The organism is Larkinella ripae, assembly GCF_054780775.1.
This window is the reverse complement of sequence record NZ_BAAGVR010000025.1, coordinates 115,344-173,014: the sequence shown is the minus strand read 5'-3', so window position 1 is coordinate 173,014 and position 57,671 is coordinate 115,344. Positions and strand designations below refer to the sequence as shown.

The 57,671-nt window shown below is 53.1% G+C and carries 53 protein-coding genes (2 of these 53 cut by a window edge); 24 read left to right on the top strand and 29 right to left on the bottom strand.

The window, feature by feature from the left end:
• The 5 genes in view from ACYVHX_RS20760 to ACYVHX_RS20740 are tightly spaced (at most 38 nt apart) and all read right to left on the bottom strand, a layout consistent with a single transcriptional unit that may run on beyond the window.
• Positions 1 to 1,246: the 5' portion of a hypothetical protein gene (locus ACYVHX_RS20760; RefSeq protein ID WP_460673607.1), read on the bottom strand. The gene continues 1,160 nt to the left of window position 1, outside the view; only the first 1,246 of its 2,406 coding nucleotides appear in the window; its start codon is at positions 1,244 to 1,246; its stop codon lies beyond the left edge, outside the window.
• Positions 1,247 to 1,259: 13 nt separating this feature from the next.
• Complete coding sequence (locus ACYVHX_RS20755; RefSeq protein WP_460673606.1) at positions 1,260 to 2,420, bottom strand: DUF4249 domain-containing protein; 1,161 nt, start codon at positions 2,418 to 2,420, stop codon at positions 1,260 to 1,262.
• 38 nt (positions 2,421 to 2,458) lie between these two features.
• Positions 2,459 to 3,601: a DUF4249 domain-containing protein gene (locus ACYVHX_RS20750; protein ID WP_460673605.1), complete on the bottom strand. Its 1,143-nt coding sequence runs from the start codon at positions 3,599 to 3,601 to the stop codon at positions 2,459 to 2,461.
• A 5-nt stretch (positions 3,602 to 3,606) separates the two neighbouring features.
• Entirely contained in the window at positions 3,607 to 6,378 is a 2,772-nt protein-coding gene (locus ACYVHX_RS20745; protein ID WP_460673604.1) for a TonB-dependent receptor, read from the bottom strand.
• A 2-nt stretch (positions 6,379 to 6,380) separates the two neighbouring features.
• Positions 6,381 to 7,112 (bottom strand): hypothetical protein, encoded by a 732-nt coding sequence (locus tag ACYVHX_RS20740; RefSeq protein WP_460673603.1) that lies wholly within the window; start codon positions 7,110 to 7,112, stop codon positions 6,381 to 6,383.
• A 135-nt stretch (positions 7,113 to 7,247) separates the two neighbouring features.
• On the opposite strand from ACYVHX_RS20740, the gene ACYVHX_RS20735 reads away from it, so the two are divergent.
• From ACYVHX_RS20735 to ACYVHX_RS20710, 6 genes are all read left to right on the top strand, one after another.
• Complete coding sequence (locus tag ACYVHX_RS20735; protein ID WP_460673602.1) at positions 7,248 to 8,153, top strand: hypothetical protein; 906 nt, start codon at positions 7,248 to 7,250, stop codon at positions 8,151 to 8,153.
• Positions 8,154 to 8,261: 108 nt separating this feature from the next.
• Complete coding sequence (gene miaA, locus ACYVHX_RS20730) at positions 8,262 to 9,182, top strand: tRNA (adenosine(37)-N6)-dimethylallyltransferase MiaA (RefSeq protein WP_460673601.1); 921 nt, start codon at positions 8,262 to 8,264, stop codon at positions 9,180 to 9,182.
• A 71-nt stretch (positions 9,183 to 9,253) separates the two neighbouring features.
• Complete coding sequence (locus ACYVHX_RS20725; protein ID WP_460673600.1) at positions 9,254 to 10,237, top strand: polyprenyl synthetase family protein; 984 nt, start codon at positions 9,254 to 9,256, stop codon at positions 10,235 to 10,237.
• 31 nt (positions 10,238 to 10,268) lie between these two features.
• The gene (locus ACYVHX_RS20720; RefSeq protein ID WP_460673599.1) at positions 10,269 to 10,889 is read left to right on the top strand and encodes a rhomboid family intramembrane serine protease; all 621 of its coding nucleotides are present in this window, start codon (positions 10,269 to 10,271) and stop codon (positions 10,887 to 10,889) included.
• Between the two features lie 167 nt (positions 10,890 to 11,056).
• Complete coding sequence (locus ACYVHX_RS20715; protein WP_460673598.1) at positions 11,057 to 11,890, top strand: LytR/AlgR family response regulator transcription factor; 834 nt, start codon at positions 11,057 to 11,059, stop codon at positions 11,888 to 11,890.
• A 153-nt stretch (positions 11,891 to 12,043) separates the two neighbouring features.
• On the top strand, positions 12,044 to 12,766 hold the full coding sequence (locus ACYVHX_RS20710; RefSeq protein ID WP_460673597.1) for a DUF2306 domain-containing protein: 723 nt from the start codon (positions 12,044 to 12,046) through the stop codon (positions 12,764 to 12,766).
• An 18-nt stretch (positions 12,767 to 12,784) separates the two neighbouring features.
• Here the strand turns inward: ACYVHX_RS20710 and ACYVHX_RS20705 are convergent, their stop codons facing one another.
• The 3 genes from ACYVHX_RS20705 to ACYVHX_RS20695 form a co-directional block, all read right to left on the bottom strand.
• Positions 12,785 to 13,561, bottom strand: coding sequence for a tetratricopeptide repeat protein (locus ACYVHX_RS20705; RefSeq protein ID WP_460673596.1), 777 nt, complete (start codon positions 13,559 to 13,561; stop codon positions 12,785 to 12,787).
• Positions 13,562 to 13,632: 71 nt separating this feature from the next.
• Positions 13,633 to 14,988, bottom strand: coding sequence for a DEAD/DEAH box helicase (locus tag ACYVHX_RS20700; protein WP_460673595.1), 1,356 nt, complete (start codon positions 14,986 to 14,988; stop codon positions 13,633 to 13,635).
• A gap of 156 nt (positions 14,989 to 15,144) precedes the next feature.
• Positions 15,145 to 16,026, bottom strand: coding sequence for a fructosamine kinase family protein (locus tag ACYVHX_RS20695; RefSeq protein ID WP_460673594.1), 882 nt, complete (start codon positions 16,024 to 16,026; stop codon positions 15,145 to 15,147).
• A gap of 78 nt (positions 16,027 to 16,104) precedes the next feature.
• Between ACYVHX_RS20695 and ACYVHX_RS20690 the strand changes: the two genes are divergently transcribed.
• The 3 genes from ACYVHX_RS20690 to ACYVHX_RS20680 all read left to right on the top strand — a co-directional run bounded on the left by ACYVHX_RS20690 (position 16,105) and on the right by ACYVHX_RS20680 (position 19,482).
• Positions 16,105 to 17,301, top strand: a complete 1,197-nt coding sequence (locus tag ACYVHX_RS20690; protein WP_460673593.1) for an anhydro-N-acetylmuramic acid kinase — start codon at positions 16,105 to 16,107, stop codon at positions 17,299 to 17,301.
• Between the two features lie 10 nt (positions 17,302 to 17,311).
• Positions 17,312 to 18,508, top strand: coding sequence for an L-2-hydroxyglutarate oxidase (gene lhgO / locus ACYVHX_RS20685; protein WP_460673592.1), 1,197 nt, complete (start codon positions 17,312 to 17,314; stop codon positions 18,506 to 18,508).
• A 134-nt stretch (positions 18,509 to 18,642) separates the two neighbouring features.
• Positions 18,643 to 19,482, top strand: a complete 840-nt coding sequence (locus tag ACYVHX_RS20680; protein WP_460673591.1) for an OmpA/MotB family protein — start codon at positions 18,643 to 18,645, stop codon at positions 19,480 to 19,482.
• A gap of 56 nt (positions 19,483 to 19,538) precedes the next feature.
• Here the strand turns inward: ACYVHX_RS20680 and ACYVHX_RS20675 are convergent, their stop codons facing one another.
• Positions 19,539 to 20,405 (bottom strand): aldose 1-epimerase family protein, encoded by an 867-nt coding sequence (locus ACYVHX_RS20675; protein WP_460673590.1) that lies wholly within the window; start codon positions 20,403 to 20,405, stop codon positions 19,539 to 19,541.
• Positions 20,406 to 20,477: 72 nt separating this feature from the next.
• Here ACYVHX_RS20675 and ACYVHX_RS20670 point away from each other — a divergent pair, with 72 nt between their 5' ends.
• Both ACYVHX_RS20670 and ACYVHX_RS20665 read left to right on the top strand, forming a co-directional pair.
• Positions 20,478 to 21,728, top strand: a complete 1,251-nt coding sequence (locus ACYVHX_RS20670) for a TCR/Tet family MFS transporter (RefSeq protein ID WP_460673589.1) — start codon at positions 20,478 to 20,480, stop codon at positions 21,726 to 21,728.
• 446 nt (positions 21,729 to 22,174) lie between these two features.
• Complete coding sequence (locus ACYVHX_RS20665; protein ID WP_460673588.1) at positions 22,175 to 22,867, top strand: class I SAM-dependent methyltransferase; 693 nt, start codon at positions 22,175 to 22,177, stop codon at positions 22,865 to 22,867.
• A gap of 117 nt (positions 22,868 to 22,984) precedes the next feature.
• Here the strand turns inward: ACYVHX_RS20665 and ACYVHX_RS20660 are convergent, their stop codons facing one another.
• Complete coding sequence (locus ACYVHX_RS20660) at positions 22,985 to 24,175, bottom strand: acyltransferase family protein (protein ID WP_460673587.1); 1,191 nt, start codon at positions 24,173 to 24,175, stop codon at positions 22,985 to 22,987.
• Positions 24,176 to 24,241: 66 nt separating this feature from the next.
• Positions 24,242 to 25,072: an Fpg/Nei family DNA glycosylase gene (locus ACYVHX_RS20655; RefSeq protein ID WP_460673586.1), complete on the bottom strand. Its 831-nt coding sequence runs from the start codon at positions 25,070 to 25,072 to the stop codon at positions 24,242 to 24,244.
• Positions 25,073 to 25,375: 303 nt separating this feature from the next.
• Here ACYVHX_RS20655 and ACYVHX_RS20650 point away from each other — a divergent pair, with 303 nt between their 5' ends.
• The gene (locus ACYVHX_RS20650) at positions 25,376 to 26,314 is read left to right on the top strand and encodes a hypothetical protein (RefSeq protein ID WP_460673585.1); all 939 of its coding nucleotides are present in this window, start codon (positions 25,376 to 25,378) and stop codon (positions 26,312 to 26,314) included.
• A gap of 180 nt (positions 26,315 to 26,494) precedes the next feature.
• Here the strand turns inward: ACYVHX_RS20650 and ACYVHX_RS20645 are convergent, their stop codons facing one another.
• Complete coding sequence (locus ACYVHX_RS20645) at positions 26,495 to 26,851, bottom strand: LytTR family transcriptional regulator DNA-binding domain-containing protein (RefSeq protein WP_460673584.1); 357 nt, start codon at positions 26,849 to 26,851, stop codon at positions 26,495 to 26,497.
• Between the two features lie 76 nt (positions 26,852 to 26,927).
• A complete protein-coding gene (locus ACYVHX_RS20640; RefSeq protein WP_460673583.1) occupies positions 26,928 to 27,305 on the bottom strand; it encodes a LytTR family DNA-binding domain-containing protein in 378 nt (125 codons plus the stop codon).
• Positions 27,306 to 27,526: 221 nt separating this feature from the next.
• Between ACYVHX_RS20640 and ACYVHX_RS20635 the strand changes: the two genes are divergently transcribed.
• Together ACYVHX_RS20635 and ACYVHX_RS20630 are read left to right on the top strand one after the other, a co-directional pair.
• Positions 27,527 to 28,309, top strand: a complete 783-nt coding sequence (locus ACYVHX_RS20635) for a response regulator (RefSeq protein ID WP_460673582.1) — start codon at positions 27,527 to 27,529, stop codon at positions 28,307 to 28,309.
• 92 nt (positions 28,310 to 28,401) lie between these two features.
• Positions 28,402 to 30,195: a histidine kinase dimerization/phosphoacceptor domain -containing protein gene (locus tag ACYVHX_RS20630; RefSeq protein ID WP_460673581.1), complete on the top strand. Its 1,794-nt coding sequence runs from the start codon at positions 28,402 to 28,404 to the stop codon at positions 30,193 to 30,195.
• A gap of 33 nt (positions 30,196 to 30,228) precedes the next feature.
• Here the strand turns inward: ACYVHX_RS20630 and ACYVHX_RS20625 are convergent, their stop codons facing one another.
• The 13 genes from ACYVHX_RS20625 to rsmH all read right to left on the bottom strand — a co-directional run bounded on the left by ACYVHX_RS20625 (position 30,229) and on the right by rsmH (position 42,477).
• Positions 30,229 to 31,125 (bottom strand): DUF3078 domain-containing protein, encoded by an 897-nt coding sequence (locus ACYVHX_RS20625; RefSeq protein ID WP_460673580.1) that lies wholly within the window; start codon positions 31,123 to 31,125, stop codon positions 30,229 to 30,231.
• 35 nt (positions 31,126 to 31,160) lie between these two features.
• Positions 31,161 to 31,988: a mechanosensitive ion channel family protein gene (locus ACYVHX_RS20620; protein ID WP_460673579.1), complete on the bottom strand. Its 828-nt coding sequence runs from the start codon at positions 31,986 to 31,988 to the stop codon at positions 31,161 to 31,163.
• A gap of 16 nt (positions 31,989 to 32,004) precedes the next feature.
• Positions 32,005 to 32,199: a hypothetical protein gene (locus tag ACYVHX_RS20615; RefSeq protein ID WP_460673578.1), complete on the bottom strand. Its 195-nt coding sequence runs from the start codon at positions 32,197 to 32,199 to the stop codon at positions 32,005 to 32,007.
• Positions 32,200 to 32,229: 30 nt separating this feature from the next.
• Positions 32,230 to 32,841: an RNA polymerase sigma factor gene (locus ACYVHX_RS20610; protein WP_460673577.1), complete on the bottom strand. Its 612-nt coding sequence runs from the start codon at positions 32,839 to 32,841 to the stop codon at positions 32,230 to 32,232.
• Positions 32,842 to 33,052: 211 nt separating this feature from the next.
• A complete protein-coding gene (gene tsf, locus ACYVHX_RS20605; protein WP_460673576.1) occupies positions 33,053 to 33,886 on the bottom strand; it encodes a translation elongation factor Ts in 834 nt (277 codons plus the stop codon).
• 143 nt (positions 33,887 to 34,029) lie between these two features.
• Positions 34,030 to 34,869, bottom strand: a complete 840-nt coding sequence (rpsB, locus tag ACYVHX_RS20600; protein ID WP_460673575.1) for a 30S ribosomal protein S2 — start codon at positions 34,867 to 34,869, stop codon at positions 34,030 to 34,032.
• 170 nt (positions 34,870 to 35,039) lie between these two features.
• Complete coding sequence (gene rpsI, locus ACYVHX_RS20595; RefSeq protein WP_460673574.1) at positions 35,040 to 35,426, bottom strand: 30S ribosomal protein S9; 387 nt, start codon at positions 35,424 to 35,426, stop codon at positions 35,040 to 35,042.
• A gap of 86 nt (positions 35,427 to 35,512) precedes the next feature.
• Complete coding sequence (gene rplM / locus ACYVHX_RS20590; protein ID WP_460673573.1) at positions 35,513 to 35,962, bottom strand: 50S ribosomal protein L13; 450 nt, start codon at positions 35,960 to 35,962, stop codon at positions 35,513 to 35,515.
• 166 nt (positions 35,963 to 36,128) lie between these two features.
• Positions 36,129 to 37,346 (bottom strand): phospho-N-acetylmuramoyl-pentapeptide-transferase, encoded by a 1,218-nt coding sequence (mraY, locus tag ACYVHX_RS20585; RefSeq protein WP_460673572.1) that lies wholly within the window; start codon positions 37,344 to 37,346, stop codon positions 36,129 to 36,131.
• A gap of 122 nt (positions 37,347 to 37,468) precedes the next feature.
• Positions 37,469 to 38,923 carry a UDP-N-acetylmuramoyl-L-alanyl-D-glutamate--2,6-diaminopimelate ligase gene (locus ACYVHX_RS20580; protein ID WP_460673571.1) on the bottom strand — a complete coding sequence of 485 codons (1,455 nt, stop codon included), beginning with the start codon at positions 38,921 to 38,923 and terminating at the stop codon, positions 37,469 to 37,471.
• 30 nt (positions 38,924 to 38,953) lie between these two features.
• Complete coding sequence (locus tag ACYVHX_RS20575) at positions 38,954 to 41,128, bottom strand: penicillin-binding protein (protein ID WP_460673570.1); 2,175 nt, start codon at positions 41,126 to 41,128, stop codon at positions 38,954 to 38,956.
• A complete protein-coding gene (locus ACYVHX_RS20570; protein WP_460673569.1) occupies positions 41,125 to 41,526 on the bottom strand; it encodes an FtsL-like putative cell division protein in 402 nt (133 codons plus the stop codon). Before ACYVHX_RS20570 ends, ACYVHX_RS20575 begins: the two co-directional genes overlap by 4 nt.
• Before the next feature lie 24 nt (positions 41,527 to 41,550).
• Positions 41,551 to 42,477: a 16S rRNA (cytosine(1402)-N(4))-methyltransferase RsmH gene (gene rsmH / locus ACYVHX_RS20565; protein WP_460673568.1), complete on the bottom strand. Its 927-nt coding sequence runs from the start codon at positions 42,475 to 42,477 to the stop codon at positions 41,551 to 41,553.
• Between the two features lie 197 nt (positions 42,478 to 42,674).
• Here rsmH and ACYVHX_RS20560 point away from each other — a divergent pair, with 197 nt between their 5' ends.
• The 10 genes from ACYVHX_RS20560 (at position 42,675) to ACYVHX_RS20515 (ending at position 54,724) form a co-directional block, all read left to right on the top strand.
• Positions 42,675 to 43,904 carry a peroxiredoxin family protein gene (locus tag ACYVHX_RS20560; RefSeq protein ID WP_460673567.1) on the top strand — a complete coding sequence of 410 codons (1,230 nt, stop codon included), beginning with the start codon at positions 42,675 to 42,677 and terminating at the stop codon, positions 43,902 to 43,904.
• Between the two features lie 95 nt (positions 43,905 to 43,999).
• Positions 44,000 to 45,295 carry an MFS transporter gene (locus ACYVHX_RS20555; RefSeq protein ID WP_460673566.1) on the top strand — a complete coding sequence of 432 codons (1,296 nt, stop codon included), beginning with the start codon at positions 44,000 to 44,002 and terminating at the stop codon, positions 45,293 to 45,295.
• A 327-nt stretch (positions 45,296 to 45,622) separates the two neighbouring features.
• The gene (locus ACYVHX_RS20550) at positions 45,623 to 46,270 is read left to right on the top strand and encodes a redoxin domain-containing protein (RefSeq protein WP_460673565.1); all 648 of its coding nucleotides are present in this window, start codon (positions 45,623 to 45,625) and stop codon (positions 46,268 to 46,270) included.
• 148 nt (positions 46,271 to 46,418) lie between these two features.
• Entirely contained in the window at positions 46,419 to 46,973 is a 555-nt protein-coding gene (locus ACYVHX_RS20545) for a cupin domain-containing protein (protein WP_460673564.1), read from the top strand.
• 123 nt (positions 46,974 to 47,096) lie between these two features.
• Positions 47,097 to 49,373, top strand: a complete 2,277-nt coding sequence (locus tag ACYVHX_RS20540; RefSeq protein WP_460673563.1) for an ATP-dependent helicase — start codon at positions 47,097 to 47,099, stop codon at positions 49,371 to 49,373.
• Positions 49,374 to 49,508: 135 nt separating this feature from the next.
• Positions 49,509 to 50,663, top strand: a complete 1,155-nt coding sequence (locus ACYVHX_RS20535; RefSeq protein ID WP_460673562.1) for an acyltransferase family protein — start codon at positions 49,509 to 49,511, stop codon at positions 50,661 to 50,663.
• Positions 50,664 to 50,743: 80 nt separating this feature from the next.
• Positions 50,744 to 51,199 (top strand): rRNA maturation RNase YbeY, encoded by a 456-nt coding sequence (gene ybeY, locus ACYVHX_RS20530; RefSeq protein WP_460673561.1) that lies wholly within the window; start codon positions 50,744 to 50,746, stop codon positions 51,197 to 51,199.
• Positions 51,200 to 51,343: 144 nt separating this feature from the next.
• Entirely contained in the window at positions 51,344 to 52,078 is a 735-nt protein-coding gene (locus ACYVHX_RS20525; protein ID WP_460673560.1) for an RNA ligase family protein, read from the top strand.
• On the top strand, positions 52,066 to 53,175 hold the full coding sequence (locus ACYVHX_RS20520) for an AAA family ATPase (protein ID WP_460673559.1): 1,110 nt from the start codon (positions 52,066 to 52,068) through the stop codon (positions 53,173 to 53,175). The genes ACYVHX_RS20525 and ACYVHX_RS20520 overlap by 13 nt, the downstream gene beginning before the upstream one ends.
• 73 nt (positions 53,176 to 53,248) lie before the next feature.
• The gene (locus tag ACYVHX_RS20515; RefSeq protein WP_460673558.1) at positions 53,249 to 54,724 is read left to right on the top strand and encodes a DUF4301 family protein; all 1,476 of its coding nucleotides are present in this window, start codon (positions 53,249 to 53,251) and stop codon (positions 54,722 to 54,724) included.
• Positions 54,725 to 54,807: 83 nt separating this feature from the next.
• Here ACYVHX_RS20515 and ACYVHX_RS20510 read toward each other — a convergent pair whose 3' ends face one another.
• From ACYVHX_RS20510 to ACYVHX_RS20500, 3 genes are all read right to left on the bottom strand, one after another.
• Positions 54,808 to 55,272, bottom strand: coding sequence for an RrF2 family transcriptional regulator (locus ACYVHX_RS20510; RefSeq protein WP_460673557.1), 465 nt, complete (start codon positions 55,270 to 55,272; stop codon positions 54,808 to 54,810).
• A gap of 410 nt (positions 55,273 to 55,682) precedes the next feature.
• Complete coding sequence (locus tag ACYVHX_RS20505) at positions 55,683 to 57,035, bottom strand: T9SS C-terminal target domain-containing protein (protein WP_460673556.1); 1,353 nt, start codon at positions 57,033 to 57,035, stop codon at positions 55,683 to 55,685.
• 47 nt (positions 57,036 to 57,082) lie between these two features.
• Positions 57,083 to 57,671 carry the end of a TonB-dependent receptor gene (locus ACYVHX_RS20500; protein ID WP_460673555.1) on the bottom strand. Its footprint extends 2,219 nt past the window's final position, so only the last 589 of its 2,808 coding nucleotides appear in the window; its start codon lies off the right edge, out of view — the gene reads right to left on this strand; it ends in the stop codon at positions 57,083 to 57,085.

The window sequence follows — 57,671 nt, the reverse complement described above, 5'->3', positions numbered from 1 at the left end:
TTTCGACCGCGCCCCGCAGATCGGAGGTTAGCAACAGATAACTGGCAATATCACCGGATTCGGTCAACTGAAGCGAATCGAGCCGGTACACCGCCACCGAAAGATCGGACAGGACGGGCTTGCCGGTTTCGTCCTGCGCATTCAACTCAAAAACCGCCTTTTCGCGGGTTGACAAAATGCCGCTGGTCAGTTTGGCGTCGAGCGCCAGCCGTTTTTCCGGTCGTTTGAAATACAGCCGTTCGCAAACCGGCTTCCGGCTGGCGTCAAAAACCGTCAGGTGCGAAACGCCCTCGCCCAGCGTTTTTTTGTCAATGGCAAACGTGGCGGTGTTGTCACGAAACGGTTGCTGATCGGCCCGAATGGCCGTCAGACGCGTATGGACCAGCAGATACGCCGACGCGGCTGCGGTTCCGGTTCTGACCGTGACCCGCAACTGATCGGTGCCGGTTTCTTCCACCTGCATCGTATAGCCCTGCGGCTGAATGGCCGGCAACGGACGCGCAACGGTTTTCCCCTGCGCATCGGTCAGCACCGCCCGGTATTGCTGGCCCTCCGCCGGTGTCAGCGCGAACCGGCCCATGCCCAACCGCAGCGGTTTCAACCGGGCGACCGTGTCATTGTTCTGATCGACCACAACACCCTGCAAATCAACACCTTTTCCGTTAGCATCGGTGGCTTTGAACGCAACCGTGCTGCTCAGCCCGCGCACGAGGTTGCCGCCTTCGGGGAAGAATTGAACGTCGTAGGCCAGCGTATCTTTCAGGACCGGCAATTCCAGCTTCCGGAACGAGTTGACAATCGTGACCGGTTTTTCAAAGAAACCTTCGGGACCGAAATTTTTCATCCAGTTCGTGTAGGCCCGAATCAGGTAGTTGCCCGAACCCAGCGTTGTCGGCAGAAACAACGACCCGTTACCCGCTCCGCCGGCCAGGGCTACTTTCGTTTGCAGCACCGGGCGGTTTTCCCTATCCAGCACTTCCAGGTACGCGACCTTACTCAGCGAAAGCGGTTGGTGAAACAGTCCGTCAACGTAATTGATTTTAAACCAGATCAGCTCTCCGGCCACGTAAAACGAGCGGTCGGTATGCACGAACAGTTTTTCCTGCAAGGTCCGGTTTCGGTAGGTTTCAAGCTGCTGCCGGATCAGGTCCGGCGCGTCGGTTTGGCCCCAGACGCGGTGCGGGTTCAGCTGGGTCAGCAGGAGAACAGCCGAAAGAAGGTGCAGCGTTTTTGCTAAGCGGTTCATGGAATCTTGATCATTACCAGAAACTCGGTTTGACATTGGTTCCGGCGGTCCGGCAATCGACGCAAAAAGCCGTACTCATGCGGTAGCCGATAACGGCGCCCGAAAGGGACAGAATCTCGTCAATGGGCTCGGACCCCAATTCGGCGGCTTGAAAAGCCGATTGCTTTTCGCGGGTGGCTACCAGCGGCAGCGTGTCTTCGACACACGCTTCGTACATGGTCGGGACCCGAAACGTAATCGGTAGCTGGTTTCCGGCGACAAAAATCCGTTTTTCTTCCACCGAATACCCGCTCAAATAGCCCACCACCGGTTCGTCCGGGTCGGTGACCCCGCGAAGGTTCCCAACGGTTTGAAACGGCTGCGGGTCGAACAGCGAACCCAGATTTTCGGTATTCTTCCGCAGATTCTGCCAGTATTCGTAGGCTTCGTCCGTCAGCGCGTATTGTTTCACCAGCAGGCTGTACCGAATTTTCAGCCGGTTGGACGATGCGTTCGAGACGAAGATCAGCGGAAACTTGTTGATCACGTCCTGCGTGAGCTGATTCGACGAACTCACGAAAATGCCGGTTGATTTGCCGGAACTCCAGCAGTGGTTGATGTTATCCGTCCGGTAGTCAAACTTTTTGTTCTCGTATTTAATCCGGGAGTAGAAAGCGGAGTAGTACTCCCAGGTTTCTTCGTACTCCCAGCGGTAATACTTGGTTTTGTTGTCCGGATCGTGCGTCGTTACGTAGAACTGCACGCCCCCATCCTGCGGTCGCCAGGTCAGGCTGTCAATCTTGGGAGTGCGTTTGATGGTCACATAATCAGACAGATACTCCCGGCCAGCCGCCGTTCTGATCCGCAACCGGTACTTCTGATCGAACTGCAAACCGCCTTCGGCCAGCGTGTAACTGCCGTCGTCCTTGTCCACAAAGGTCTGGCTGTTTCCTTTTTCCCCTTCTACTTTCAGGCTCGCTTTGGTTTCCACCGGCGGTTTTTTACCGTCGCTCAGGTTGTGCGTACGCGACAGCCGCACCGTGCTGACGCCGGCTCCGTTCAGAAAACCGTCCACCACCAGATAGGTGTTGGGAGCCGACACCGCCGGAGGGCGATACGGATCAACGCAACTCCCGATCAAGGCCGTGACGACGAACCACAAACTGACCCACGTATCGTTTCTCTTTTTCATCATGCGTGTTTCCATCCTTCTCGTGTGATCTACCCGGTTTTTCACCAGAATCCGGGTTTAACAGTGGTGCCCACCGTTCGGCAATCGACGCAGGCGGGTGAGCTCATCCGGTAGGCGTAGATCATGCCGGCTGGCGAAACGATCGCGTCAATCGGCAGAAAACCGGCTTGGGCCATTTCGGCGGCTGTCAGGTCCGGGGGTGGTGGCGAAAGCAAAACCGTATCCGGCACACAGGACTCGTACCCCGACGGTATCCGCCAGTTGATGGGCAGTTGGGCGGAGCTGACAAAAATCCGTTTTTCCTCTACCGAATGCCCGCTCAAATAGCCCACCACCGGTTCGTCCGGATCGGTGACCCCGTACAGATTGCCAATCACCTGAAACGGCTGCGGGTCGAACAGCGAACCCAGATTTTCGGTGTTCTTCCGCAGATTCTGCCAGTATTCAAACGCTTCATCGGTCAGGGCGTATTGCTTCACCAGCAAACTGTACCGCACCCGCAGCCGGTTGGACGATGAATTTGAGACGAAGATCAGCGGAAACTTGTTGATCACGTCCTGCGTCAGCTGCGTCGATGAACCCACGAAAATGCCCGTCGAGTTGGCGCTCCGCCAGCAATGATGGATGTTTTCCTGCCGGGGTATAAAGGCTTTATTCAGGTATTCAATCACCGAATAATAATCCATATAAAACTCCCAGGTTTCTTCGTACTCCCAGCGGTAATACTTGGTTTTGTTGTCCGGATCGTGCGTCGTTACGTAGAACTGCACGCCCCCATCCTGCGGTCGCCAGGTCAGGCTGTCAATTTTGGGAGTGCGTTTGATGGTCACATAATCAGACAGATACTCCCGGCCAGCCGCCGTTCTGATCCGCAACCGGTACTTCTGATCGAACTGCAAACCGCCTTCGGCCAGCGTGTAACTGCCGTCGCCCTTGTCTACGAATGGCTGACTGCCCCCTTTCTCCCCTTCTACTTTCAAGCTCGCTTTGGTTTCCACCGGCGGTTTTTTACCGTCGCTCAGGTTGTGCGTACGCGACAGCCGCACCGTGCTGGCGCCGGCCCCGTTCAGAAAACCGTCCACCACCAGATAGGTGTTGGGGGCCGACACCGCCGGAGGGCGATACGGATCAACGCAACTCCCGATCAGTAAAGGGACCACCACGTAGAACAGGCGTTTTCTCATCCGTTTCAGAACTTGAAATTGTACGTAACCGTCGGGATGGCCTGCCCAAAGATGGAGAGTTTATACCCCCGAACCACGCCACCCAGCGAGGTAAAATACACCGAATACGCATTCCGGCGGCCGGTCAGGTTATACACCGCCACCGTCCAGGAGCTGTGGGCCAGCTTCTTGACCTTGTGATTGCCCTCGATGTTGAGCGATAAATCGGCGCGGTAGTAATCCGGAATGCGGTATTGGTTGCGTTCGGAATAATACACCCGCTGCGAACCGCCCAGCTCGTATTTGGCCAGGGGCAGCGTGATGGGCCGCCCGGTGCTGTACGTAAAATTGACCGAGACGCTAAACCGGCGGTTGATGCGGTAATTTCCCACCCAGGTCGCGTCGTGCGGTTTGTCAAAATTGCTGGGGTAATAGTCGCCCCGGTTGATCTTTTCCTGCGGCACGCTCTGGTCGACGCGCAGAAACGTGCGGGAATACGTATAACTCAGCCAGCCGTTGAACCGACCGGTGAGTTTTTTAATCAGAAATTCGACCCCGTAGGCCATGCCCTCCGCCCGGACGATCTCCGTTTCGGGATGGTGGTTCATGATGAGCGTGGCCCCGCTCCGGAAATCCAGCACGTTGTCCATCGTTTTGTAATAGCCTTCGACCGAAGTTTCGATGGTGTTGTTCTTGAAATTTTTATAGAGTCCCAGCGAGAACTGATCCCCCACCTGCGGCAAAATATTCGGATCGCTCAGCTTCCAGATGTCGGTCGGCGCCATGGCGGAGGTGTTCGACAGCATGTGCAGGTATTGCCGCATCCGGTTGAAACTGAGCTTGATCGACGCATCCGTGGTGAAGGCATAGCGGGCCGAAATCCGGTATTCCGGGCCGTGATACGTCTGGATGTTTTTTCCGGCGCCGTACGACAGCGTATCCTGAATGCCGGATGCGGTTTTGGGCGATCCGTTGGGATACACGTAAATATCCTTCGGCCCCAGGTAGTTGAACATCGAATACCGCAGGCCGAAATGAACCGAGAAGCGGGGCGAAATATCAAACCGGTCGCCGGCGTAGATGGCGCTTTCCAGGCCCTGCTCGGTGGGCACCACGTCGGGCCGCACCAGCGACTCGCCCCCCAGCGGCTGGAAGCTCCCCGGACGAAGCTTGTACAGGTTGGTGCTCACCCCGAAATCCAGCGTGTGCCGGGCGGTGGGGTAATAATTAAAGTCGGTTTTAAAGGTCGACTGGTCCACCTGAAAAGCCAGCTTATAGGCATTGACCGGGTTTTGCTCGCTGGAAACCGAATACTTGTACCGGCTGGTGGTTGCCGTAAAAACGCTGTAGAGTTTGGGGTTAAAAATATGTTTCCACTTCACCGACGCGTTCAGGTTGTTATAGCGGTAGAGCGTATCGCTGTTGAGCCGGAATTCATCCTGGCTGTAATACCCGGTGAGGTAAAGCGTGTTTTTCTCGCTGAATTCGTGGGTGATGTGGGCGTTCAGGTCGTGAAAAGCCGCCCGGCTGTTGCGGAAAGCCTGGTTTTTCAGGTTTTTCAGCAACCAGTCGGAATACGTTGAGCGCGCGCCAATCAGAAACGACGACTTTTCTTTGATAATCGGACCCTCCAGCGTCAGCCGCCCCGTCAGCACGCCGATGCCGCCCGATCCCGACAGTTTTTTCTTGTTCCCGTCGCGCGTGGTCACCTCCAGCACCGACGACAACCGCCCGCCATAGCGCGACGGAATCCCGCTTTTGTATAATTCCACGCTTTTGATCATGTCGGGATTAAAGGCGGAGAAAAAACCGAACAGGTGCGACGGATTGTAAATCGTCGCGTCATTGTACAGAATCAGATTCTGGTCGGTCGAGCCGCCCCGCACATTCAGGCCTACGTTGCTCTCCCCCACCGACTTAACGCCGGGCAGCGTCAGCACCACTTTCAGCAGATCGGCTTCGCCGAAGGCCGTTGGCACCTGTTTCAGCGTCCGGATATCCAGCCGTTCCAGGCCCATTTGCAGTCCCGACACGTTCACGTCCTTCTCGGCTTCGATCACCACTTCTTTCAGGGCAATTACGTCGTCCTCCATCTCGATTTCCAGCTTCCCGTCGGCATACAGCATGATCTGCCGCTTCGTATCCTTCAGGCCGATGCTCCGCAGCAGGAGTTCATGCCGCCCGCGCGGCAACGTAATCGAGTAATAGCCAAACTGATCGGTGACCACGCCAATGCGCGGTTTGTTGATGTAGACCGCAGCCCCGATAACCGGTTCGCCGGAAGCCGCATTGCGAATGTGCCCCGCCAGGTTGACGTTGCCGGGCCGGACGGGCGTGGTTCGCCGGCCGATGTTGAACAAACTGGTTTCGAGCGTCAGGCGTCGTTTTTCCTTTTCGGCCAGGTAATCAACAAGGCCGGTGTCGCTCTCGCTGGTGGCGTTGCCCCGGTCAAAAAAACCGATGGGCAGGTCGGTCCGGATGGCGCGTTCGGGCGTAATGAAAACCCGCTTCTGGGCGTCGATGGCGTAATACAGGCTCGTGCCTTCCAGGACCTGCCGCAAAACCGCCGGCAATTGCTGGCCGCTGTTCGGATACGTCACCCGCACGCTGTCCACGTTCCGAAGGTCGTAGAAAAACCGGTAGTTCGTCTGGGCTTCCACTTCCCGGACAAACTGTTCAAACGACACGCCATTGAACGGGCCCCGGATGGGTTTTTCGCCGGTCTGCTGTCCAAAACCGGCGGTTAGCGAGAGCGCAAAAAAGGAAAACAGGAAAACGGTTCGGTACAATTTCATCATAACTATCGGGCAGATTCGTCGTACTGTTGCGTGAGTTTTACGATCGCGGCTTCGCGGTTCTTGGCAAATTTGATGCGGTTTTCGCGCAGGTATTTCCGAAGTGTTTTTTTCTGGTCGGCCAGCAGGTTCAACACCGATCGTTTGGTTTTTACCGGGTAAAAAATACCGTTCTTGCCGATGTAAAAGCTGTTTTCGGTCAGGTATTCTTCCTTGACGGTATTTTGCACAAACTCGCTTTTGATCGTTTTGGAGCGCCGGGCCAATACTTTCGAGCGGCCGTCGTAGAGTTGATCGTAAAAACCGGTTCGCAAGCCGATGTTGCGGGCCGTATCGCGCACGATCCGGACAAAATGGTGGTTGGGAATCGTAAACCGGTTGACTTTGATGCTTTGCAACTGAATGCGATATACGCTGTCGATGTGCGGAACCACCACCACGTCGTCCACCAGATCATACAACAACTGAACGTTCTGGTAGTCAACGCCGTCGTACGTAATGGTGCCGGTTCGCCAGAGCGAATCGACGTAAGGATGGCCTTTAATGGCGGGCGAATGACCGACGTATTCGGCGCCGTTGTAGAAGCGCGCCTGATCCGTAACGGAACGGACGTAGCGGGTGTTGGCGTGGCGAATGGCATTTTCCCGGAAGGAACTGTCGGCCGAAGCGCTCTGGCCGAAAACCCGCCATCCCGGAATGAAGGCTAATACACTAACCAGTAAGGCGACATACTTCATCGGTAAAAGAAGCCAGAATAAAGGTTTAGGTTGTATTAAAAAGGAATTAATCGGGCAATTATACCCTTATTTCCGGTTTTTTCGGTTACATTCTGACCTGTTATATCCTCATAGACAACTTTTTGTCGCAATCCGTTGGAAACCACGCGATCTAATTTTTTATCTGATTTTCAGGCGGTTTTTCCCGCTGAGTTCACCTGGCAACCGGTCGAATGGGCGGCTCAAACGCCCTTTTTGCTCCTGCGTCTGGCCGATACCCCGATTCTGATTCATTACATCGATTTTCAGACGTACATCCCGTTTCAGCAGCAAACCGACGCCCGGTTTTTTTTTCAGCACCTCACCGACCGGTTTGCCGAAAACGGCGACCGGCTGATTCACCTCTGGGAAGACGTCTGGCGGCAAAAACCGGCCGTTGTCCGGTCGCGGCTTCGGGCGCTGGCGGGTTTTTCAGAACGCATTCCGGCCCGGCTGACGCAGGTTCGGCGGATCGATAAGCCCACCTCCGGGCGGTTTTTGGACGAAAATCATTTGCAGGTCGTCACGCACTCGAAGTACAAATATGGTTTATTTCTGCCCGCGCGCTATTTTCGGGTGGTGTCGGCCGGTTTTCTTAATGAACAGATCGACTCGCCGGAATTGCTGGTGGCGGTGGCCACGTTCAGTTATCCGCGCCAGGTTCTCCGGAATGGCATCGCCCACCGCTCGGTCGAGCTGGTGCGGTTTGCCAACAAGCTCAGTTGTACGGTCGTGGGCGGGCTGGATAAGTTGCTGCAAGCCTTCGTCACCGATTTTCAACCCGACGACATCATGACCTACGCCGACCGCGACTGGTCCGACGGCCGGAGTTATAAAAAACTGGGTTTCACCCGCCTGGAACAGACCGAACCGCAGCAGTTCTGGCTTCGGCCGGAGGATGGGATCCGGCACTACCCCAACCGGTTGCCCGCCGGTTTGACGGCCCCCGAAATGCCCGCCAATGGTTACATTCCGGTTTATAATTCGGGGAATAGTAAGTTTGTGAAGCTTTTTAACGGTTGATGTTATTCCGTATTCGATCGTAAATCCTTGCCGGTTATGAAATGAAATGAATAGCGAACCTTGAATAGTGAATAACGAATTTCGAAAATGAACCTAGGCCTGTCAAAAATGATCGTCATTCTTGGTCCCACCGCGAGCGGTAAAACGCGCCTGGCCGCGCAGGTTGCCAGTCGGATCAAGGGCGAAATCATCAGCGTGGATTCCCGGCAGGTCTACCGCAGCATGGACATTGGTACGGGCAAAGATCTGGACGAATACCAGCTTGACCATCAATCCATTCCGTACCATCTGATCAATATCGTCGATGCCGGAACGGATTATAATCTGTATCAATACCAGCAGGATTTCAATCAGGTGCTTCCTCAAATTCTGAGCCGGGGGCGGGTGCCGGTGCTTTGCGGAGGAACCGGTCTGTACCTGGAAGCCGTGTTAAAAGCCCACCAGTATACCGCCATTCCGGTTAACGCCGACTTGCGGGTTGACCTGGAAACAAAAACCGACGCGGAACTGCTCGACCGGTTTCAGCAACGGCCGTCGGCGTATAGTGATCTGGCGGATTTATCCACCCGCAAGCGCCGGATTCGGGCCCTTGAAATCGCTGCTTACCTGGCGGAGCACCCTGAAACGGAACTTTCGACACCGGTTTCCCTGCCGGATGCCCTCTTTTTCGGGATTGCCATTCCCGTTGACGTGCGTCGGCAGCGCATCACCGACCGCTTGCAACAGCGCCTTCAGAACGGTATGGTTGAGGAAGTTCAGTGCTTACTGGAAAGCGGCATCCCGCCCGAAAAGCTGGTTTTTTACGGGCTGGAATACAAGTTCATCACCCAGTATCTGCAAGGCGACCTGGATTATCCGACCATGACCGCCCGGCTCGAAACCGCCATTCATCAGTTTGCCAAACGCCAGATGACTTTCTTCCGGAAGCTGGAACGGGACGGCCTACCGATTCGCTGGCTCGACGGACAGGAACCAGTCGCTCACTTGGCGGACATCATTTTGAATGATTTTCAACGCTTTAGCTCTTAAAAACGAATCCTTCACCCGTAACTCTTACTACCGGAACGCCTAATCCCGGTAGTTTTCTGTATTTTTGAGCCATGACCCAACCTAAAAACCCGCTTGTTTTTTTAGAAGCGCTTCATCAGGAAATTCAGCAAACGAAATACGGCCAGCAACCGGCGGAACTCTACGACCCGATTGGCTACATCATGAATCTGGGCGGCAAGCGCATGCGGCCACTTCTGACGCTCATGGCCGCTTACCTCTTCAGCGATAACTGGCAGAAAGCCCTTAAACCGGCCGTTGCCGTGGAAGTGTTTCATAACTTCACGCTGATGCACGACGACATCATGGATCAGGCGCCCCTGCGCCGGGGTCAGCCGACGGTTCATGAAAAATGGAACCACAACATTGCGATTCTGTCGGGCGACGTGATGCTGGTTAATGCCTATGAACTGCTGCTGGACGTGGAAACGCCGTATCTGAAAAAAGTCCTGACCCGCTTCAACCGCACGGCCGCCGAGGTTTGTGAAGGCCAGCAACTGGACATGAATTTTGAGACGCGCTGGGATGTTACCGAAGAGGAATACATCGAAATGATCAAGCTCAAAACGTCGGTTTTGCTGGGTTTTGCGCTCGAACTGGGCAGCATCATTGCCGGTGCCGACGATCAGTCCGGCGCGCTGCTGCGCGAAGGCGGTATTAACATCGGGCTGGGATTTCAGCTGAAAGATGATCTGCTGGATGTGTACGGCGATCCGGCCAAATTTGGCAAACAGGTTGGGGGTGATATTATTGCGAACAAAAAAACGTTTTTACTCATCGAAGCGCTGCAAAAGGCCCAGGGCGATCTGAAAACCGGGTTGACCGATTGGCTGAGTGCCACGGAGTTCGATAAGCAGGAAAAAGTGCGGGCCGTCACGGCGATTTACGATCAGTTGGGCATCCGCCAGCTGACGGAAGAACGAATTAATAATTATTTTACGCGGGGCCTGGCTAATTTCAGACAGGTTGCGGCCGATCCGGACCGGAAAGCCCTGCTTCTGGAGTTTACCGAGCAACTTATCGGCCGGGAAAGTTAACCCATACGTTGAAGTTCACCCACCTCTCTTTATGAATGTAACGCTGGCAATCATCGTCATCACCGTACTCGTCAGCCTCTATGGCTGGCAGAACGAATCGTTTCTGGATAACCTGGTTTTGAATCCGCAGAAGGTGTTCCGGCGCGGGCAATGGTATCGACTCCTGACGTCGGGCTTTGTTCACGCCGATTTCGGGCATTTGCTGTTCAATATGTTCAGCCTGTTTTTCTTCGGCCGGCTGATCGAGCAGGTGTTTGGGGCGCTGTTTGGCGGGGCCGGACCGGTTTATCTGCTGATTTTTTACCTGGCCGCCATTGTTATTTCCGACATTCCGACGCTGATCCGGCACCGCGACCGCTCAACTTACAATTCCCTGGGCGCATCGGGCGGGGTATCGGCCCTGCTGTTTGGCGCCATTATGTTCCAGCCAACCGAAAAAGTGTATCTCTACGGTGCCATTGGCATTCCCGGTTTTATTTTCGGGGCTTTGTACATGGGCTATTCGTTTTACGAATCCCGACGCGGGCGGGGCAACATCAACCACGATGCCCACTTGTACGGCGCCATTTTCGGGGTGATCGTCGTGGTGCTGCTGTATCCACCCGTGGTTCCGTATTTTGTTCAGCAGCTTGCCAACTGGAGCCGGTTTTGACGCCCGGCGAAAGCGCGTGAACGGCGGGTAGCAGCGAACGATGTTGCGGGTCTGTTACCTTATTTCTTTGGTCTTGAATGTGGCATTTTCTCAACCAGCCTTATCCGTGTGAAGAACCACCGCGCAGCCGGTGGTTTAAGGCCTTCTGGATTGGGGTTTTCGTAGGAGTGTTTCTGTTACTCTTCCAACCGTTTGGGCTGAATCTCTGGCAAACGTCGTTTAAAACCGCCAAGATTCTCGGTTTTGGCCTGATTTCGTTTTTGGTAACGGCGGGCCTCAATTTCCTTACTCCGGTTTTGCTACCCGGGCAGTTTACCAACGAACGCTGGACGGTCGGGCGCGAAATCCTCTGGATCACCCTGCACATCACCCTGATCGGACTGGTCAATTCCTTTTACCTACAGTTACTCATCGGGAACGCCATTCATGCACCGGATTTGGCCGGAACGATCATCGTTACGTTTCTGATCGGCATTTTTCCCTCCGCAGCGACCGTAATTGTCAATTACATCATCAGGCTCAAAAAATACAGCGAGTCGGCCCGGGCCATTCCGGTCCCCGATCATCCTGCCCAGAACCCTCCAGCCGCGGACCGGCCAGATGTGCCGGACCCACAAAAACCAGCTCAGCCGCTGCTCACGTTAACCGCCGAAAACGAAAAAGACAGCCTCTCCTTTCCGGGCGCCGACCTGTTTTACATCGAATCCAGCGATAATTATTCGACCGTGGTTTACCAAAAAGACGGCCAAATCCTGAAGCCCCTGCTGCGCAGCAGTCTGAGCCGGCTGGAAAATCAGCTTGAGGAAAACGAAAATGCCGCCACCGTCCGCCAGGTGATCGTCCGGTGTCACCGCTCGTACCTTGTCAATCTGGAGAAAGTGGAAAAGGTGACGGGTAATGCACAGGGGTACAAACTGCATTTATATGGTGGTCAATTTCAAATACCGGTCGCCCGAAAATACAACGACACATTGGTGGCCCGCCTGAAAGCCCTGCCCTAATGGATTGCCAAACGTCCCAACGGCTTTCCCAACCACCCCAGGGTTTGCCAAACGCCCCAAATCAAGGCGCTCTACCCCACCGGTTTGCCCGATTTCAGGCGTTCGTGTAGGTTTGTTTCAACGAATCGAACTCCACTAAACGCATTCTGAATCATGACTCTTCTGGTAAAGCTCGTGCTGATCCTCCACATTGCCGCCGGTTTTCTGGCGTTGCTGGTGGGCCTGGTGCCAATGATCACGAAAAAGGGAAACCGCCTGCATAAAGTAACCGGGCTGGTGTTTTACTGGTGCATGGCGATCATCTGCCTGACGGCGGTTTATCTGGTTTTTTTCAAACCCAGCACCCTGTTTCTGCTGTTTATCGCCGTTCTGAGCTTTTATTTCTCTTTCTCGGGCCGACGCATTCTTCGCTTAAAAAAATCGCAAAGCCCCTTTACGCGAATCGATCAGATCGCGGCTTATCTGGCGCTGGGCTGCTCGCTGGTGATGGCGGGTTTGGGCATCCAGGCCGCAGTGACCTGGCTTACCACCGGAAACCTGTCGATGTTTGGGATTTTGTACTTGTTTTTTGCCGGTATCCTGTTCAGCAACGCCCGCTACGATGTGGGGCTGTTCCGGCATCCGGAAAAAGCCAGAAATGGCAAAATGGAGTGGTTTTACGGGCACATTACCCGCATGTCGGGGTCGTACATCGCAACCGTGACGGCGTTTGCCACCGTCAACACCCGGTTTTTACCCGGACATCATTTTCTGGTTGATCTGGCGGCCTGGACACTGCCCGGAATCATTGGCGGCATCCTGATCGGACGCACCATCCGGTATTACAAGGAAAAAGCCGGGGAAAAGAAGCTGACGCCCAAAACCGCCGTTGCGTAAATCCGCACGGCCCGGTGGTCAGCGTTTGAAAAAACCTTTGGGATCGGGGGCTTTCTCCAGCAACTCCTGCAGAAAAGCCAGGTCAACGGACGAAAACTCCAGCGCCCGGGCTTTGTGCACATTTTCCCAGGAAGCGGTATACTCGCCTTTGGCAAACTGGGCCCACGATAGCCGCATGAAGGTATTGGCGTTGGTCTGGTCGTATTGCAGGGCCTTGTTCAGCACCTGAATCGCTTCGTCGAGGAGTTCGTTGTCTTTGTTTTCCTTGTAGTGTTTGAGCTGAACCGTGGCCAGGTCCGTCATCAAAACCGCATTGGTATCGGCGACGGCCAGCCCTTTTTTCAGCAAGCGGATCGACTCCGGTGTTTTGCCCTGCTGGTAACAGATGACACCCAGGCCCCAGTACGTGTCAGAATTTTTATCGTCCAGCAGCCAGGCCAGATTGAAGCGGTAAGTGGCCGTATCCAGTTGACCCTCCGTCAGGTATTCCCAGGCGCGGGTGGAAAAAAACTGGCTGGCTTCCGAGCGGTTGGTAAAATTCTGGTCGCATTCGTTGAGAAAACGGACCTCCCAGGCGATGTGCTCCGTTGTTTTTGCTTTTTCTCCAAACAAAGGCGCCACCATCGGGTTTACCATAATGTGGTTAGCGTCCTTGGAAACCTCAACAGCCGTATCCCCCTTTCCCACTTCGACCTTTCGGGCCGAACTGGCTAACTGTCCCGTTTGGGCAAAAACACCCAGCGGAAACCACAGCAGGAGACCGAAAAACCGTAATCCTTTTGTCCGATTATTCATGTGACGTTAAACGTACTAACCCCTATAGAACGTTAAGGGTATTCAATTTAGTACAAAAAACCGAAAATCGGTTACGTCCGCCGACGGCGCGATGGTCCCGATTTGGGTTTGCTGCCACGGGCCGCCGAACTCTTGGGGGCTTTGCTGCGGGTGGTTGAACTCCGGCCTTTCACCGGCACGCCTTTCTTCTCATGAAACGCCCCTTTGAAGGTAGGGTCTTCTTTTTTGCGCTGACTGTCGATCTCGCGCAAGTAAGCCTGCTGTTCGTCGAACGGAGTTTCCGCTAGTGGAACAGCCGCCGGAATGGATTCGCGCGGAATTTCCATGCGGATTATTTTCTCAATTTTTCCGATGTGGTATTCTTCCGCAATCGTCATGAAGGTGACGGCTTCGCCCGTGCGGTTGGCGCGGCCCGTCCGGCCGATCCGGTGCACGTAATCTTCGTAAATCAACGGTACATCGAAATTAATGACGTGGCTGACTTGGTTGACATCGATGCCCCGCGCCGTTACGTCGGTGGTTACCAAAACCCGAATGTTTCCTTCCTTAAACGCTTCCATCGCGTTGATGCGCGTATTCTGGCCCTTGTTGGCGTGTAGAACGCGAATCCGGTCGTCGGCAACGACCTTCCGGGCTAAAAACTTGTAGATGTTGTCGGCGGTTTCTTTGGAGCGGGCAAACACGATAACCCGGTTGGCGGCTTCGTTGCTCATCAAATGGGCCAGCAGATCGATTTTGGTCCGGAAGTTGGGCACCGCATAAAGTTTTTGCGTCACCATATCCGCCGTCGATGCCTGGGGCGTCACTTCCACCCGCATCGGAAACTCCAGAAATTCGTACGACAACTCCTCTACTTTGGCCGGGAAGGTGGCCGAAAACAGCATGTTCTGCCGTTTCACCGGAATGACTTCCAGAATTTTCCGGATCTGCGGCATGAAACCCATGTCCATCATTTTGTCGGCTTCGTCCATCACCATCGTGTTCAGGTGCTTCACCACGATTTCACCGCGCAGGTAAATATCCGAAAACCGCCCCGGTGTCGACACCAGAATGTCCACGCCTTGCTGCACCGCTTCAATCTGGGCTTTGGGACCAATACCGCCGTATAGCGCGACGTGCCGGATGTCGGTGTATTTGCCCAGTTCACTGATGGCTTTGTCGATCTGCATCACCAGTTCGCGGGTCGGAGCCAGAATCAGCACCCGGGGATGTTGCCCCTGCGCAAATTTGGTTTTCATCAGCAACGGCAGCAGGTAAGCCGCCGTTTTGCCCGTACCGGTTTGCGCAATGCCCAGCACGTCATGCCCCGCCATCGCCAGCGGAATGGCTTGCTGCTGAATGGGCGTCGGCCGCTCATACCCCGCTTCTTCAATAGCGTTCAGGAGTTGCCGGTTGAGGTTAAAATCTTCGAATGATGTAATTTCCATAACTATCGTCTTGAACTGGGATTGTCTTGAACTCGGATTCCGCAGATTAAAGGATTTGAAGGATCTAAAAGATTGCGACAGCTCATCCCAGTTGATCTCGCTCCGGCGGCCCGGTTTAATCTTCGGAAGCCGAGTTCAAGACCGTTTAGTTCAGGATTAAAATCGTTTCAATACCTGCTCGATGCCGCTCAAATAGCCGGTTCCAAACAGGTTCAGATGCACCAGCAACGGATACAGGTTATAAATCGGAATCCGTTCCTGAAAACCGTCTTCCAGCGGAAACGCTTCGTCGTAGGCGTCGTAAAACCGCTCATCGAAGCCGCCGAAGAGTGTCGTAAAAGCCAGTTCGGCTTCGCGCAGCCCGTAGTGAGCCGCCGGATCGATCAGGGCCACATCCCCCTGTTCGTTTACCATCACATTCCCGGACCACAAATCGCCGTGCAACAGCGCCGGTCGTTCGACGGGCAACAAATCCGGCAACCGCTCGTATAATTTCTGAAATTTAGCGTAAAGCTCCCGGGAGAGAAGACCTTTGTAAAGCGCCATTCCGGCCAGCGGCTGAAGACGCTGCTCGATGTAAAACGCAATTCCGTTGTCGGTTAATTCATTGCGTTGCGGCAGCGAACCGATGTAATTGTCAGTGCTCAGCCCGAATTTGGACTGGGTGTGTGAGTGTACTAACGCCAGCGACTGCCCGAATAATTCCCAATAGTCGGTTTTTGGTACCACGGGGTCGATGTATTCCAGCACCAGATAGGCTTTGTCGCGGTATTTTCCGTAGCCAATGACCTCCGGAATGTAAATCGCTTCGGTCGAACGCAGCAGGTCGAGACTCTGGGCTTCGCAGCCAAACATCTCGGTATTGTCCTCCGGATTCCATTTCACGAAATAAAGGCCTTCCGACGAAAAAACCTGCGCTGCCGTATTGATGTTGCCGCCCGCCAAAAACCGGGCTTCCAACACTTCGACCGAGCGACCCAGGGTCTGAAAAAATAAGCCTTCAAAAAAATCAAACTGTTCTTCTCCCAGCCACATCATTAATTACTGTTTTCCGTTGTGTGGTTTCCCGTTTCGATTTACAGTTTACAGTTGGTACTTTTGCCAACCCAATCCGCTATGAATACCCAGATACAACACCTTTACGAACTGGCGCAGCGCCCCGAACGCCGGATCATCGGACTGATGTCGGGCACCTCGATGGACGGTCTGGACGTAGCGCTGTGCCGTATTCAGGGCAGCGGGCCACAAACGCAGGTTTTGCTCACCCATTTCGAGACCGTTCCGTATACGGACGACCTGAAGGCGGAAATACGGAAAGTTTTTGCCAAAAAAGAAATTGATTTTCAACATCTGTGTTTGCTCAATGCCTGGATTGGACGAATTCACGGCCAGATGGTCACCGATTGTCTGACTCAGTGGAACCTCACCGCTGCCGATGTGGATCTTGTGGCCAGCCACGGCCAGACGGTTTTTCACGCGCCCAAAAGCCAGCACCGGCTCGCCGGTTTCCCCAACGCGACGCTCCAGATCGGCGACGGCGACCACGTAGCCGTAACAACCGGCATCATCACGCTCAGCGATTTTCGCCAGAAACACATTGCCAAAGGCGGTGAAGGCGCTCCGCTGGCGGTCTACGGCGATTATTTTATTTTCTCGAAAAAAGACGAAAACCGGATCATGCTCAACATGGGCGGTATCGCCAATTTTACGTATCTGCCGGGCAATCTAAGCGCCGAAGAAGTCTTTACCACCGACACCGGCCCCGGCAACACGCTCATCGACGCCTTCACCCGGCAGTATTTCGGCCAGCCGTACGACGCCGACGGCCGGATTGCCGCCAGCGGAACGATCCACCAGGCGTTGTTGCTTGAACTGAAAAAAGATCCGTTTTTTCAGGCACCGGTTCCCAAAACCACCGGGCCGGAAGTGTTCAACGGCGAGTACGTCCACCGGGCGCAGCAACGCAGCCAAACCGGGTCGTTACCGCCCGCCGACCTCCTGGCGACCCTCACGCGCCTGAGCGCCGAAACCATTGTCGAGGCCATTCAGAACGTTCTCAAGCCGGGCGAAGTATATACGGTTTACTGGAGCGGGGGCGGTATGCACAACCCGGTTCTGACCGGCGCCATCCGGGATTTGTTACCCGCCTGCCGGTTTGCCAGCACCGATGACCTGGGCCTTTCGGGTGATGCCAAAGAAGCCATCCTGTTTGCGGTTTTGGCCAACGAAGCCGTCGCGGGCGGAACCACCTCGTTTGGCAACCGGCAGGGCGTTCCGACGGTGACGATGGGCAAAGTTTCTTTTCCGAATTAACGCACAAATCATGACTGATATCATCATCATCGGGGGCGGTATTGTGGGGCTGGCAACGGCGCTGCAAATCAAGCAGCAACGCCCTACTCTTTCGGTTACCGTCCTGGAAAAGGAAAACCGGCTGGCGGCCCACCAGACCGGCCACAACAGCGGGGTGATTCATTCGGGCCTTTACTACAAACCGGGTAGTCTGAAAGCCACCAACTGCATTCGCGGGTACTGGATGCTACTCGAATTCTGCGAAAAAGAACAGGTTCCCTACGAGCTTTGCGGCAAAATCGTGGTGGCTACCAAACCGGAAGAAGTGCCTTTGCTGGACAATCTGTACGAGCGCGGACGGCAAAACGGCCTGGAAGGGCTGAAAAAGCTGTCGCAGGGCGAAATGCACGAAATCGAACCGCACGTCCGGGGCGTCGAGGGCATGTGGGTGCCGCAAACCGGCATCATCGACTACGTGCAAGTTTGCGAGAAATACGCCGAAAAACTCCGCGAGCTGGGGGGCAAAATCCGGCTGGGGGAGCAGGTGATGCAGATCACGCCCGGCAACACGCTGTCGGTGGTGGTGACGAACCAAGCCACCTACGAAACCAAACTGGTGGTCAACTGCGCCGGGCTCTATTCCGACAAAATCGCGCAACTCGGCCAGCGCCAGCCCATCGACCTCCGCATCATTCCGTTCCGGGGTGAGTATTTCAAACTCCGTCCCGAAAAACAGCACCTGGTCCGCAACCTGATTTACCCGGTCCCCGACCCCAACTTCCCGTTTCTGGGGGTTCACTTCACCCGCATGATTCACGGTGGGGTCGAAGCCGGGCCGAATGCGGTTCTGGCGTTTGGGCGCGAAGGCTACCGCAAATCGGACATCAATCTGAAAGAATTGTTTGAAACCCTGAGCTGGTCCGGTTTTCAGAAAGTAGCCGCCAAATACTGGGAAACCGGCCTGGGAGAGATGTACCGCTCGTTTTCAAAGTCGGCTTTTACGAAAGCCTTGCAGGAACTGATTCCGGCCATTCAGGAGGATGATCTGGTGGAAGGCGGTTCGGGCGTTCGCGCGCAGGCCTGCGACCGTACGGGCGGTTTGCTCGACGACTTTGCCATTCTGGAAACCGAGCGGGCCATCAATGTTTGCAACGCTCCCTCGCCGGCGGCTACTTCGTCGCTGTCGATTGGTTTGACGGTATCGGAGAAAGCACTGGCCCGGTTTTAAGGCACCGCATAATTAGAAAAAACTTAAAAATTGAAATAATCCAATAATGTATTTGCTACCTTCCCTAAATGCTTCGTAACTTGCAGAGATTAAGCATTTATCCCAAAATAAATAATTACTTCCTAACTAGTCACATGAAAAATATCCTGTTTGCTATTGCCTTCGTAACTGTCATTTCATCGTGTTCGAGCAAGAAGCGTTTAGCCGAATTGCAGACCGTCCATGATAAAGTAAAAGTGGAATTAGAAGATTGTGCCAAAAAAACCGCCAGCCTGCAAAGCTCCCTCGGAACAAAAGAAGCCGAACTGACCACCAAAAACGGTCAGATCAACGATTTGCAGAGTCAGTTGGATTATATGAAAAAAACCAACACGAACTTGCTGGACCGGATGGCCGATCTGTCGATTGTGAGCAAAGCCGGGGCTGAAAGCATCCGCCGTTCGCTCGAAACGCTTTCAAACGTGTCGTCGTCGGCCCAACGCCGGGATTCGATCAACCTGTTGCTGGTGAAGAATCTGAAACGCTCCCTGTCGGACATCAACGACAGCGACGTGCAGGTGGAAGTGAAAAAAGGTGTGGTGTACGTTTCGATCTCGGATAAATTACTTTTCCCGTCGGCCAGCTACGTGCTGAACAAACAGGCGGAAGGCGTTCTGGGTAAAGTGGCGCAGGTCATCAACGACCACCGCAACCTGGATGTGCTGGTGGAAGGCCACACGGACGTGTACCCCATCTCGACGCAATTCCTGAAAGACAACTGGGATTTGAGCGTGCTGCGCGCAACGTCGGTCGTTCGGACGCTGCAAACGCAATTTGGTGTAACGCCCTCGCGTCTGACCGCCGGTGGCCGTTCGGAATTCCTGCCGAAAGAAGATAACACCACGGAAACGGGTCGTCAGGCCAACCGCCGGACCGAAATCGTTCTGCTGCCGAAACTGGATGAGTTCTTCAACCTGTTGACCGAGCAGAAATAAGCGGAATTGAAAAAGCTTACAAGGCCGGTGATGGATCCATCACCGGCCTTCTTTTTTTAGACCCCCACCGTAAAGCCGGTTTCAAAAATACCGTCCGGTTCGACGTGCTGAATGGCTTCTTTCTGCTCAAACGGCACGGGCGTTCCGTCGCGGTCGGCGCAGCCCAGCCAGGGCTCGATGCAGACAAACGACGCACCCGGTTTGGCCCAGATGCCCAGGTACGGAAACGCCGGAAAGCTCACCGTTACGGCGTGATCGTGGTTGCGGCTCCGAATGGTCACCGCCCGCGAATCCGGATTTTTAAACACCAGCGCGTCCTGATCGAATAAATCGGTGGTCAGCGGCAACTGGTTTCCGACCGTCAAAACCGGCTCGGTTTCGCCCGTGAAATAGCCTTTGGGCGACAGCAGGTGCCGCTCCAGCGGTTCTTCCTTCTGAAACTCCAGGAAATAATCCTCGTAGGATTCGTTCGGCAAAAACGGCACGGCAAAAGCCGGGTGCGCCCCCACCGAGAAATAAATCCGCTTCGTGTCCTGGTTGATCACCCGGTAAATGATGGTCAGAACCGACTTGTCGATCTGGTATTCGATTTGAAAATCAAATTCGTACGGAAAAACCGCCCGGGTCTGTTCGTTGGCCGGCAGCGAAAAAACCGCCTTCGTCGGCGTCGCTTCCACCAGCATGAACTCGGACTGGCGGGCAAAACCGTGTCGTTCCATTGGATACGGTTTTTCATCGACGATGATTTCGTTGTCGAGGCAGCCGCCCACCACCGGAAACAGGTTGGGTGCGTGCCAGCCCCAGACCGCCGGATCGGCCTGCCACAGGTGTTCAATACCGGTTTGTTGATTATAAATCGACGTCAGCTCGGCACCTTTCGGCCGAATCGTCACTTTCAGAAAGTCGTTTTCGAGTGTTGTCATGATTGAAATGGTTTCCGCAACTTAATGACAAAAATGGGCAGAAAGCCGTAACTTCGGGCAAAATTTTACCGCATGGCTCCACAACGCAACCGGGCGCTGACGTTCATCTTTATTACCATTCTGATTGACTGCACGGGCATTGGCGTTATTGCTCCGATTGTTCCCCGGATTATCGAAGAACTGACCGGCGAAGGACTCAGCGATGCTTCGGAATACGGCGGCTGGCTGACCTTCTCCTACGCCGTCATGCAATTCATTTTTGCACCGATTCTGGGCGGGCTGAGCGACCGCTTCGGTCGGCGGCCCGTGCTGCTGATTTCGCTGTTCGGGTTGGGGGCCGACTACGTTTTCTGTTCGTTTGCGCCCACCATTGCCTGGCTGTTTGTGGCCCGGTTTGTGGCCGGTATCTGCGGAGCCAGCTTCACAACGGCCTCCGCTTACATTGCCGATGTGAGTCCCCCGGAAAAACGGGCGCAGAATTTCGGGCTGGTTGGGGCGGCTTTTGGTCTGGGCTTCATTGTGGGCCCCATCATCGGCGGTATTTTCAGCCAGTACGGCAGCCGGGTTCCGTTCATGATTTCGGCCGGGTTGTCGCTGCTCAACTTTATCTACGGTTTTTTCATTCTTCCAGAATCGCTTTCGCCGGAAAACCGCCGGGAATTTAACTGGAAACGGGCAAACCCCATCGGCTCGCTGACCCGCCTGAAACGCTATCCCGCCATTGTGGGACTGGTTGGTTCGATGGTCTTGCTGTACATTGCCGGTCAGGCTCCGCAGGCGGTCTGGACGTACTACACGATCGAAAAATTTCACTGGGATGAAACCTGGGTGGGCTATTCGCTCGGTTTTATCGGCCTGACGGTGGCTATTGTGCAGGGTGGCGTCATTCGGGTGGTGGTTCCGAAGCTGGGACCCAAACGATCGGTTTTTACGGGTCTGGCGTGCTCAGCGCTGGGTTTTACGTTGTTTGCGTTTGCTACCCAGGGCTGGATGATGTTTGCGTTCATGATTCCGTACGCCCTGGGCGGTTTGGCCGGGCCGGCCGTACAGGGCTTGATTTCGTCGCAGGTGCCGCCCAATGAACAGGGTGAGTTGCAGGGCGCGCTGGCGAGTCTGGCGAGCATGACCTCCATCATTGGCCCCTTGCTCATGACGCACTTGTTTGCGTATTTTACCAAACCCGAAGCGCCGGTGTACTTTCCGGGAGCGCCCTTTCTGATGGGTGCCGTGCTGATCCTCGCCAGTGTGTTTTTAGTGACGAAGGCCTTGGGAACGGATTCTATTTTGGTACCCAAACCGGAAAAATCGTCTTCCAGCCTTTAGGCTCCTGCCACACACCCCCGTTTACGACCTCGTATGGCGCAAGTATCATTTTGAGAGTTTTCTCGTTGGCGCGGTCAAGTTCGGGTAATACGTCCGGGGCGGAAGCAGCGCGGCCGGTTTTCAGAACAACGGGGACCAGCAGATTCCGGTTCGCGACGGAATGCAGATGCGGGTCTGTTGTTACGCCGAACCCATTACCACCGACGGAACGGGCGAAAACCGGATTCCGAAGCGGGAGATGGCCCGGTAAAAAGTCTTTCAGCCTCGACTCGGATAAGCCCGGATTAAGTCCTTCGGATACGCTTCTTCTGGTACACGTAAAAGTACCTGTTTTTACAAAACCGTAAATTCCCTCTACCAAAACGCGTTTTGATCGGCCACCTTTGTAGCGTCGAAAGACAAACAACAACAACTACTGAACAACAAAGAACAACAACAAGTACGACATGGAAAAGCAAGTCTGGGGAGAATCGTGGGAAGGTTCGAACACCCGCTTTCACCGCCAGGACGTTCACCCGCACGTACTGAAACACCTGACGCCGTTTGCGTTGATGGAAAAGTCGGTTTTTGTGCCGCTCTGCGGCCGATCGCTCGACCTGGTGTATTTCAGTCAGTTTGCGGAGCGCGTCGTGGGTGTGGAACGGACCGAGAGCGTCATCCTGCAATTCTTCGCGGAAAACCAGCTTGCGTATGAAAAAATCGGGGAGCGGTATATTTCGAACAACCTGACCATTTTTTGCCAGGACCTGTTCACACTAACGCCCGAAGAAGTCGGTGAGATTGATCTCGTTTACGACCGGGCTTCGTTGGTTGCGTTACCGCTTCCCATGCGGGTGGGATACCTGCAAAAAATGGAAGAACTCACTTCTCCGGGTACGCAGTATTTTCTGAGTACGCTGGAATACGCGCCGGAAATGAACACGGCTCCGTTCAGCATCGGCCCCGAAGAGGTTTACGGGTATTTCCCGAACTACCTGATCGAGCACGTTGAAAGCCCGAACGCACCGCACCACCGGCTGGTGCGGAAACTCAATCTGCACTACTTGAAGGAACACGGTTTTAGGATGCGCAAACTCCACGACGCATCGTATGCCTCCCTGATCGAAGCCACCAGCCGCAGTTTCTACGAATTTTCGTAACGCTTCTCCGGGACTCTCCTTTCTGTCTGCTCCCTAACACCCGATTTTTTCTCTGTATTTTTTGTGACGTTAATCCGGCAGCCCGGTTTTTACCCGATTACCAAAAACCGTATTCCCTCAAACCCGGATAAAGATTTTCTTTTTGAACATCCAGTATAATATCAGCCAGAAAATCAGCAGGGCCGCCCCACCGCTCGCCAGCGGTTCGTAGGGACCGAACTGCTCGAATACGGTTTGGCCCAGATGCGTTTTGAAGGTGTCCATGATGAAATGATCGATGAGGTGAACCAGGCAGTAAATGGCAATGGAATTCATCCCGATGACCACCAGCGGAAACGCCCAGCCGCGCCACTGTCTTACATCTATTATATAGTAGAAAACCGCCAGCATCCAGAAACACCAGCCTCCGCTGAAAAACACCCAGCCCGGCGTCCAGATTCGTTTGATCGACGGACTGATTTCCGTGAGGGTGAGCAGCCAGCCCGTGGCCAGCCCAACGGCGCCCGCGATCAGCAATCGCTTGACAATTTCCGTGTAGGGTAACTCGCTCCGCAGCCATTTACCGGCCTGTAGGCCCAGGATCATCGTCGCGAGGGTCGGGATAAAACTCAGCGTCGCGTAGCCGCCACCATTGTACAGAAAGGTTTTGGCGCGCGGAAACAGATTCAGAAACCAGGTATCGAAGGCCCAGGCCAGGTTGCTGTTTTTGTTGAAGTGAGCCGCAATGCCAGTTTTATGATACGGCCAGTCGGCAGGAACGCCCACGGCTTCGTAGGAAAAACCGGGTCCGGGCAGCGGATACAGCACAAAAGCCAGCCAATAGCCGACGACAATCGCGCCGAACGCAATCCAGATGGTGCGGACCGACCGAAATCCCAGTAAAAACAGAAACGGATAGCCCAGACCGATCTGGGTTAGGGTGTCTTCAAACGTAAAGTTGGTCTGCTGGCGACCAACCGATCGCAGAAAAATACCGAGCAGAACCAGAATCAGCGACCGGCGAAGGGTTTGCAGGAACATACCGCCGAACGCGGACTCCCGGGCCTGCCGACTGGCGATGGAATAGGGCAGCGCCACGCCGACCAGAAACGAAAAGGAAGGTTGAATTAAATCGTGGAGCGTGCAGCCAAACCATTCGACATGGTCCTGGTGATGCGCCATGAAACGCCAGAAACCGCTTTCGGGCAGGGCTTCCGAAATTCGGCCGTAATGAAGAATTTCGGCGGCCATCAAAAACATAACAAAACCGCGGTACGCGTCCATCGACATCAGTCGACCCGCGCGAAACTCAGGGAGTACAGTAGCCAAGGTGGGTTCAGGATTAGGAATCGTGCAAGAAAAGCAATTTTTCCGATTTTCCGTACGTGCCGACCGCTACAGTCGCTGGTCGTTCGGGCAAAAATAGGTTGTCCGCCCGCCGACTTCCGATTTAGCGATCCGGGTTCCGCAGCGCGGGCAGAATTTATGCGCTTCGAGGTCGTCGTAGGGCGAATTGTCCCACTCCCGGACGTGAATGAGAAAACCGGGCGGGAAATCCCGGTACTGGGCTTCGTGCCGGATGGCGGTTGTTAGCACCCGTTGAATGGCGTCGTGTAAGCGTCGGATTTCGTCGTCGGTCAGCTGTTCGGTTCGCTTTTCGGGATGAACCTGCGCCTGAAAAAGAACTTCATCAACAATCCAGTTTCCCAACCCGGCTACGGTGCTTTGATCCATCAGAACCGGTTTGATCAGGGCTTTTTTCCGACGGATTTGGCCCGTTAGCTCAGAAAATGCAATCGTCAGACCGTCCTGACCGATCTTTTTCCGTTTCAAATAAGTATCTATGTCGCTGATTAGACCAATCCGCTCGAATTTTCGCGGGCAGATGAACCCCAGATTGAACCCGCCTTGAAAGTGAAAAACGATCCGGGCGTATTTGGGCCGGTCGAGCGAGGAATGATAATATTCCAGATCGCCGGTCATACCGAAATGCATGTGCAGAATAACCGGTTCACCGGTTTGATCAGGTCCCTCGGTCAGCACGAACAGGTTTTTGCCAACCCGGCGCGTCCCGGTAAACCAGCGGCCGACGAGTGTTTCCTGCAAGATAAAAAAAGGCGTGTTCAATAATTTGGTATCCTCCACCTCAATAGCTTCGATTGGTTGAAGCAGAGAGGATGTTTCGAGGTAAGAGCGATAAATTTCAACTTCGGGTAATTCAGGCATACGTTAATAGGTCGGGAACATTTTAGGTCACTTTTGACGTTTTGTATAACATTTAGAATGGTAATCTGGTTAGATTCAACAGACTATTTGGGAATGAAAGCGGTTTTATTCAAAATACGGGTTTCAATAAAATTTGTTTCGGTGATACACTAACTTGACAAAAACGCCCGTTATGGATACAATGCATTCGATTTCGAGCAAGTATATAGAGATTGTGATTTAACCCTAACCTGATTGAATGACAATTATTTACCTATTTTTTGTTTAATTCTGTCTAATTAATTCAAACCGCACAAAGTAGTTATGGAAAACAATAAGCCAAAAGCCAACGGCGCGCTCGTAGCGGCCTTAGTTATCATGACCATTCTGGCAGGTGTGTCCAGTTATCTATTGTACGAACAAAAAGAGGTGGGTAAAAATCAGGAAGCAACGATTGCAACCCGCGTAGAAGAATTAGCAACGACCCGGACCCGATTGGATTCAATCTCGACGGCACTGGATGCAAAAATTGCCGAAGTGAAAAAACTGGGTGGTGACATTACGGATCTGGAGCGCGTGAAAGCCGATCTGGAGCGTGACAAAGCCGCACTGCGGAAAGGTCAGCGTGTTTCAATTGCCAAATACGAAACCAAAATCAAGCAGTATGAAGCGTATCTGATCGAAAAAGATACCTTGATTGCTCAGCTGCGTTCCGAAAATCAGGTATTGGTTACAAACAACCAAAGCCTGACCGATGCGAACACAACGCTGCAAACGGAAAAACAAACGTTGCAGGATTCGGTGACGACCTATAACGCAGCCAACCGGGATTTGACGGACAAAGTGACCCGCGCTGCGGCTTTGAAAGCCCAGAATGTTCGGGTATTCGCCCTGAATTCGCGGGGCAAACAACGCGACGCCACCGAAGATATGGTGAAATCAAAACGTGTTGATAAGCTGAAAGTGGTTTACATGCTGCCCGAAAATCCGCTGACGAAGCAGGAAGAAAAAGAAGTGTATGTTCGGGTGCTTGATCCTTCGGGGGCTGTCGTTTCGGATATGGCCAACGGTTCCGGAACTTTCCAGGTTAACGGCGAAGAGCAGGTCTATACGGTAAAACAAACCGTTCCGTTCACCAACAACAATCAGAACGTCGAACTGACTTACAACCGGGGTACTGTTCCTTACAAACCGGGTAAATATACCATTGAGTTTTACTCAGAAGGTTTCCGGATCGGTGAAGGTTCGTTTGCCATCAAGTAAGTACGCATAACACACCAGCACAAAAGGCGCGGTACCCAACGGTACCGCGCCTTTTGTTTTTGCCAATAAAGTTATTTAGACTTCGCTGGAAATGAATCTTACGTGAAAACCGGGTCGTTGGCGTCAAAAATCCCAACCTACCTCTTCAGGAAAACCGTATCCAGTGAAAGCGGAGACTTCTTAGGAAATCAGTGATTGCTGGATCAGGTTCCACTTCTGAAGTATGGTTTTCGTTTGCTGCCGGCTGACGGCAAATTGGCGGCCGGTAACCAGTTCAATGAGGGGAAGCGGGAAATGAGGGAGTTCGGCGGGGTGAAACCGGTAGATCAGTGCCGGATTGATCAGGTAGCAGTCATTGATCCGCCAGAATCCGGGTAGTTGTTTTTCCCAGCGTGTCATGGCTCCGGCAACGGACACACACTGTTGCGTATGGTTGTCAAAAAAAACGATCCAGGTCTCTTTTTCTTCATTGTATAGATAAAGTATATCTAACAACTCGAGCTGGTCTTTAAAACGGGGGTCATTGATAGACAGCATAATTCATGATTCGGACAGAGAAATCGACTACCTTCGACATTAGCTGCGTAAAGCTAACTGTTCGTTTATTTATTCTTTATGCGTTACTCAATTGCTCGTAAATAATTTCCCAGCGACGACGCGAAACCGGCAACACGGTTCCGTCGATCAGGTGGATAAGGCCCGCCCCGGTTTTTAGGCGCTCCAGCCGTTCGACGTATTCACAATTCACAATACTGTTCCGATGGACGCGGACGAACCGGTCGGCGGGCAGCACTTCAGCCAGTTGTTTCAGGGTCTTGGGCATAATGATTGAAGGCCGGTTTCGCCAATGCAGCCAGGTATAATTACCATCGCCCTGTAAGCAGATCAGATCTGAAGCTTCAAAGAAATATTGGCGAGCCCCCCGAAAATACAATTGTAAAACAGAACCAGACGCTACCAGACGCGAAGAAGGAGAGACAGGAATTAACATACACTAAATTTCTGGCTAAAGGGTGCAAATACAGTCGGTTATAAATTAATTGCGCAAATATACCATGATCGTAATTTCATGCTTGTAAATGGCTATTAACGACCGATATTGGTACCTGAACGGCTAATTTTGGTAATGGAAGAAAAAGAATGGAAATAGGATATATGAAACTTTTTATATCTCTAATATTCTGGTAATTTACCGATCTAAACGGTGATAGCATGGATAAGAATCAAATCCAGATTTTAGTTATCGAGGATGAGGCTGTTCTGGCTATGGATCTATCCGATACCCTTGAAGAAGAAGGGTATTATGTTATCGGAATTGCCAATAATGGCCGAAAAGCGCTGGAATTCTTTAAAACTCAACGCGTCGATTTAGTAGTTTGTGATATTCAGTTAAAAGGTGATTGGGACGGTATTGAAACCATCGGACAGCTGCAGGCAATACGGTCTGTGCCTGTTATTTATACCACAGCTTTGTCTGATAAAACGACGCTGGATCGTGCCAAGCATACATTGCCTTCTGCTTATTTAACAAAACCGGTCCACACCAGCAACCTGCGGATTGCAATCGAATTAGCGCTGCATAATTTCGCTCATAAACAGGATTCGGCACCTCAGGAAGAAGTGGTGGAACTGAATACCATTTTAGAGAAAGATTCACCTTCGAGAGAAACGATTCTACGAATTGATAATCTTATTTTCATCAAGCATAATTACCAGTTTGTTAAAATTTTGCTGGAAGATATTCTGGTTTTGGAAGCCGATGGTGCGTATACAACCATCGTTACGAATGATCGCAAATACGCCATCCGGCTAACGATTAGCACCTTGCTGGAACGGTTGAGCGAAATCCAACTGGCCCGCGTGCACCGCTCGTATGCGGTTCACATAAAAAAAGTAGAAGGATTCTCCGACCGGGAAATTGTCGTTGGCAAACACGTTATTCCACTGGGCCGCCAATATAAGCAGGCCTTTATACAACAGTTTCAAATTTGGTAATCCCGAATTAGCTTTTCGACTTGACGTTATTTATGAGATGGTTTTTGGTTTTTTGGGCGAGTTTTGCTTGTCTACCATTCGCTTACGCCCAGTTGCCGTCTGCGTATGATAAGCTAAAGGCCACACTGACTGCAAAGCCTGATACGGCCCGGATTGTTGCTTACCAGGACTTTGCCGACGACATGATGCGGAAAGGGCGGGTTGGTGATGCTCAAACTGCGCTTAATGAAGCCCTCTCAGTAGCCAGAAAACTAAAAGACAAGCGTCAGATCAGCCGGGTCTATCTATCAATGGGGCAGCTGGAAACGACTCAGGGAAATTTCGCGCAGGCGTTGAATCAATTTCAACAATCCCTCGATTTGTTAAAAGACTCGCCGAATCTAAATCAAAAAATCCTGATTCTACTCCGCATTGGGCAAACGTATTTTCTGGCCAGCGATCTGAAGCAGGCCGAGCGCTACTACCAGCAGGCGTTGCAACTCGCCAGCCAGCACAAGCGGGCGGTTCTAATGGCCGATGCTTATTCCGAACTGGCTAATCTGGAAGACTCCCGTCAGAATCCGCAGAAAGCGCTGAAATACAATGCCCAGGCAATCGCTATTTACGAGGCCAACGGAGAGGATACCTGGTCCTCCCTTTTCAACCGGGCAATTGAATTTAAGAATGCCGGTCAATTTGCGCAGTCAGAACAGATTTTTCGGCAGTGTCTTCAACACGCCGAAGAACAGAAGGACGAATATCTGAAGGGGTATGTTTACGTAAACCTCCCCAATACCCTGCTGGGGCTTAACCGCCCGGACGAAGCCGAAAAATACGCGCGACTGGCGTTAAAATGGAGTGAAACCGGCCCGGAGCGCCTAAAAATCCGGGAGGAAGTTTTTGATATTCTAACCCGCGTCTACGAAAAACGGGGACAGGACCGGCAGGCGCTAACTTATTTTCGCCAGAAAGCGATGTATCGCGACAGCGTACTGAATGCTGAAAAATCCCGCCAGTTGATCATGGCTGAAAGCCGCTATCAGGCCCGGGAAAAAGAAGCGCAAATCCAGAAGCTGGACGAAGAAAATGGGCAAAAAGCGCAGCAGTTAGGGTGGTTGAGCGGGGGCCTGGTTATTTTAATTGGTTTACTGGGTCTCCTGTTCTGGCAATACCGAATCATCCGTCGTACCAATGCCCGGCTGGTGGAGAATCACAGCATCATTTCCGAAAGCCATCAGAAAATTACGGAGCAATCGGAACAATTGAAAACACTGCTGCGGGAGCTGAATCACCGGGTTAAAAATAATCTCGCTATCGTTTCCAGCTTACTCCGTCTGCAATCGAAACGACTGGAAGACGATGGCGCCGTACAGGCCGTTCGTGACGGTCAGCAGCGGGTGGAAGCGATGGCTTTGATTCACCAGCGGCTTTACCTGACCGACAATGTCTCGACGATCAACATCAAGGAGTACATTACCGATTTATTCGAGAGTCTGTTGCTGGCATATGGCTATGATCCAGCCTCTTTTGACCGGGAATTAGTAATTGAGCAGGACGAGCTTGATGTCGATTTATCGGTTTTACTGGGGCTTATTCTGAACGAAATTTTAACGAATGCCTTCAAATACGCGTATCAGCACGTTCAGCGGCCCTTTTTGCGGATACGGCTTCTGGCCGAAGAATCCAGCGAACCCAATCTCGCCCGGCCCCAGTTGACCCTTGAAGTTCAGGACAACGGGGCCGGTTTGGACCTCCGGCGCTGGGAGCGCCCTGGCAATTCGTTTGGCAAGCGATTAATTACATCATTAAGCGAACAAGCCGGCGGTCAACTGGAAGTTACCAACCGCAACGGGACGTATTACCGGCTGACCATTCCGCCCTTGTATCTCCGGTCAGAAGCGGCCTGAACCCTGCTTTCCCGCAAAACCGGGTCTTAAGGATTAAAAAGAATACAAAAAACCAATGGCTAATCCCTGGCTATACTGAATGGCATCGTCCTGGTCTTTGTCGTACAAGATGATGCCAGTTAGATTGACATTCACGTACTTATTGATTTTCGCGGTGAGGGATACATCGAGACGGTGATCGATGGCATTCAGCGTTTCATAATTGGCGAAAAGCTGATAACGCGCCTTCAGATTCAGATTTTGAGCAATATTGCGGTCGAAGTTCGCGATCAATTGAAAGGCAAATTCATTCCGGACGGTTTTGCCGGGAGCGACACCATACCGTGCAGGCTCCCCTATGGTGATGGAATCGTCCGTTACAAACGTCTGCCGCAGGGTGGCCAGCCCGAATTGTAAGTTAAAATACGTAACCGGTTTGTATTCCAGCCCGACTGATTCCGTCAGGTAACCGGGTGATAAAAAATTTGAAATCAGTACGTACCGCTCTCCCCCACTAGCCAATTCTTCGTACCGGTAGCCTGGTGCAAACTGCGACAGGAAGTTAAGGTTACCAAAGGCCAGCCATGCTTTGCTCAACCGGTGCCCCGCTTTCGTGTCCAGAAAAATACGGTCCACGTTCTTACGCGAATCCTGACCCTGATTTTTTACGATACCGTATTGCAGTTGAACTTCGCTGGTCCAGTTAAAACGTCGCTGCATGTAATCTGATTTAGCGTTGAAAAAAGCGCCTAATGCGACGGAATTAACACCCCCACCTTTCCAGTTGCTGCTGAAAGAACCCTGATTCAGGTTGAGCCCAAACTGCGCTGAGCGTTTCCAGTAGGTTGTATCGAGCGGAATAACTTTGATTGAATCAAGATTAGTCGGTTTCTGGGCCCGTACGAGTGTACTCCAGCCAATCAGAAAAGTTAGCAGAATGGAAATTTTCATGGAAAGTACGGTGGTTAAGGATTCGTTGGAAGCCGTTAGTCGAAAATTTCTATGTGATGCGACTGAAGACTTTGTAAGGGGATGATAGTGGTGGTATCGCCGGTCCGTAGCGTCAGGGACGTAGTATCAATTCGGACAATGGCTCCTTTTGTATCTCCAATCCGGACCGTTTGCCCTTCGTAAAACCGGTTTTTGCTGTAAAACGATGACAGAATATTCGCCATCACATCACGGGACGCAATACCGTAGCCAATCGCAAAGGCAAAAATGATGCCTCCAATAAGCAAGTTAAAACTGGATTCCAGCAGTTCAGTGTTGATCCCGGCCTGACCGAGCGCACTGATCAGGGTAATGATCAGAAAAAAGAAAAACACAATCATTCCCAGCAACCTCCCGGAAGCGATATTGAACGACTGACACAGCGTAACCACCGCCCCTTTCAATGCATCTGCGATCAGCACCCCCACCTGTAGCATAATAGCTGCGGCAATCAAGCGGGGAATAAAGTCAACCAGCGACTTCACCATAGCCGTAATGGCTGATACGCCGAGCGTTTCGGTCGCGGCCATTAGAAAAATCAGCAACACGAAGTAATACAGAACCTTAGCAACGATGTCGCTCAGCTTTATTTCCGTCTTGAGCCGTTTGATAAAGTCGATTTCGGTCAGCCGATCCCCAATCCGGTTGAGCCCGATTCGTTCCAGAAGTTTTGAAACCAGCACTGCCAGGGCTTTTGCCACGCCGAATCCGACCGCGAGAATGAAAGCCGCCCCAATGATACGAGGAACAAAATCAATAAACTGGTTGATCAGGGTGGTAAAGGTGTTACCCAGTATATCGACGAAAGCCGGAATCCGATCCATAGCAAGGTTTACTTTATTACGGTTTTGAAGATGGAGGTTCTAGAGTTGAAAGCAGGATTGATACGACTCCCAAAAAATCATCAACGTAAACCGCCACCACGGATAGGGAATTGCGAATGAGATCAATTTCCGACACTAATTCTGCTTTGACATTGGGCGGACAGGTATCCGGCAATTCAATTTCTTTAAAAATAGAATAAAGCGACTCCATTGAGCTTTGGGAGCAGATGTACAGGCAAACTCATTTGGTAAACTTCGTCCAGGCAATAAATTTGGCCACCAGCAGGGTTACGAAAATGAGCGTTTCCAGATACCGTTTCTTCAACTTTTCCTTGGCGCGTTTGAGCCGCATCTTAACGGCGCTTTCACTCAGGTTGTGAATGTCAGCAATCTCTTTGATACTCACCTCGTCCTGGTATTTCATCAACAGCAGGCTTTGTTCTTCCATCGTCAGGTAACTCAGGGCCGACTTCAACCGCTGTCCTTCCATTTCCATCGGGTCTTCATCGTGACTCTCATCCAGCCAATCCATTTCTTCATCCACCGGAACTTCAATTTTTTTCCGGTTGGTGCGTAACTGATCTGTGCAGTAGTTATACGTGATCGAAAAGAGCCAGGTCGAGAAACGGGATTGTTCTTTAAAACTGCTCAGACGCACCATTAACCGCAGAAAAATGTCGTGCGTATAATCCTCCGCCTTGGCAGAATCTTTTGTAAACATCAGACATTTCCGATAGACCTTGTCACTGTAACGGCTGTATAGAAGTTCAAAATAACGGTTACTTTGCTTATCGACATAAAGACGCACAAGCTCTTCGTCTGTCAACCGCTTTACCTCTAATGATGCAATCATCCTAAAAACGCTTAAAATTTTAAAGTAACATCCAAGCTCTGGCTTATTGATAAAAGCACACTACTTGTTACTATAGAGCGCCATAAATATGTTGGATGTACAAATAAAACTAAAATGCATTATATGTCAAGAGGACGAATCATAAAAAAAAGCCCGGTTAACTAAACCGGGCTTTCTAAGTAACTAAAGCTTTAATAAACGTAACTTGTTGTTAACCAATAGCAACGCGTTTAAAAGCAGAAATGCTTAGTCCTTTGCTGGTTTTGTCCAGCAGTTGAGCGATCGTGAGCGATGAATCCTTCACGAACTCCTGGTTCAGCAGCGTATTGTCTTTGTAAAACTTCTGCAATTTGCCCAGGGCGATTTTTTCCAGCATGGCTTCCGGTTTCCCTTCCGCGCGCGCCTGATCTTTACCAATTTCAATTTCACGCTCTACAATAGTGGCATCCACGCCGTCTTTGTCAATGGCAACCGGTTTCATGGCGGCAATTTGCATGGCAATGTCTTTACCAACTTCGGTCACTTCGCTGCCATTCAGGTTATTCAGGCCAACCAGCACGCCCAGTTTTCCATTAGAGTGATTGTAAGCAACCACTTGTTCTGCCGTTACCACTTCGTAAGCCGTTACGTCCAGTTTCTCACCGAGTTTTCCAACCAGTTCCGTGATATGCTCCTGCAATGACCGGCCATCGCCCTGCGGCAACGCCAGCAGTTCTTCTTTCGTAGCGGGTTTTGCCGAGACCGCGTTATCCAGCAGCGCCATCGCCAGATTCTGGAAATCAACCACTTTGGAAACCGGTTCGGTTTCGCACGCAAAGCCTACAACCCGGCCGGTTTTTCCATCCGGACTCACATGCGTCAGGACAATGCCTTCAGAGGTTGTGTTATCAGCCCGTTTGCTGGCAATTTTCTGACCTTGTTTCCGCAGAATATCTTTTGCTTTTTCAAAATCTCCGTCGGCTTCGGTAAGCGCTTTTTTACAATCCATCATTCCGGCGCCTGTTTCCTGCCGGAGTCTGTTAACGTCTTGTGCGGTAATAGCCATTGTTTGTTTATTAATTATCTGTTAGCAAATTCTTAACTATATGTTAACCTATTGGAGTCTCCCGAAACGGAATAGCCCATAGCGAGGCTATGGGCTATCCGATCCGTATAATTCTGGCAACATGGGGTTGCTCTTCGATAGTCTTAGTCCTCCTGTTCGTTCGTCTCTTCAGCAACAACCGGGCTCACTTCTTCCGTTTCTGCGGATGTTTCGCCTTCGGCCTGTGCTGCTTTCACGTCTTCGGCCCGTTTTGCTTCTTCCTCTTCCTGCAGACGCTGATCGTCTTTATCCTGCTTGCGCTCCAGCAGCCCTTCTTCGATCGCCTTACCAATCGCCAGCGTAATCAAACGAATGGATTTGTAGGCATCATCATTGGCCGGGATTGGATAATCCACCTCATCCGGATTGGAGTTGGTATCGCACATGGCGAAAACCGGAATGCCCAGCCGTTTTGCTTCGGCAACGGCAATATGCTCGCGTTTTACATCCACGATAAACAAAGCCGCCGGCAGACGAGTCAGGTCAGCGATACCGCCCAACACCCGCTCCAGTTTCTCTTTCTCCCGGGATACGGTCAAACGTTCCCGTTTTGCCAGACTTTTGTACGTAGTTTCGTCCTTCATCATTTTTTCGATGCCCTGCATCTTCTTCAATGATTTCCGGATTGTTGCGAAGTTGGTCAGCATTCCACCCAGCCAGCGATCCGTTACGAACGGCATCTTCAGCCGACGCGCTTCTTCCGTAACGATTTCCTGGGCTTGTTTTTTGGTGGCCACGAACATGACTTTGCGCCCTGAGCGCACGATGCCTTTCATCGCAGCGGCTGCTTCGTCGATCGACGCCAGCGTTTTGTTCAGGTCAATGATATGGATACCGTTTTTCTCCATGAAGATATACGGTGCCATACGGGGATCCCATTTCCGGGTAAGGTGGCCAAAATGCACACCGGCATCCAGAAGGTCTTTGTACTCTACTTGTGCCATTTTACAATGTGAAATAAGAAAATGAAATAATGAATACGCAGCACCGCACGTCGGCATCAGGCAAGTGCGATCTGGACAATGGATCAGTTAAGATCTAACATTTAATGCCTACCGAATATTCCCTGATTGTGGGTACCTTCGGTAAACGGTAAATCTTAACCAATAAAAAATTAACGTTTCGAGAACTGGAACCGGCGACGGGCTTTCGCACGACCGTATTTCTTCCGTTCTACCATGCGCGAATCGCGAGTCAGGAAACCTTCTTTTTTCAAAGCGGGCCGGAACTCAGGATTGATTTCGCACAACGCCCGGGCAATTCCCATACGGGTGGCCTCAGCCTGACCGGAAATCCCACCACCGCGAACGTTTACTTTTACGTCGTAACCTTCGGGTGCATTGATGGTTGCCAGCGGCTGTTTCAGAACGATTTGCAGAACCTCCGTAGGAAAATAATCTTTGTAATCCCGGCCGTTGATAAGGATGCTGCCGGTACCGATCGCCAGATACACGCGCGACACGGCGGTTTTCCGGCGACCTAATGCGTTGATTCGTTCCATTTGTTAAGACATCAGACGAAAGACAAGAGAGAAGAGACTAACGAACCGTATTCTTTTATCTCTTGACTACTGTCTATTCTCTATTATTAATAATCCAGTTTAATTTCTTTCGGTTGCTGCGATGCGTGCGGGTGCTGATCACCAGCGTAGACATACAGGTTGGTAAACAACCGGCTGCCCAGGCGGTTTTTCGGCAACATCCCTTTGATGGCGTGTTCCAGAATAAAAGCCGGGTTTTTCGCCATCATCTCGCGGGGTGTCCGAAACCGCTGACCTCCCGGGTAGCCCGTGTGACGGACGTACACCTTATCGGTCATTTTTTTACCGGTCAGTTTAATTTTCTCGGCATTGATGATGATGACATTGTCACCACAATCAGCATTCGGCGTAAAGTTGGTCTTGTTCTTGCCACGGATGATTTTTGCCGCCTGGCTTGCCAACCGACCTAACACCTGATTCTCCGCGTCAATGACCACCCAGTCTTTCTGCGCCGTCGCTTTGTTGGCCGAAATGGTCTTGTAGCTTAACGTATCCACTTGTTTATGGGAGATTAAATATTGATAGACAATTACTTGCGCTATACACAAAAACTCCCGTCCAAAAACGGGAGTGCAAATATAGAGTCTATATTTCTGAATTACAATAGAATGTTGAGAAAAAGGAGGAAAGGGCGAAGCAGAAAAGAAGGAAGGGTGAGAGATGTTAGCGGAGTTTCAAAGTCACCAGGCAAATAACGGCCAAAATGATTCCGACAATCCAAAACCGGGTTACAATTTTGGCTTCGTGGTAGCCTCTCTTCTGAAAATGGTGGTGTAATGGTGACATCAGAAAAATTCGCCGGCCCTCGCCGTAGCGTCGCTTGGTGAACCGGAAGTAACTGACCTGCATAATGACCGACACCAGCTCAACCAGAAAAATACCGCACATGATCGGAATCAGGAGTTCTTTCCGGGTCGCAAGCGCCAGTACGGCAATAATGCTGCCCAGCATCAAACTCCCCGTATCGCCCATAAACACCTGCGCCGGGTAGGAATTGTACCATAAAAAACCGACACACGCCCCCACAAAGGCCGCGCAGAAAATCACCATCTCGCCCGAATTCGGGATGTACATGATGTTCAGGTATTGCGAAAACGGTTTGTTATTCGACAAATACGCGAACACGCCCAGCGTTAACCCGATAATTACGGAGGTTCCGGCCGCCAGCCCGTCAATACCGTCGGTAATATTCGCTCCGTTGGAAACCGCCGTTACGATGAAAATCACGATCGCAACGTACAGGATCCAGGTGTATTCGTCCGGAATGAAATCCGGAATCAAGGCATTGTAATTGAAGTCGTTATTCTTCAAAAAAGGCACGGTGGTCGACATGGATTTGATATCCTGAAACGCCCCATTTTCGACCTGTCCAATCGACGTGTTGATCAATCCCGGTTGGTAGACCCGGATTTTTACGTGCTCATTGAAATACAGGGTCAGGCCAACAATCAACCCCAGTCCAACCTGCCCGACAACCTTGAATTTTCCCTGTAAACCCTCTTTGTTCTTCTTGAACACCTTGATATAATCGTCCAGAAAACCGATCAGGCCGGTCCAGATCGTCGAAACCAGCAGCAGGACAATGTAAACATTGGTCAATTTGGCAAACAGAAGCGTCGGAAACACCAGCGACGCCAGGATGATAAAACCGCCCATCGTCGGCGTTCCGCGTTTCTGCATCTGCCCTTCCAGTCCCAGATCCCGTATTTCCTCGCCGATTTGCAGATTTCGGAGCATGTCGATGATTTGCCGCCCGTAAACAGCCGCAATCATCAGCGACAGCGTAATGGCCGCGCCCGCCCGAAACGATAAGTATTGAAAAACCCCGGCGCCGGGAAAATCGAACTGCTGATCGAGGTAGGTAAACAGGTAATAAAGCATAGAATCTGAAGGGTTGAATGGGTAAATGGTTTCAATGATTACACGGCTTTAGGGGTTAAATGGCAATTTACGCGCGGCAGCCATTTAACCACTAAAACCGTTCAACCATCAAAGCCATCCAATCATGAGTGTTGAAAGGCTTCCCGGAGAACCTGGCGATCGTCGAAATCATATTTAATTCCGTTGATTTCCTGATAGGTTTCGTGGCCTTTACCAGCAATTAAAACGACATCGCCGGGGCGGGCCAGCGTTACCGCCCGCTGAATGGCCTCGCGCCGGTCCACCAGGGTCTGCGTTTTCTTGAAATGAAGGGGCGGCACCCCGGCCTGCATCTGCTCCAGAATCGCCATCGGGTCTTCGTTGCGCGGGTTGTCGGACGTCAGAATGACCCGGTCGCTGTATTTACAGGCAATTTCGGCCATGATGGGGCGCTTGGCCGCATCCCGGTTTCCGCCACAACCCACCACCGTAATGACCTGCTCGTTGCCCTGCCGCAAACCAGCAATCGTTTCCAGTACGTTCTGCAGGGCATCCGGCGTATGAGCATAATCGACAATGCCCACAATCTTGTTTTCCGAAATCACCATCTCAAACCGCCCCGGCGGACTCGCCAGGTTCGATAATTGCGTCAGGATTTCCTCGGGGTCTTCACCCAGCAAAACCGCAGTGCCGTACACCGCCAGCAGGTTATACGCATTGAACCGGCCCGTCAGTTTGAACCAGACCTCCCGGCCATCCATGTCCATCTGCATTCCCAGCAAGCCTTCCGACAAAATCCGTCCTTTGAACGAGCCCAGCGTTTGCAGCGAATAGCTTTCTTTCCGGGCGGCCGTATTTTGCAGCATCACCAGCCCCCGCTTGTCGTCCAGGTTCGTCAGCGCAAAAGCCGACGCGGGCAACTGGTCAAAAAAGCTTTTTTTGGCTTTGATGTAGTTATCGAACGTGCCGTGAAAATCGAGGTGATCGTGCGTTATGTTGGTAAAAATACCCCCGGCAAACTGCAAACCGCTCACCCGGTGCTGCACCAGCGCGTGCGAGCTGACTTCCATAAAGCAATACGTACACCCGCGCTGCACCATCTGGTCGAGCAGCTCGTTGAGCGCAATGGTGTCGGGTGTGGTGTGCGTCGCCGGAATCACCGTTTCATCAATCTGGTTCTGAACCGTCGAGAGCAGACCCGTCCGGTAGCCGCGTTGCCGGAACAAACGAAACAGCAACGTAGCCGTCGAGGTCTTACCGTTCGTACCCGTTACGCCCACCAGCTTCAGTTTTCTGGAAGGCTGATCGTAAAAATTAGCCGCTATCAGCCCCAGCGCAGAACTGCTGTCGGGCACCTGCACATACGTAACGTGCTCAAGCCGGTTTTCGGGCAATTCCTCACACAACACAACGGCAGCGCCCCCTTCAACGGCTTTGTCGATAAACCGGTGGCCATCGGTCTGCGTCCCCCGAATGGCTCCAAATAAAACCCCCGGCCCCGCCTGGCGGGAATCCATCGTCAATTTTTCCACGTCGACACTCATGTTACCGGACGTCGACAGCAGCGGCACTTTATACAATAGCGTGGTTAACTGCATAATAAAGCTGGAAGGCCGGTCGCACAGACCTTATCTTCCGGATTGATTTTTCTTGTTTAAGGCAACCACCAGCGTATCCGGGCGGGCGCTTTGCCGCAGCGTCAACGTGATTTTGCGCGGCCGGGGCAGCGGATCACCCGGCGGCACCGATTGGTCGATCACTTTGCCGTAGCCTTCGAACCGCACCCGGAAACCCCGGTTTTCGAGCAGGTGCAGGGCATCGCGCAGGGTCATGCCGCGCAGGTCGGGAACCTTATTCTGGTCCGTCTGGCTCACCCACTGAATCCCCGCCCCCTTCGGTTCGGCTTTTACCCAGCCGTCGGGGCTGGACTGGGTATTCATGTTCAATTCCGTACTGATGGTCCGGATATCGTCGGAAAAACCGGCTTTGATGCCCGTACCCGACTGGCGGGGCGGTTTTGACGCTACGGCGACGGGGCGGTGCATCTGAATATCGTAGGCGTAAATCCGGTCGGCAATTTCCCGGAACACCGGGGCTGACACACTTCCGCCGTACAGCAGGTCGATGTTGGCCCCGTGGGGCGTGTCAACCACCACGGCGATGCTGTAGCGGGGTTTTTCGGCCGGAAAATACCCGATAAACGACGTATAATACTTGCCCACCTGATACCGACCGTTGATCAGCTTCTGGGCCGTACCGGTTTTTCCGGCAAACCGGTAATGCGGGCTCTGGCTCTTTTTGGCCGTGCCGCGTTCCACCACCCCCTCGAGCATCTTTTTCACCTGCCGAATGGTGGTCTGGCTGCAAAGCGGTTCCTGCGAAACATACGGTTCGTATTCTTTGACGACCTCGTTGGCGCGCCGAACCTGCTTGACGAGCATCGGCTGAACCCATTTTCCGTCGTTGGCGATGGCATTGTAAAACGTCAGCATCTGCAGGGGCGTCAGTTTCAGTTCGTAGCCAATCCCCATCGAATTGAGCGACAGCTTGCTCCAGCCGGGCGATTGCGGATTGGGCACGATGGGCTTCGTCTCGCCGTTGAGTTTCAACCCGATCGGTTTATCCAGCTTGAACCGGCGCATGTAGCGGCAATAGGTCTCCGGGCGGTTGTAAAAATTATACATCAGCATGTGAATGCCGACGTTCGACGATTTTTCAAACACCTGCTGGACGGTAATGCTGCCGTGCCCGCCCCGTTTGGCGTCGGAGATCCGGCGACCGTGGTAGCTGACCACGCCCCCGCCCGTATGCACCATCTGATCGGGCCGTACGGCCTTTTCTTCCAGCAACGCAATCATCGTGGGCAGCTTAAAAGTCGAACCGGGGTCGGTGCCGCCGGCCAGCGCGTGGTTAAAATTTTCGACGTACTTGCCTTTTCTCAGGGTCAGGTTTGCCATCGCCCGCACTTCCCCGGTTTCTACTTCCATGACAATCAGACAGCCCTGCTCGGCCTGGTATTTTTCCAGTCCGTGCAGCAGGGCGGTTTCGGCCATGTCCTGAAAATTAACGTCGATGGTGGTGTAAATATCCATGCCCGGCTCCGGTTTGATGTCCGAACCGTCTTCAACCGGCATACGGACGCCCCCCGATAGTTCTTCCACCAGCCCAACGCCGTCTTTGCCCGCCAGCTCCTTCTGAAAGCTGTTTTCCAGTCCGACAAAGCCTTTCGAAGTTTCCGGATTCAGGTAGCCGACCGTCCGCAAAGCCATGCGTCCGTAGGGATGGTAACGCTGGTAAACCGGATCAAACTTTCCGCCCCCCAGTCCGCTTTTCTGCCGATCGCGCCGGAAAAAAGGCCATTTCTGCATCGCCAGCCGCTCCTGAAACGTAATTTTCTTGCGGCTCAGCAACACGTATTTGCGCCCGCTTTCCCGGGCTTTCTGAATCATGTACGTGTACTCATTCCGCGACCGGTCGCCAAATTTCTGGGACAGCAGCAGACCCAGCGAATCAATTTTTTTCTCGAATGAATCTTTTTTAGCCACGCGCGGGTCGATGCCGACGTAATAATAAGGCAGCGAGGTCGCCAGCGGATCTTCGTTGCGCGAAAAAATATTGCCGCGCGTCGCCCGCAGTGTATCCCGTTTGATGTGGTACTGCGTGATGCGGTCTTTCCACATATTACCGCTCTGATCCGGAAGAAACTGCACTTTCGCCAGTTGCACAATGATGGCGATGGCAAACAGGCAGATCGCTACCGAAGCCAGGGTTGCCCGGCGCAAAATATCCTTTTTGACGTTCATGGCTTTGTTTCTTCGGCTTTAATGACGATTTTCAAAGGTGGGGTGATGGGCTCCGTCAGGCCCGTGGCCAGCACCTGCTTGCTGATTTCGGATTGTTTGCCGCTCTTCTTGAAGTCGGCCTGAAAGGTCGTGTATTTCGCCCGCTTCTCGTCAACGTCGGCTTTCACCCGCTGAATGTTGCGCACCAGCCGCTCGGCGTTGTGGTTGAAACCGATGTACAGAATCAGCAAAAACGAAATCCACATGATGCGGTCGAAGTGCTTGATCGGCCAGGCGTTGTCTTCCCCAAAAAGCCGGTCGAACCCGATGGTCTGGTTTAGGTAATTCAAAAGCCGGTTTTCGCGTTTTTTCTTCACGATCGGTTGTTTTGGCGGTGTTTTGTAGGTGTTCTGTGCCATATCGTTGGAAAGCCTTGTGTCGTTCTACCGTTTCTCGGCAATGCGGAGTTTGGCGCTGCGGGCGCGCGGGTTCCGGTCCACTTCTTCCGCCGGGGCTTCGATCGGTTTTCGCGTGATCGACTGAAGCGGTTTCAGTTCATTGCCGTATAAATCCTTTTCAATGTCCCCCCGGAAATTTCCCGATTTAATGAAGTTTTTCACCAGCCGGTCCTCCAGCGAATGGTAGGCCATCACCACCAGCCGCCCGCCCGGCGCCAGCACCTCCGGAACCTGCGTCAGAAATTCTTCCAAGGTAACCAGTTCCTGATTGACCTCAATGCGCAGCGCCTGAAAAACCTGGGCAAAATACTTGTATTCTTTCCCCCGGGGCGCATACCGCTGCAAGACGGTTTTTAAGTCATTGACGGTTTCCAGCGGCCGGTTGACGCGGCTGGAAACAACGACGCTCGCCAGCGTTTTGGCGTTGATCACCTCGCCGTACATCCCGAAGATTTTGTGCAGCTGATCTTCCGGGTATTCGTTAATCACTTTCCGGGCCGTCAGCTCGCCCGACTGGCTCATGCGCATGTCCAGATCAGCGTCGAACCGGGTTGAAAAACCGCGTTCGGGCGTGTCGATCTGGTGCGACGAAATGCCCAGATCGGCCAGAATACCGTCCACCTGCTCAATTTTATAAAGCCGCAGATACCGTTTCAGATGCCGGAAATTGGCCGCTACGAACGTCAGCCGCGGATCGTCGATGGCATCGGCGTTGGCCCGGGCGTCGGGGTCCTGATCAAACACAATGAGTCGTCCTTCTGAATCCGGGCCCGGCGGCAGTTGCCGCAAAATTTCGCGCGAATGGCCCCCGCCCCCAAACGTCACGTCAACGTACGTACCGCCGGGTTTCAGGTTGAGGCCGGTGACGCAGGCCTGCAACAAAACCGGTTCGTGGTAATTGGTTACTGTCATGGTATCAGCCAAGGCCTTATGAATCAGAAGTGTGCAAAAAAGGCAGAAGATTTTCGGGCTTTTCGGACCGAATTCCAATTTCCCGCCTGTTTCAAAATCCTTTTCGGAACTAAAACAAAATCTTCGTCCGTTACAAACTTAACAAAACCGCCCCTATTTCTACCCCCACAAAAACCGGATCTCCTATTTTTTATTGTATGAAAACAATTGTGGTGGTATTGATCGCAACGCTGTTCGGGCTTTCTGTTGCCGGCGGTGCTCAACCGGTTTCGGACCTTAAAACCGGCGTCTGGCGGGCGGTTTTAAAGACGAAAGGGGGCGACCTGCCCTTTGGTCTGGAGATCAGCGCCAACGGCCCGGCCTACACCGCCTACGCTCTCAACGGTGCGGAGCGTTTACCGTTCGATAAGGTGTCGGTTGTGGGGGACTCGATTCGGTTGACAATCGATATCTTTGAAGCGGAAATTCGGGCCAAAGTAGAAAACAATACGCTGCGGGGATTCTGGCGCCGGCGCCGAACGGGTCAGAACTACACCTCGCTGCCGTTTCAGGCGCAGCACGGAGTCCGATACCGCTTTATTCCTACCTCCCAAACCCCTGCCATTGATGTCACCGGCCACTGGGCCACGACCTTTCGTTCCGAAACGGATTCGACGGTGGCGGTTGGTGTCTTTAAGCAGAAAGGCAACCAACTGACGGGAACGTTTCTGACCACAACCGGCGATTATCGCTACCTCGAAGGCAATGTTGTGGGCGACACCCTGCTGCTTTCGACCTTCGACGGCACGCATTTGTACCTGTTCAAGGCGAAACGGAAACCGGATAACACCCTGACCGGCGGCTTCTGGTCGGGCGAAAGCGGGTACGAAAGCTGGACGGCCCGGTTTGACCCCGACGCTAAACTGCCCGATGCCACCCGCCTGACGTATTTGAAACCGGGTTACAAAACCGTCGAATTTGCGTTTCCGGACGTGAACGGCAAACCGGTTTCGCTGAAGGATGGGCGGTTTCAGAACAAAGTGGTGGTGGTCCAGATTCTGGGTTCGTGGTGTCCAAACTGCATGGACGAAACCAATTTTCTGAGTCCGTGGTACAAAAAGAACAAAAACCGGGGCGTCGAGATTGTGGGCCTGGCCTACGAAAAATCGGCCGAACTGGCCGAATCGGCCCCGAAAATTCAACGAATGATCGACCGCTTCAAAATTGAGTACCCCGTCGTGCTGGCCGGTACGAACGTGAAATCCGAAGCTTCGAAAACCCTGCCGATGCTCAACCAGGTGGTCGGTTTTCCGACTACGATTGTGATCGACAAAAAAGGGGTCGTTCGCCAGATTCACACGGGTTTCAGCGGACCCGGCACCGGAAAATACTACGACGCGTTCGTGGACGATTTTAACCGATTGATTGATAAATTAGTAGCTGAGTAAACAACAAATTATGAGTCGATAAACGGGACCAGACGCGGGCAAAAGGCTTTTCCAGTGTCTCCCATCTGTGCTCGCTTGTCGGAATCCACATCACTATGAACATGACCCGCCAGGAGAAAGTCCTGCTTTGCATTCTTGCCTGCATCAACTTCACGCACATTGTTGATTTCATCATCATGATGCCGATGGGGCCGCAGCTGATGCGGTTTTTCGGCCTGAATCCGCAGGAATTCAGTTTCATCGTCTCGGCCTACAGCCTCAGCGCCGGAATTTCCGGTTTTCTGGGTGCGTTCTACGTCGACCGCTTTGACCGCAAAAAAGTCGTGCTGACGGCGTACATCGGCTTTGTCGTCGGGACCATCGCCTGTGGCCTGGCGCCGACCTTTGGTTTGCTGGTTGCCGCCCGCACCACGGCCGGTTTGTTCGGCGGGATTCTGGGCGCGCAGGTGTTTTCCATCGTTGCCGATGTGGTTCCTTACGAACGGCGGGCAACGGCCATGTCGATTATCACCACCTCATTTTCGGTGGCATCGGTCGTGGGGGTTCCGCTTGGCCTCTATCTGGCAACCGAAATCAGCTGGCACGCGCCTTTTCTGGCCATTGGCGGTCTGGGCGTGCTGGTAACAGGTCTGATTATCCGTTACGTTCCCGACCTGAATGGGCATCTGCAACACACCAGCGCGAAATTCAACCCGCTGGAAGTGCTCACCTCGATTGTAAAAAACCCCAACCAGCTCCGGGCGCTCTGGCTCACCACGACCATTATGCTGGGCCACTTCAGCATCATTCCGCTGCTGTCGCCCTACCTGGTGGCGAATGTCGGGCTGGCCGAGAGTCAGTTGTACCTGATTTACTTTGTGGGCGGTCTGGTGACCATTTTTACGGGACCGCTGGTCGGGCGGCTGGCTGATAAACGGGGCAAATACCCGGTTTTTGTCGTTTTCGCCCTGCTGTCCATCATTCCCATGTTTTTGCTGACCTCCATGCAGCCATCGAGCCTGACGTATATTTTGTCGGTGAACGCCGTGTTCTTTATTTTCTCCAACGCCCGTTTCATTCCGACGCAGGCGATGGTGACGGCGGTCGTTGACCCGCAACACCGGGGCGGTTTTATGAGTATGAACTCGTCGGTCCAGTTGCTGGCGCAGGCCGCTGCCACCTACGGTGCCGGTTTGCTCGTGACCAAAACCGAGAGCGGGCAGTTGATCCACTATTCGTGGGTTGGGTACCTGGCGATGGCCGCCATTTTTGTGAGCGTTTTTATTGCCCGAAACCTGCACCCGGTCGACGAAACGCCTTCAACGCCCGCGGCTGAAAAACCGGCTGAGCCAGCTACGCCGGATTCGGGGACAATCCGCCGTCCGAGCAAAACGCCGGAAACCGTTTCCTAAATTAGTCGCCAAAAAATTTGGAGGGAATTCGTTCTCTTTTTTATATTTGCACATATCCTATTGACAAAGTATAGTAATGTTTAAAACGGCACAACATCGCACCAGCTACCGCTCTCCCGCGGTTATCGCATCGCCCCTCGTTTCGGCTGGCGGCTGTTGTTGTTTGTCTACCGCGATGAGCTGCTAGCTTATCTTTCCCTAACGACCTTTCAATCAACGGTTTTTTTGACCATCTGACGTTCGACACGCCGACAAAGTGGGTTCGGCACAAAGACGTCAGATTCAATTGGCCCAAAAACATACATAGTCTATAAACGTACTGCCATCATGATCGCTTTTTTTGACACTGTACACGAAGACACCGATCTTTATTCTTCCCCGCAGGTATTCCGGAAACTGGTTCCGGTTTCGCCCCTACATCCGGGCGAAAAAGCCCCTTTGTTTGGTATTCACCGCCAGCGCATCATCGGGCAATACAGCATCTGGCAAACCGATTACTCAAAAACCGTTTCGCTCCACGACTGGCTGCAAACGGGACCGCTGGTGGTTGCCTTTTACAGTTCCGGCTGGAATGGGTACGCTAAAACGTACCTTCCCAAACTGACCCGGCTTCAGGCGCACATCCGGGAAGCGGGCGGTAATTTACTGGTTGTATCGCCCGACTCGCCCGAGTCACTGCAAACGCTGGCCGAACAGCACGATTTGCCGTTTACGATCGCGCAGGATACGGATAATCAGATCGCCGGGAAATTTGGGATTCATTCGACGGATGATCCGGTCTGGAACTGGATTGCCGGCATTACGGAAGATGTCCCCTACCCGGCCCTGTTTCTGGTGGCGCCCGACCGTCACATTCAGTTCAGCTACGTCGACAAGGATTTCGCGGAAGCATTCCCGGCCGAAGCCGTTCTGAATCACCTCGACGAACTGACCGCCGTTCAGACGCTGGCTTTTTACGAGCGGAGTGCCGCCTGATCGGCGGTTTTGGCCGACCGCACCAAACTGAACCGCGCAAACAACTTCCACCGGTTGTGGTTTCTGATGATGAAAACCAGGCATCAGAAACCACAGCCACCGAAATTCGGTGGCTCGGGGTTCGGTCTGGCTGCGAACCCAAACCGCCATGCCGCAATTCCTTGCAGAACCCGAAGCTTTTCTTTTCAAAGACGACGGCACGATTCCGAACAGCACCTACCCGCTGCTGCTTTACCACAACGCCTTTTCGGAAACCGGCCCGGCGGGTGCCTCCTGGCTCGAAAACCGGTTTGCGGCTAACCACTGGACCAACTCCTGGCGCAACGGCGTGTTTCCGTACCATCATTACCACAGCCTTTCGCACGAGGTACTGGGCGTTTACAGCGGCTCGGCCCGGCTGCATCTGGGCGGGGAAAAAGGCCCGAAAATCCGGGTCCGGAGTGGCGATGTCATCGTGATTCCGGCCGGGGTGGGCCACAAACGCCTGGAAGCCTCGGCGGATTTCGGGGTTGTGGGCGCTTATCCCGACGGACGCGATTACGACGTGTTGCGGGGCGAACCCGGCGACCGACCCAAAGCCGATCAGCAGATCGCTACCGTTCCCCTTCCGAAAACCGACCCGCTACAGGGCCAAGATGGCGCGCTGATCCACCTTTGGAAAACCGCCTTATACACCGCCGGGCTTCAGCCGTCCGATTTTTAGCAACCGAAACTAGGCATCGCTTTCATGGACTAAAGTCGGTGGAGACAATGTCCGCTCATCCGCAACTTTTTTAGTAGTTTTGAATGTTATTCTAAGACGACTAAACACTGAAGCGGAGGAGTTGTGACGGATTATATTTCAACCTTAAATGAACCCCAACGGCAGGCCGTGTTGCACGACAACGGACCGCTGATGATTATTGCCGGCGCCGGATCGGGTAAAACCCGGGTGCTGACCTACCGGATTGCCCATCTGATCGAAAAAGGCGTTGACCCGTTCCGGATTTTGTCCTTGACGTTCACCAACAAAGCCGCCGGGGAAATGCGCCACCGGATCGAGAGCGTGGTGGGGTCGGAGGCCCGCAACATCTGGATGGGAACCTTCCACTCGGTTTTTGCCAAAATCCTGCGGATTGAAGCCAAGGCGCTCGGGTATACCAGCAATTTTTCCATTTACGATACCGACGATTCCAAATCCCTGCTGAGAAGCATCATCAAGGAGTTTGCGATGGATGATAAGGTCTACCGCCCTAATATGGTGTTTGCGCGCATTTCGGGGGCCAAAAACCGGCTCGTTGGCTGGGCCGATTACCTGGCTAATCCGCTCATCCAGGCAGACGATGCGGCCGCCCGGATGCCCGAAATTGGCCGGATTTACAAAGCGTACGCCATGCGTTGCTTTCAGGCCAACGCGATGGATTTCGACGATCTGCTGTTCAATACGAACGTGCTGTTCCGCGATCACCTCGACATTCTGAACAAGTACCAGCATAAATTCAGGCATGTGCTGGTCGATGAGTTTCAGGATACGAACGTGTCGCAGTATCTGATCACCCGGAAACTCTCGGCGGTGAACCAGAATATTTGCATCGTGGGCGACGATGCCCAGAGTATTTACGCGTTCCGGGGCGCCAACATCGAAAACATCCTGAATTTCGAGAAGGACTTTCCGGATGTTACCACGATCAAACTGGAGCAGAATTACCGCTCGACCAAGACCATCGTCAACGCGGCCAATTCCATTATTGCCCGCAACCGGGCGCAGTTGCGGAAAAGCGTTTTTACTGACAATGAAGAAGGTACGCTGATCGACGTGATCAAAGCCGCTTCCGACAACGAGGAAGGCCGGTTGATTGCCACTTCGCTCTTCGAAGCCAAGATGCAGGAAGGGCTGCGCAACACCGATTTTGCGATTCTCTACCGCACCAACGCCCAGTCGCGGGCGTTTGAGGAAGCCCTTCGGCGGCTGAGCATCAAATACCGGATCATCGGCGGGCTGTCGTTCTATCAGCGGAAGGAAATCAAGGACTTGCTGGCGTATCTGCGGTTTACGGTCAACCAGAACGACGAAGAAGCCTTTAAACGCATCATTAACCTGCCCAAACGCGGCATTGGCGACACGACCGTGGCCAAGATTTCGGTCGTAGCTGCCGAAAACCAGGTGCCGATCTGGGAGGTGGTTAGCAATGTGGGCAAATACGTGGCCGGCCGGGCCGGGATTGCCATCGAAGGGTTTGCCGACCTGATCAAGAGCTTTCAACTGCTGCTCGAAAAGAAAGATGCCTATGATGTGGCCGCGCACGTCGCCAAATCATCCGGTATTCTAAAGGAATTATACGACGACAAAACCGTCGAAGGACTGTCGCGCTACGAAAACGTGCAGGCGTTGTTGAACTCCATCAAGGAATTCGTCGACAATCCGGACAACGACGACAAAAGCCTGAGCGCCTTTTTACAGGTGGTTTCGCTCCTGACCAGCGCCGACGAAAAAGACGATGACGGCGACAACGACAAGGTGACGCTCATGACCATTCACGGTGCGAAGGGGCTGGAGTTCCGGAATGTCTTTATCGTGGGTCTGGAAGAAGATTTGTTTCCCTCGCAGATGATGCTCGAAAGCCGGGCCGATCTGGAAGAAGAACGGCGGTTGTTTTACGTGGCGATTACGCGCGCTGAGAAAAAGCTGACGGTTTCCTACGCCGAATCGCGCTACCATTACGGCCGGTTGAAGGTCTGCGAACCCAGCCGGTTTTTGATGGAAATCAACCCGGACTTCCTGAAAATGGCGAAAATCCGGCACACCGAACGGGAAGACCGCGCCGAGTCGAAGCGGGAAACGCCCTCGGGTGGTTCGATGAGCTTTGTGCGGAGCCTGGCCCAAAAAACCGCCCGCCAGCAGGTTCCGCAACCTACGGTCGCCCACGTTCCGTCGAGTGATTTTGCGCCCAGCGATACGTCGAAACTGGCCGAGGGCATGCGCGTGGAGCACCTGAAATTTGGTTTCGGGCTGGTGCAGAAAGTGGATCAGGATGGCAACGACCGCAAAGCTGTCATCAAGTTTGAAACCGCCGGGGAAAAAACCCTGCTGCTGAGTTTTGCGAAGCTGAAGATTGTAAGCTAATAGCGACAAAGCGCTCAAAAGCTTTCTCTCAAACCTGCCAGGGCCGGGCAATCCCGCCTTGCCACTCTGGCAGGTATTACCACCATAAGTATACGGGGCGGATTGGCGTCTTTTGGTTAAAACCCCTCTTAACCAATGCTTTCCGACGTCAACACCGGTTCGGCCCCGCTCCATTTAGAACGCGAGGATGCCCCAAGGCCCAAAAGGCTGTTATCCATCGACGCCCTGCGCGGTTTTGATATGCTCCTGATTGCGGGCGGAGGAACGTTTCTGGTTCTGCTAAAAGGAAAAACCGGCTTGTCCTGGGTCGACTGGATGGCCGACCAGCTCACCCACCCGGCCTGGAACGGTTTTACTTTTTACGACTTCATTTTTCCGCTTTTTCTGTTCATTGCGGGCGTTTCGCTGAGTTTTTCCCTGACTGCTGGGTTAGCCAACGGACTGGAAAAAACCGTATTGTACCGCAAGGCTTTTCGGCGCTTTATCATTCTTTTTTTGCTGGGCGTTCTCGATAAAAACGTTCCACTCGACATCTTCGACCCGGCCCATATTCGCTACGGGACGGTTTTGGGCCGCATCGGGATTGCCAGTTTCGCGGCTACAATTCTGTTTCTCAACCTTTCCTGGAAACAGCGATTGTGGTGGGTCGGCGGTATTCTGCTGGTCTACTACGCAGCTCTGTTTCTGATTCCGGTTCCGGGTTTCGGCAGCGGTGATTTGTCGTTTGAAGGCAATCTGGTGGGCTGGTTCGACCGCACGTTTATGCCCGGCCGATTGCTCCAGAAAACCTACGACGAAAACGCCCTGCTGACGCAGTTTCCGGCCCACTGCCTGGCGGTGATCGGAACCGTAGCCGGTGAACTGCTGCAATCAGACAAAACCGACCGCCAGAAACTGCTGTCACTGGTTGTTCCGGGTTTGTACAGCATTGCCGCCGGCGTGCTCTGGAGCCTGCATTTTCCGCTCAACAAGCACTTGTGGACCAGTTCGTTTATTCTGGTGACGGGCGGGATGGGGCTTGTTTTTCTGGCGGTTTTTTACGGACTCATCGACGTGCTGGGCTACCGGAAATGGTCGTTTTTCTTTAAAGTGATCGGCATGAATTCGATTGTTGTGTACCTGGCGTACCGGTTTATTGACTTCGACCATACCTCGCAACTTCTGTTTGGAGGATTTTACAAGTACGCAGCCGAACCCTGGCACGAAACCCTGCGGGCCCTGGGCGCGCTGGGCCTCGTCTGGACGATGTTGTACATTCTGTACCGAAACCGGATTTTCGTCAGGATCTAAATTTAACAGGAACGCAACGCTGTCCGATCCGCGTTCCTGTCGAAAAATCAAAATTTCCGGCGGTTGGTTACTTTTGCGCTATGATTCGCTTTTTCACGGAAGATACCCCGTTCAATCTGCCCCAAAAAATTCCGACTCGTCAGTGGCTCACGGCGCTGGCGAAACGGGAAGCGTTCAGCGTCGGCGAACTGAATTATATTTTCTGTTCCGACGACTACCTGCTGCAAGTCAACCGCGAATACCTCGACCACGATTATTACACCGATATCATTACATTTGATAACTCGGAGGAGGAAAACCGGCTGGAAGGCGATATCTTCATCAGCATTGACCGCGTTCGCGACAACGCCAGCCAGTTGACGGTTTCGGAAGAGCAGGAATTGCGCCGGGTGCTGGCGCACGGTTTGCTGCACCTTTGCGGCTACGGCGACAAAACCGACGAAGAAGCCCAACGTATGCGGCAAAAAGAAGAAGAAAGTCTGACCGCGTGGGCCGACCATTCGCTCAAAGCGTCCGGCGGTTCGTCGGACAAGTGATCGAAAATACCTACTTTTGTGAGCCTGACAAGGGTCAGGCTTTTTCCACTTGAAGCCATGTAATCGTCCACAAGCTTTTTTCCGGTAACGGATGTGCCCTTGCCGCCCGGCAAGGTGCTTGTGAAACGTTTATCCTTTATGAACATGGCCATTTCCCGAAAATACGGTCGCACGTACCACTACCCCTTTTCGCCCGGTACGACCAGCGACGACCGCATCAACCACAACTACCAAACCGATCTCGACGGCATCGAGACGTTGGTGCATACCGAAAAACTTGATGGCGAAAACAACTGTCTGAACCGGCACGGCGTTTTTGCCCGCTCCCACGCGGCTCCCACCCAATCGCCCTGGACGCGCTTCCTCCGCGAACATTGGGAACGAATCCGGCAGGATCTGGGCACTCTGGAGGTGTTTGGCGAAAACCTTTACGCCGTTCATTCCATTGAATACCGGCAACTGCAGCATCATTTTTACGTATTTGCCATCCGCGAACACGACGCCTGGCTATCCTGGGAAGAAACCCGGTTTTACGCCCAGCTGCTCGATTTTCCGGTCGTTCCCGAATTGCAGCCGGCTCACGCTCTGGTCAGCGCCGGAAGCCTCGAGAAGCAGGTGAAAGAATGGGCTTCGCAACCCAGCCAGCTGGATTCTTACGACGCGTTGATGGGCCAGCCCTGCACGATGGAAGGCGTGGTGAGCCGGAATACGCTTGGTTATTCCGTTGACGCCTTCGGGCAAAATGTGTTCAAGTACGTCCGGGCGGGGCACGTTCAAACCGGCGAACACTGGACACGCACCTGGAAGCGGGCACCGCTGCTTCGCGAATCGTCCGATAAGCTTTCACTCCAAACGACAAGCGGTTTATGTGGCAGTTGACTTCACGCAAAAACTGGGGCGAACTGGAGGAGCAGTACGGTTTTGTCCGGGACATGGACGGGGTTCCCCAGGATCCGCGTCACCACGCCGAGGGCGATGTGGCCGTGCATACCCAAATGGTCATCGAGCACTTGCAGCAACTGACCGACTACCAGCAGATCTCGCCACAGGATCAGGAAATTCTGTGGACGGCGTCCCTGTTGCACGATGTCGAAAAGCGGTCGACGACGGTACTTGAAACCGACGGCAGCATCACCGCCCGGGGGCATGCCCGGCGGGGTGCGCAAACAAGCCGGGAATTGCTGTACCGTCATTTCCCGACGCCATTCGAAATTCGCGAGCCGATTGTCAAGCTGGTGCGTTACCACGGCCTGCCGCTCTGGATTTTTGAAAAACCGGATCCGCTGAAAGCGTTGTTGCAAGCCAGTCTGGAGGTCGATACGCGGTTGCTGGCGCTCCTGGCCGAAGCCGACGTTCGCGGCCGGTATTGTGCAGACCAGGCCAATCTCCTCGAAAAAGTAGCTTTTTTCCGGGCGTACTGCGAAGAAAATGACTGTTGGGGCAAACCGTATCCCTTTTCTTCCGGGCTGAGTCGGTTCACGTATTTTTACAAAGAAGACAGCCTTCCAACGTACGAGCCGTATGACACGACGGTTTGCGAAGTGGTGGTGTTGTCGGGTTTGCCGGGAGCGGGAAAGGACACCTATATTAGCCGGAATCTGCCCGATTGGCCGGTGGTTTGTCTGGACGATTTTCGGCGGCAACTCCGGATTGCCCCAACCGACCGCGAAGGCACGGGATACGTCGTTCAACTGGCGAAAGAGAAAGCCAAGAGCCTGCTCCGGCAGCGCACGTCGTTTGTGTGGAATGCAACCACGCTGACCCGGCAGCTTCGCCAACAGCTGATTGACCTGTTTGTGGTTTACAAAGCCCGCATCCGGCTGGTGTATCTGGAAGTGCCCTACGCCCGGCTGGATCAGCAAAACCGCAACCGGATTCACGTCGTTCCGGATGTGGCCATGGACCGGATGATCAACCGGCTGGAAATTCCGGCCGTCTGGGAAGCACACGAAATCCTTTACGAAGTTAGTAGCTAATGGCTTGATTCAGTACGACAAATTTTCGTATTTGCCATCCGTACAACAACCGCATCTCATACCGAATTCGTTTATGCCATTCACCGAGCAAGATCAGCATCAGATTCTGGCGCAGGGCGCGACCCTGGAGCAGGTTGACGAACAGATCCAACATTTTATCGATAATTTCCCGTATCTGCCCGTCATTAAAGCCGCAACGGTCGGCGACGGCCTCATTCGCGTCGATGAGCAGGAAGCAGACGCCCTGGTGACCCGTTTCGACCGGCAGGCGCCTTCGCTGTCGCTGCTGAAATTTGTTCCGGCTTCGGGGGCGGCTACGCGGATGTTCAAATCCTTATTTGCCGCCCTGGAAGGCAAATCTGATAAATCGGTCGAAGAGTTTTTCAGCCGCCTGTCCGATTTTGCGTTTTACGACGTATTGAAAGGCGTTTCGGGGGAAACCGACCGGCACGTGCTGAGTGCCTTGTTGACCGACGAAGGACTGGATTACGGCAGTCTTCCCAAAGGCTTGCTCCTTTTCCACCGCTATCCCGAAGGGCCGCGTACCCCCGTAGAAGAACACCTGATCGAAGGTGCGGTGTATGCCAACTCCGGCGGCCGCGTCCGGATTCACTTTACGGTTTCGCCCGAACACCGCAGCCGGTTTGAAGAACTGATCGAGCGCGTTCGGCCGGATTATGAAGCCCTGTTGGGCGTTACGTTCGAGGTTACCTTTTCGGAACAGAAAAAATCGACCGATACCATTTCGGTTAATCCGGATAATACGCCCTTCCGCAACGCCGACGGTTCGCTGCTGTTCCGCCCGGCGGGTCATGGCGCCCTGATCGAAAACCTGAACGATATCGACGCCGACGTGGTGTTTATCAAAAACATCGACAACGTCGTCCCGGATGAGCTAAAGGAAAATACCTTCGTCTACAAAAAGGTGCTGGGCGCCATTCTGCTCGATGTGCAGCAGCAGATTTTCCGGTTTCAGGAGTTGCTGAGCGACGATATGGTCAGCGAAGGTTACCTGACCGAACTGGATGAATTTCTGCGCAATACGCTCTGCATTCTGCCCCCCGACGGGTTTGATGGCTGGACGCAGGACGAAAAAGTTGATTATTTCCGCCAGAAACTCGACCGTCCGCTGCGGGCCTGTGGCATGGTCAAAAATGTAGGCGAACCCGGGGGAGGACCGTTCTGGGCCAAAAATTCCGACGGCTCGGTGTCGTTGCAAATCGTGGAGTCGGCGCAGATCGATTTGGGCAATGCCGATCAAAAGCAGATTTTCGATACGGCGACGCACTTTAATCCGGTCGATCTGGTCTGTGCGCTGAAAAACCGGGAGGGCGAAAAATACAATCTGCCCGCGTACCGCGATCCGCAGACCGGTTTTATTACCTCCAAATCCAAAGATGGCAAGGAACTCAAGGCGCAGGAACTGCCCGGTTTGTGGAACGGCGCCATGGCCGACTGGAACACGGTTTTTGTGGAGGTTCCGCTGATTACGTTCAACCCGGTGAAAACCGTGAATGATTTACTGCGGAAAGAACACCAGCCGTCATAAGGGCGGTATTTTTGGTTTTCGGTATACGGTTTACGCCGGGATTCACAATCACGCGTTAGCCACCGTATACCGAAAACCGTAAACTATTTATTCTCCGTATCGACCAGATTCACCACCACTTCCTGGTGTTCAGCCTCCCGACGGACAAAAGCGGCCAGCGTAGTTTTTTCGTAAACCGCCAGATTAGCGTCCCGGACCCGTTCCATGATGGGCCGGATGGCGCAGGCAATTTCGTCGTTGCAGTCGTCGCAGCGGACGTAAAAATTAAGCGAAACACAGGGCGTGGGTGCAATCGGGCCGTCGATGACCCGCAGCACCTGCGCCAGATTGACGCGCTCCGGATCCACGCGCAGCAAATAACCACCTCCTTTGCCCTTCTGACTTTGCAGAATGCCGTGGTTACGCAGTTCGAGCAGGATTGCTTCCAGGAATTTTTTGGGAATATTCTCTTTCGCCGAAATATAGGAAATCAGGATGGGGCCCTTTCCGAATTCTTCGGTCAGAACTTTCAACGCTTTGATGGCATACTTGGCTTTTTTGGAAATCATTGTGTGATGGCTATAGCGTTTTGGTGTCGGGTTAAAACAAACAGATACATCGCCTACGGCAAAATAACGTCGTCTCCGCGGAATTGGTGCAGATGGCGTTCAAATACTGCGTAATCGGCTGAATCTATTGGTCGGTCTATCAGGTTGCAGCGTAAAAAAACCGCCCGGGCGAAAGCATCGTGTTGCCGGGAAAAGGCGGTTTTGGGATAACAAACCGCTCACAAAAAACCCGGAACGTCGGCCTGAATTTGCTATCCACTTAGCAAGGTAGTGACTTTTAAATTTGTAGACAACTGTTCCAATGGATTTTGTAGACAAACCGGGTCACTCAACGGGCACCCACTAAAAAAGAAAAAAGCCGGAGCAGAGCTCCGGCCTTTTCGTGCGACACCAAATATAAAAAATTGAGTTTATTTCAGCGTATAATCGGCATTTTGCGGATCGAAGTTGGTCCAGGTTTCGGTCCAGTCCGTAGTTCCGAAAGCACCAATGTAGTTCGTCGCTTCCAGGCCCGTCGGCAGCGTTACGCCACCCGTCAGCAGCGGAGAGCCGGTTTGCAGCAGCAGCCCCGGTTTGCCGGTCAGCACGTTGAAGTTAGTGGCCAGTTTCAGATCAGCTTCTTTCGCACCGAACGTGTTCTTGCGATCGGCGGCTTTCAGCAGCACCGTATCACCCGTCACCACCGACTTACCGTTGACGATCGTCAGACCCCGGTAATCGCTTTTGCCGGTTTTAAAGTTGTTTTGCGCAGCCTCTGCTTCCAGCTCCAGCCCTCCTTTCGGGAAAGCACCTACCACCGTTGAGTTGAAAATGCTGATGGCCGAGTTCCGGCGAATCCGGAACGCCGAGCGGAATTTGCTGTTTACCGCTCCGGGGCCCATGAACACGCTCACGTTGCTAAATTTAGCCGAAGTTTGCGGCAGATCGGCCGAGCCGGTTCCGTCGTTGTCAGACTCAAAACCGTTCGAATCCGAACACGTACACTGATCGGCAACCGCCGGGTCGCGCAGAATCCAGCCGTACTGAACCGTTCCGCTGTAGCCGTAATCCGTATCAAAATCGTCGTCCAGCGTCCGGTAAGCCACCAGGTGTTTCGCGTTAACGGTTCCACCGAACCACTCAAACGCATCATCGCCGGAATACGACACCTGCACGTAGTCGATCACGGTACCGTTGCCGACACCCGCCAGCGTCAGGGCGTTAATTTCTTTATCCGTCTGGAAAGCGATTCCGGCAAACTCGATCCGAACGTACCGGATCACACCGGAGTTGTCGGCTGCATCGCCCGTGGCGCTACCCGGCACCACCGATACTTCTTCACCTTCAATTTTGAAATCCTTTTTGTTGGCCGGCGCTTTTCCCATGATGACCACACCGCCCCAGTCGCCCGCCCGGCGTGAGCCAGCCGCCTGATTCGACGTAAAAATGATCGGTTTTTCTTTTGTTCCGTCGGCGATGATTTTTGCACCCGGCAGAATGAACAGCGTTCCTTTCGATGCCTGATCGCCTTTGATGATCGTACCCGCTTCTATGGTCAGCGTGACGCCCGGCTGAACATAGACAAAGCCTTTCAGCAAATACTGGTTTTTAGCCGCCCAGGTTGTATTCTGCGTGATGTTACCACTCACCTCCGTTACCTGACCAGGAACCGGCTCCGGACCCAGATCATCATCGTCATCACCATTATTGTTACAGGAAACCATAGTGCCCAGTGTGACCACGCACATCAGCAGCGCCAGCATCCAGGTTGTTAACTTTTTCATGTGTATTCAGCGATTGTTTATTGGTTAGTTAATTGGTGTTCAAAAACTTAGAAGCGGTAAACGACCCCCACGGTGGAATACGAACCGCGTTTAAAGCGCTGGTAAACGTCGTCGCTATCCGTGATTTTCTTGTCCAGGTTCGAATCCTGAATCAGACGGAACGGCTGGTTGAGCAGATCCTGAATCCCGGCCCGCAGCTCGAAGTGCTCGCCCACCCGCTTGGTGACGGTCAGGTCGATGGCGTTACGCGGCATTTCGTAGATCGTGGGTTGCACCGAACGGTCGCCCACCGCAAAAATCCGGCGGCCAATCACGTTGTAGAGCAGGTTGACCTGCCAGCCCTGTTTTTCGTCGGCGTAATAGAGTCCGGCGTTGATCAGGTAAGGCGACTGGCCCTGCAGCGAACGGTTGTTTTCCTGACCGACGAAGGAATTGATGACCGAGCTTTTGATCAGGGCCGCGTTCAGCAACACCGTCATGTTGTCCAGAAAACCGGAACCGCTCACGCCCCGCAGCGACCGGCGGGCTTCCAGTTCGAGGCCCATGCTGTAGGCGTTGTTGGCGTTATCGACCGTGTACGAGACCCCGCTGCCCGAATAGTTGATTTTGGCTTCAATCGGGTTGATAAAGTATTTG

Bases quoted from the DNA above. Each gene is read 5' to 3' on its own strand.
- ybeY (WP_460673561.1), top strand. From the start codon at position 50,744: ATGATTCGCTTTTTCACGGAAGATACCCCGTTCAATCTGCCCCAAAAA.
- ACYVHX_RS20510 (WP_460673557.1), bottom strand. From the start codon at position 55,272: ATGATTTCCAAAAAAGCCAAGTATGCCATCAAAGCGTTGAAAGTTCTG.
- ACYVHX_RS20705 (WP_460673596.1), bottom strand. From the start codon at position 13,561: ATGAATAATCGGACAAAAGGATTACGGTTTTTCGGTCTCCTGCTGTGG.
- ACYVHX_RS20575 (WP_460673570.1), bottom strand. From the start codon at position 41,128: ATGAACGTCAAAAAGGATATTTTGCGCCGGGCAACCCTGGCTTCGGTA.
- ACYVHX_RS20615 (WP_460673578.1), bottom strand. From the start codon at position 32,199: ATGGAGTCGCTTTATTCTATTTTTAAAGAAATTGAATTGCCGGATACC.
- ACYVHX_RS20535 (WP_460673562.1), top strand. From the start codon at position 49,509: ATGCTTTCCGACGTCAACACCGGTTCGGCCCCGCTCCATTTAGAACGC.
- ACYVHX_RS20690 (WP_460673593.1), top strand. From the start codon at position 16,105: ATGAATACCCAGATACAACACCTTTACGAACTGGCGCAGCGCCCCGAA.
- ACYVHX_RS20695 (WP_460673594.1), bottom strand. From the start codon at position 16,026: ATGATGTGGCTGGGAGAAGAACAGTTTGATTTTTTTGAAGGCTTATTT.
- mraY (WP_460673572.1), bottom strand. From the start codon at position 37,346: ATGCTTTATTACCTGTTTACCTACCTCGATCAGCAGTTCGATTTTCCC.
- ACYVHX_RS20680 (WP_460673591.1), top strand. From the start codon at position 18,643: ATGAAAAATATCCTGTTTGCTATTGCCTTCGTAACTGTCATTTCATCG.
- ACYVHX_RS20525 (WP_460673560.1), top strand. From the start codon at position 51,344: ATGGCCATTTCCCGAAAATACGGTCGCACGTACCACTACCCCTTTTCG.
- ACYVHX_RS20750 (WP_460673605.1), bottom strand. From the start codon at position 3,601: ATGAGAAAACGCCTGTTCTACGTGGTGGTCCCTTTACTGATCGGGAGT.
- lhgO (WP_460673592.1), top strand. From the start codon at position 17,312: ATGACTGATATCATCATCATCGGGGGCGGTATTGTGGGGCTGGCAACG.
- ACYVHX_RS20570 (WP_460673569.1), bottom strand. From the start codon at position 41,526: ATGGCACAGAACACCTACAAAACACCGCCAAAACAACCGATCGTGAAG.
- rsmH (WP_460673568.1), bottom strand. From the start codon at position 42,477: ATGACAGTAACCAATTACCACGAACCGGTTTTGTTGCAGGCCTGCGTC.
- ACYVHX_RS20755 (WP_460673606.1), bottom strand. From the start codon at position 2,420: ATGATGAAAAAGAGAAACGATACGTGGGTCAGTTTGTGGTTCGTCGTC.
- ACYVHX_RS20550 (WP_460673565.1), top strand. From the start codon at position 45,623: ATGATCGCTTTTTTTGACACTGTACACGAAGACACCGATCTTTATTCT.
- ACYVHX_RS20745 (WP_460673604.1), bottom strand. From the start codon at position 6,378: ATGATGAAATTGTACCGAACCGTTTTCCTGTTTTCCTTTTTTGCGCTC.
- ACYVHX_RS20665 (WP_460673588.1), top strand. From the start codon at position 22,175: ATGGAAAAGCAAGTCTGGGGAGAATCGTGGGAAGGTTCGAACACCCGC.
- ACYVHX_RS20650 (WP_460673585.1), top strand. From the start codon at position 25,376: ATGGAAAACAATAAGCCAAAAGCCAACGGCGCGCTCGTAGCGGCCTTA.
- ACYVHX_RS20505 (WP_460673556.1), bottom strand. From the start codon at position 57,035: ATGAAAAAGTTAACAACCTGGATGCTGGCGCTGCTGATGTGCGTGGTC.
- ACYVHX_RS20555 (WP_460673566.1), top strand. From the start codon at position 44,000: ATGAACATGACCCGCCAGGAGAAAGTCCTGCTTTGCATTCTTGCCTGC.
- ACYVHX_RS20740 (WP_460673603.1), bottom strand. From the start codon at position 7,112: ATGAAGTATGTCGCCTTACTGGTTAGTGTATTAGCCTTCATTCCGGGA.
- miaA (WP_460673601.1), top strand. From the start codon at position 8,262: ATGATCGTCATTCTTGGTCCCACCGCGAGCGGTAAAACGCGCCTGGCC.
- tsf (WP_460673576.1), bottom strand. From the start codon at position 33,886: ATGGCTATTACCGCACAAGACGTTAACAGACTCCGGCAGGAAACAGGC.
- ACYVHX_RS20725 (WP_460673600.1), top strand. From the start codon at position 9,254: ATGACCCAACCTAAAAACCCGCTTGTTTTTTTAGAAGCGCTTCATCAG.
- ACYVHX_RS20520 (WP_460673559.1), top strand. From the start codon at position 52,066: ATGTGGCAGTTGACTTCACGCAAAAACTGGGGCGAACTGGAGGAGCAG.
- ACYVHX_RS20655 (WP_460673586.1), bottom strand. From the start codon at position 25,072: ATGCCTGAATTACCCGAAGTTGAAATTTATCGCTCTTACCTCGAAACA.
- ACYVHX_RS20560 (WP_460673567.1), top strand. From the start codon at position 42,675: ATGAAAACAATTGTGGTGGTATTGATCGCAACGCTGTTCGGGCTTTCT.
- ACYVHX_RS20640 (WP_460673583.1), bottom strand. From the start codon at position 27,305: ATGTTAATTCCTGTCTCTCCTTCTTCGCGTCTGGTAGCGTCTGGTTCT.
- ACYVHX_RS20620 (WP_460673579.1), bottom strand. From the start codon at position 31,988: ATGGATCGGATTCCGGCTTTCGTCGATATACTGGGTAACACCTTTACC.
- ACYVHX_RS20700 (WP_460673595.1), bottom strand. From the start codon at position 14,988: ATGGAAATTACATCATTCGAAGATTTTAACCTCAACCGGCAACTCCTG.
- ACYVHX_RS20515 (WP_460673558.1), top strand. From the start codon at position 53,249: ATGCCATTCACCGAGCAAGATCAGCATCAGATTCTGGCGCAGGGCGCG.
- rpsI (WP_460673574.1), bottom strand. From the start codon at position 35,426: ATGGAACGAATCAACGCATTAGGTCGCCGGAAAACCGCCGTGTCGCGC.
- ACYVHX_RS20580 (WP_460673571.1), bottom strand. From the start codon at position 38,923: ATGCAGTTAACCACGCTATTGTATAAAGTGCCGCTGCTGTCGACGTCC.
- ACYVHX_RS20670 (WP_460673589.1), top strand. From the start codon at position 20,478: ATGGCTCCACAACGCAACCGGGCGCTGACGTTCATCTTTATTACCATT.
- ACYVHX_RS20710 (WP_460673597.1), top strand. From the start codon at position 12,044: ATGACTCTTCTGGTAAAGCTCGTGCTGATCCTCCACATTGCCGCCGGT.
- ACYVHX_RS20720 (WP_460673599.1), top strand. From the start codon at position 10,269: ATGAATGTAACGCTGGCAATCATCGTCATCACCGTACTCGTCAGCCTC.
- ACYVHX_RS20645 (WP_460673584.1), bottom strand. From the start codon at position 26,851: ATGCTGTCTATCAATGACCCCCGTTTTAAAGACCAGCTCGAGTTGTTA.
- ACYVHX_RS20545 (WP_460673564.1), top strand. From the start codon at position 46,419: ATGCCGCAATTCCTTGCAGAACCCGAAGCTTTTCTTTTCAAAGACGAC.
- ACYVHX_RS20625 (WP_460673580.1), bottom strand. From the start codon at position 31,125: ATGAAAATTTCCATTCTGCTAACTTTTCTGATTGGCTGGAGTACACTC.
- rpsB (WP_460673575.1), bottom strand. From the start codon at position 34,869: ATGGCACAAGTAGAGTACAAAGACCTTCTGGATGCCGGTGTGCATTTT.
- ACYVHX_RS20635 (WP_460673582.1), top strand. From the start codon at position 27,527: ATGGATAAGAATCAAATCCAGATTTTAGTTATCGAGGATGAGGCTGTT.
- ACYVHX_RS20675 (WP_460673590.1), bottom strand. From the start codon at position 20,405: ATGACAACACTCGAAAACGACTTTCTGAAAGTGACGATTCGGCCGAAA.
- ACYVHX_RS20610 (WP_460673577.1), bottom strand. From the start codon at position 32,841: ATGATTGCATCATTAGAGGTAAAGCGGTTGACAGACGAAGAGCTTGTG.